This is a genomic window from Leptolyngbya sp. ST-U4, from assembly GCF_039962215.1.
In the GTDB taxonomy this organism is placed as follows: domain Bacteria; phylum Cyanobacteriota; class Cyanobacteriia; order Elainellales; family Elainellaceae; genus Leptolyngbya_A.
In genome coordinates, this window is sequence record NZ_JAMPKZ010000013.1 from 1 (window position 1) to 57,671 (window position 57,671).

Annotated in this window: 46 protein-coding genes and 1 tRNA gene (1 of these 47 running past the window's edge); 27 read left to right on the forward strand and 20 right to left on the reverse strand. The window is 49.4% G+C overall.

What is annotated here, in order from left to right:
- Positions 1 to 220 precede the first annotated feature (220 nt).
- The 4 genes from dxs to NDA02_RS17905 form a co-directional block, all read right to left on the reverse strand.
- Entirely contained in the window at positions 221 to 2,131 is a 1,911-nt protein-coding gene (dxs, locus tag NDA02_RS17890) for a 1-deoxy-D-xylulose-5-phosphate synthase (RefSeq protein WP_190794651.1), read from the reverse strand.
- 105 nt (positions 2,132 to 2,236) lie between these two features.
- Positions 2,237 to 4,003 carry an RluA family pseudouridine synthase gene (locus NDA02_RS17895; RefSeq protein WP_190794652.1) on the reverse strand — a complete coding sequence of 589 codons (1,767 nt, stop codon included), beginning with the start codon at positions 4,001 to 4,003 and terminating at the stop codon, positions 2,237 to 2,239.
- 117 nt (positions 4,004 to 4,120) lie between these two features.
- A complete protein-coding gene (locus NDA02_RS17900; protein ID WP_190793908.1) occupies positions 4,121 to 4,915 on the reverse strand; it encodes a DUF362 domain-containing protein in 795 nt (264 codons plus the stop codon).
- Positions 4,916 to 5,026: 111 nt separating this feature from the next.
- Complete coding sequence (locus tag NDA02_RS17905) at positions 5,027 to 5,875, reverse strand: cyanophycinase (RefSeq protein WP_190793909.1); 849 nt, start codon at positions 5,873 to 5,875, stop codon at positions 5,027 to 5,029.
- A gap of 837 nt (positions 5,876 to 6,712) precedes the next feature.
- Between NDA02_RS17905 and NDA02_RS17910 the strand changes: the two genes are divergently transcribed.
- Positions 6,713 to 10,414 carry an FG-GAP-like repeat-containing protein gene (locus tag NDA02_RS17910; RefSeq protein ID WP_348255585.1) on the forward strand — a complete coding sequence of 1,234 codons (3,702 nt, stop codon included), beginning with the start codon at positions 6,713 to 6,715 and terminating at the stop codon, positions 10,412 to 10,414.
- Positions 10,415 to 10,588: 174 nt separating this feature from the next.
- Here the strand turns inward: NDA02_RS17910 and NDA02_RS17915 are convergent, their stop codons facing one another.
- Together NDA02_RS17915 and NDA02_RS17920 are read right to left on the reverse strand one after the other, a co-directional pair.
- Positions 10,589 to 12,082: a GTP-binding protein gene (locus NDA02_RS17915; protein WP_348255587.1), complete on the reverse strand. Its 1,494-nt coding sequence runs from the start codon at positions 12,080 to 12,082 to the stop codon at positions 10,589 to 10,591.
- A 183-nt stretch (positions 12,083 to 12,265) separates the two neighbouring features.
- Entirely contained in the window at positions 12,266 to 12,565 is a 300-nt protein-coding gene (locus NDA02_RS17920) for a hypothetical protein (RefSeq protein ID WP_190793912.1), read from the reverse strand.
- 493 nt (positions 12,566 to 13,058) lie between these two features.
- Here NDA02_RS17920 and NDA02_RS17925 point away from each other — a divergent pair, with 493 nt between their 5' ends.
- Positions 13,059 to 14,402, forward strand: a complete 1,344-nt coding sequence (locus NDA02_RS17925) for an AAA family ATPase (protein WP_348248299.1) — start codon at positions 13,059 to 13,061, stop codon at positions 14,400 to 14,402.
- Positions 14,399 to 15,091, forward strand: a complete 693-nt coding sequence (locus NDA02_RS17930) for a Rho termination factor N-terminal domain-containing protein (protein ID WP_348248300.1) — start codon at positions 14,399 to 14,401, stop codon at positions 15,089 to 15,091. The genes NDA02_RS17925 and NDA02_RS17930 overlap by 4 nt, the downstream gene beginning before the upstream one ends.
- 296 nt (positions 15,092 to 15,387) lie before the next feature.
- Here NDA02_RS17930 and NDA02_RS17935 read toward each other — a convergent pair whose 3' ends face one another.
- Positions 15,388 to 15,630 (reverse strand): DUF4926 domain-containing protein, encoded by a 243-nt coding sequence (locus NDA02_RS17935; protein WP_348255589.1) that lies wholly within the window; start codon positions 15,628 to 15,630, stop codon positions 15,388 to 15,390.
- Positions 15,631 to 15,888: 258 nt separating this feature from the next.
- Here NDA02_RS17935 and uvrC point away from each other — a divergent pair, with 258 nt between their 5' ends.
- Both uvrC and NDA02_RS17945 read left to right on the forward strand, forming a co-directional pair.
- Entirely contained in the window at positions 15,889 to 17,814 is a 1,926-nt protein-coding gene (gene uvrC, locus NDA02_RS17940) for an excinuclease ABC subunit UvrC (RefSeq protein ID WP_190793917.1), read from the forward strand.
- Positions 17,815 to 17,822: 8 nt separating this feature from the next.
- The gene (locus NDA02_RS17945; protein ID WP_348255591.1) at positions 17,823 to 19,151 is read left to right on the forward strand and encodes a HAMP domain-containing sensor histidine kinase; all 1,329 of its coding nucleotides are present in this window, start codon (positions 17,823 to 17,825) and stop codon (positions 19,149 to 19,151) included.
- 240 nt (positions 19,152 to 19,391) lie between these two features.
- On the opposite strand, the gene NDA02_RS17950 is transcribed toward NDA02_RS17945, so the two are convergent.
- A complete protein-coding gene (locus NDA02_RS17950) occupies positions 19,392 to 19,910 on the reverse strand; it encodes a DUF1993 domain-containing protein (protein ID WP_190793915.1) in 519 nt (172 codons plus the stop codon).
- Between the two features lie 703 nt (positions 19,911 to 20,613).
- Here NDA02_RS17950 and NDA02_RS17955 point away from each other — a divergent pair.
- From NDA02_RS17955 to NDA02_RS17965, 3 genes are all read left to right on the forward strand, one after another.
- Complete coding sequence (locus NDA02_RS17955; protein ID WP_242067529.1) at positions 20,614 to 20,997, forward strand: hypothetical protein; 384 nt, start codon at positions 20,614 to 20,616, stop codon at positions 20,995 to 20,997.
- A gap of 109 nt (positions 20,998 to 21,106) precedes the next feature.
- A complete protein-coding gene (locus NDA02_RS17960; RefSeq protein WP_190793913.1) occupies positions 21,107 to 21,562 on the forward strand; it encodes a small multi-drug export protein in 456 nt (151 codons plus the stop codon).
- A gap of 112 nt (positions 21,563 to 21,674) precedes the next feature.
- The gene (locus NDA02_RS17965; protein WP_199296776.1) at positions 21,675 to 22,814 is read left to right on the forward strand and encodes a cytochrome P450; all 1,140 of its coding nucleotides are present in this window, start codon (positions 21,675 to 21,677) and stop codon (positions 22,812 to 22,814) included.
- Between the two features lie 336 nt (positions 22,815 to 23,150).
- Here the strand turns inward: NDA02_RS17965 and NDA02_RS17970 are convergent, their stop codons facing one another.
- Complete coding sequence (locus NDA02_RS17970) at positions 23,151 to 24,308, reverse strand: hypothetical protein (protein WP_199296775.1); 1,158 nt, start codon at positions 24,306 to 24,308, stop codon at positions 23,151 to 23,153.
- A gap of 704 nt (positions 24,309 to 25,012) precedes the next feature.
- Between NDA02_RS17970 and NDA02_RS17975 the strand changes: the two genes are divergently transcribed.
- Entirely contained in the window at positions 25,013 to 25,312 is a 300-nt protein-coding gene (locus NDA02_RS17975; protein ID WP_190793709.1) for a hypothetical protein, read from the forward strand.
- Between the two features lie 146 nt (positions 25,313 to 25,458).
- Here NDA02_RS17975 and NDA02_RS17980 read toward each other — a convergent pair whose 3' ends face one another.
- Positions 25,459 to 26,679 (reverse strand): Coenzyme F420 hydrogenase/dehydrogenase, beta subunit C-terminal domain, encoded by a 1,221-nt coding sequence (locus NDA02_RS17980; RefSeq protein ID WP_190793708.1) that lies wholly within the window; start codon positions 26,677 to 26,679, stop codon positions 25,459 to 25,461.
- 213 nt (positions 26,680 to 26,892) lie between these two features.
- On the opposite strand from NDA02_RS17980, the gene NDA02_RS17985 reads away from it, so the two are divergent.
- The 3 genes from NDA02_RS17985 to NDA02_RS17995 all read left to right on the forward strand — a co-directional run bounded on the left by NDA02_RS17985 (position 26,893) and on the right by NDA02_RS17995 (position 29,261).
- Entirely contained in the window at positions 26,893 to 27,408 is a 516-nt protein-coding gene (locus tag NDA02_RS17985) for a hypothetical protein (RefSeq protein WP_190793707.1), read from the forward strand.
- A gap of 105 nt (positions 27,409 to 27,513) precedes the next feature.
- Entirely contained in the window at positions 27,514 to 28,257 is a 744-nt protein-coding gene (locus NDA02_RS17990) for a DUF1995 family protein (protein ID WP_190793706.1), read from the forward strand.
- A 242-nt stretch (positions 28,258 to 28,499) separates the two neighbouring features.
- On the forward strand, positions 28,500 to 29,261 hold the full coding sequence (locus tag NDA02_RS17995; RefSeq protein ID WP_190793705.1) for a metallophosphoesterase family protein: 762 nt from the start codon (positions 28,500 to 28,502) through the stop codon (positions 29,259 to 29,261).
- A gap of 295 nt (positions 29,262 to 29,556) precedes the next feature.
- Here the strand turns inward: NDA02_RS17995 and NDA02_RS18000 are convergent, their stop codons facing one another.
- Positions 29,557 to 31,119: an SGNH/GDSL hydrolase family protein gene (locus NDA02_RS18000; protein ID WP_348255594.1), complete on the reverse strand. Its 1,563-nt coding sequence runs from the start codon at positions 31,117 to 31,119 to the stop codon at positions 29,557 to 29,559.
- A 303-nt stretch (positions 31,120 to 31,422) separates the two neighbouring features.
- Here NDA02_RS18000 and ubiG point away from each other — a divergent pair, with 303 nt between their 5' ends.
- Complete coding sequence (gene ubiG, locus NDA02_RS18005; protein WP_190794015.1) at positions 31,423 to 32,169, forward strand: bifunctional 2-polyprenyl-6-hydroxyphenol methylase/3-demethylubiquinol 3-O-methyltransferase UbiG; 747 nt, start codon at positions 31,423 to 31,425, stop codon at positions 32,167 to 32,169.
- Positions 32,170 to 32,282: 113 nt separating this feature from the next.
- Here ubiG and ftsH2 read toward each other — a convergent pair whose 3' ends face one another.
- Positions 32,283 to 34,169: an ATP-dependent zinc metalloprotease FtsH2 gene (gene ftsH2, locus NDA02_RS18010; protein ID WP_190794014.1), complete on the reverse strand. Its 1,887-nt coding sequence runs from the start codon at positions 34,167 to 34,169 to the stop codon at positions 32,283 to 32,285.
- A 517-nt stretch (positions 34,170 to 34,686) separates the two neighbouring features.
- Between ftsH2 and NDA02_RS18015 the strand changes: the two genes are divergently transcribed.
- Both NDA02_RS18015 and NDA02_RS18020 read left to right on the forward strand, forming a co-directional pair.
- Complete coding sequence (locus NDA02_RS18015; protein ID WP_199296793.1) at positions 34,687 to 35,760, forward strand: ParM/StbA family protein; 1,074 nt, start codon at positions 34,687 to 34,689, stop codon at positions 35,758 to 35,760.
- A 98-nt stretch (positions 35,761 to 35,858) separates the two neighbouring features.
- The gene (locus NDA02_RS18020) at positions 35,859 to 36,365 is read left to right on the forward strand and encodes a ribbon-helix-helix domain-containing protein (RefSeq protein ID WP_190794012.1); all 507 of its coding nucleotides are present in this window, start codon (positions 35,859 to 35,861) and stop codon (positions 36,363 to 36,365) included.
- A gap of 23 nt (positions 36,366 to 36,388) precedes the next feature.
- On the opposite strand, the gene NDA02_RS18025 is transcribed toward NDA02_RS18020, so the two are convergent.
- Both NDA02_RS18025 and gltX read right to left on the reverse strand, forming a co-directional pair.
- Positions 36,389 to 36,835, reverse strand: a complete 447-nt coding sequence (locus NDA02_RS18025) for a hypothetical protein (protein WP_199296794.1) — start codon at positions 36,833 to 36,835, stop codon at positions 36,389 to 36,391.
- Between the two features lie 235 nt (positions 36,836 to 37,070).
- A complete protein-coding gene (gene gltX / locus NDA02_RS18030; RefSeq protein WP_190794011.1) occupies positions 37,071 to 38,528 on the reverse strand; it encodes a glutamate--tRNA ligase in 1,458 nt (485 codons plus the stop codon).
- 237 nt (positions 38,529 to 38,765) lie between these two features.
- On the opposite strand from gltX, the gene NDA02_RS18035 reads away from it, so the two are divergent.
- Positions 38,766 to 38,839, forward strand: a tRNA-Asp gene (locus tag NDA02_RS18035).
- Between the two features lie 182 nt (positions 38,840 to 39,021).
- On the opposite strand, the gene NDA02_RS18040 is transcribed toward NDA02_RS18035, so the two are convergent.
- From NDA02_RS18040 to NDA02_RS18050, 3 genes are all read right to left on the reverse strand, one after another.
- Complete coding sequence (locus NDA02_RS18040; RefSeq protein WP_199296792.1) at positions 39,022 to 39,159, reverse strand: hypothetical protein; 138 nt, start codon at positions 39,157 to 39,159, stop codon at positions 39,022 to 39,024.
- A gap of 2 nt (positions 39,160 to 39,161) precedes the next feature.
- Entirely contained in the window at positions 39,162 to 39,380 is a 219-nt protein-coding gene (locus NDA02_RS18045; protein WP_190794010.1) for a hypothetical protein, read from the reverse strand.
- A gap of 541 nt (positions 39,381 to 39,921) precedes the next feature.
- Positions 39,922 to 41,025: an SLBB domain-containing protein gene (locus NDA02_RS18050; protein ID WP_348255596.1), complete on the reverse strand. Its 1,104-nt coding sequence runs from the start codon at positions 41,023 to 41,025 to the stop codon at positions 39,922 to 39,924.
- Between the two features lie 956 nt (positions 41,026 to 41,981).
- Here NDA02_RS18050 and NDA02_RS18055 point away from each other — a divergent pair.
- From NDA02_RS18055 to NDA02_RS18105, 11 genes are all read left to right on the forward strand, one after another.
- Complete coding sequence (locus tag NDA02_RS18055) at positions 41,982 to 42,194, forward strand: hypothetical protein (RefSeq protein ID WP_190794008.1); 213 nt, start codon at positions 41,982 to 41,984, stop codon at positions 42,192 to 42,194.
- Between the two features lie 221 nt (positions 42,195 to 42,415).
- Positions 42,416 to 42,865 (forward strand): PssD/Cps14F family polysaccharide biosynthesis glycosyltransferase, encoded by a 450-nt coding sequence (gene pssD, locus NDA02_RS18060; protein WP_190794007.1) that lies wholly within the window; start codon positions 42,416 to 42,418, stop codon positions 42,863 to 42,865.
- Positions 42,862 to 43,350 carry a glycosyltransferase gene (locus tag NDA02_RS18065; RefSeq protein WP_190794006.1) on the forward strand — a complete coding sequence of 163 codons (489 nt, stop codon included), beginning with the start codon at positions 42,862 to 42,864 and terminating at the stop codon, positions 43,348 to 43,350. Before pssD ends, NDA02_RS18065 begins: the two co-directional genes overlap by 4 nt.
- A 113-nt stretch (positions 43,351 to 43,463) precedes the next feature.
- Positions 43,464 to 45,509, forward strand: coding sequence for a tyrosine-protein kinase domain-containing protein (locus NDA02_RS18070; protein ID WP_190794005.1), 2,046 nt, complete (start codon positions 43,464 to 43,466; stop codon positions 45,507 to 45,509).
- Complete coding sequence (locus NDA02_RS18075; protein ID WP_190794004.1) at positions 45,506 to 46,918, forward strand: O-antigen ligase family protein; 1,413 nt, start codon at positions 45,506 to 45,508, stop codon at positions 46,916 to 46,918. Before NDA02_RS18070 ends, NDA02_RS18075 begins: the two co-directional genes overlap by 4 nt.
- Positions 46,911 to 48,050: a glycosyltransferase family 4 protein gene (locus NDA02_RS18080; RefSeq protein ID WP_348247501.1), complete on the forward strand. Its 1,140-nt coding sequence runs from the start codon at positions 46,911 to 46,913 to the stop codon at positions 48,048 to 48,050. Before NDA02_RS18075 ends, NDA02_RS18080 begins: the two co-directional genes overlap by 8 nt.
- A gap of 171 nt (positions 48,051 to 48,221) precedes the next feature.
- Positions 48,222 to 49,346, forward strand: coding sequence for a glycosyltransferase (locus NDA02_RS18085; RefSeq protein WP_190792797.1), 1,125 nt, complete (start codon positions 48,222 to 48,224; stop codon positions 49,344 to 49,346).
- Positions 49,343 to 50,800 (forward strand): oligosaccharide flippase family protein, encoded by a 1,458-nt coding sequence (locus NDA02_RS18090; protein WP_348255598.1) that lies wholly within the window; start codon positions 49,343 to 49,345, stop codon positions 50,798 to 50,800. The genes NDA02_RS18085 and NDA02_RS18090 overlap by 4 nt, the downstream gene beginning before the upstream one ends.
- Positions 50,801 to 50,871: 71 nt before the next feature.
- The gene (locus NDA02_RS18095; RefSeq protein ID WP_348255600.1) at positions 50,872 to 51,939 is read left to right on the forward strand and encodes a glycosyltransferase family 4 protein; all 1,068 of its coding nucleotides are present in this window, start codon (positions 50,872 to 50,874) and stop codon (positions 51,937 to 51,939) included.
- Between the two features lie 7 nt (positions 51,940 to 51,946).
- Positions 51,947 to 53,065, forward strand: a complete 1,119-nt coding sequence (locus tag NDA02_RS18100; protein WP_348255602.1) for an acyltransferase — start codon at positions 51,947 to 51,949, stop codon at positions 53,063 to 53,065.
- A 175-nt stretch (positions 53,066 to 53,240) separates the two neighbouring features.
- The gene (locus tag NDA02_RS18105) at positions 53,241 to 54,092 is read left to right on the forward strand and encodes a glycosyltransferase (protein ID WP_348255604.1); all 852 of its coding nucleotides are present in this window, start codon (positions 53,241 to 53,243) and stop codon (positions 54,090 to 54,092) included.
- A gap of 15 nt (positions 54,093 to 54,107) precedes the next feature.
- On the opposite strand, the gene NDA02_RS18110 is transcribed toward NDA02_RS18105, so the two are convergent.
- The 3 genes from NDA02_RS18110 to NDA02_RS18120 form a co-directional block, all read right to left on the reverse strand.
- Complete coding sequence (locus NDA02_RS18110) at positions 54,108 to 54,557, reverse strand: response regulator (protein WP_348255605.1); 450 nt, start codon at positions 54,555 to 54,557, stop codon at positions 54,108 to 54,110.
- Between the two features lie 290 nt (positions 54,558 to 54,847).
- The gene (locus NDA02_RS18115) at positions 54,848 to 55,567 is read right to left on the reverse strand and encodes a response regulator (protein WP_348247507.1); all 720 of its coding nucleotides are present in this window, start codon (positions 55,565 to 55,567) and stop codon (positions 54,848 to 54,850) included.
- A protein-coding gene (locus NDA02_RS18120; RefSeq protein WP_348255606.1) for a CHASE3 domain-containing protein crosses the window boundary here: on the reverse strand, positions 55,536 to 57,671 show its 3' portion. Its footprint extends 648 nt past the window's final position; only the last 2,136 of its 2,784 coding nucleotides appear in the window; its start codon lies beyond the right edge, outside the window; its stop codon occupies positions 55,536 to 55,538. The genes NDA02_RS18115 and NDA02_RS18120 overlap by 32 nt, the downstream gene beginning before the upstream one ends.

The following is a 57,671-nucleotide window of genomic DNA, read 5'->3' on the forward strand; positions in this document are numbered from 1 at the left end:
ACGGCATTAATTGCTTTGCGACGCAGGTCGTCACCATAAGGGGAAGGCATAGGCACTTCTAGACGCTGGTTTTCCCCTAGCCTAGCGTTCTAACCTAATCGCGTAAAGCTATACAACCCAGCTTCAGAGCGTTAAAGCAAAGACGCAAAATTAAGGAAACGCTGAATTACTTCAGACAACCACCCCAACTCTGCGTCTCTGATTTTTGTGAATCGTACTTTTAGCTTGCAGTCTCACTCAGTACTGCTGAGGGAGCCATCAGCTTGAGAATGCGATCGGCAATCTGGGGTGAAGTCAGACCTAGATCGGTGAGGGATTCATCCGGTGTAGCATGGTCTACCAGCATATCGGGAACACCCAGGCGCGTCACGGGAACCATGACCTCGTGGTCGAGCAGCGATTCAGCAACCGCAGAGCCAAAGCCGCCCATAATGCAGCCTTCTTCCAGGGTTACGACGTGCTTCATTTGACGGGCGATCGGCACAATCAGTTCGGTATCGAGCGGTTTAGCAAATCGGGCGTTGATGACCGTGGCTTCGATGCCGTGTTCACCCAAAATTTCCGCCGCCTGCATTGCCGGGTAGACCATCGAGCCGTAGCCCAGCAGCAGCACATCGTCCCCGGTTCGCAGAATTTCTGCTTTACCAATCGGCAGCGATTCCCAGCCTTCCTCCATTAGAGGCACGCCAAAGCCATTGCCGCGTGGATAGCGCATTGCGATCGGACCGTCAGTGTACTCCACGCCCGTCACAATCATCCGCTGAAGCTCGGCTTCGTCTTTGGGAGCCATCAGCACCATGTTGGGGATGCAGCGCAGGTAGGCAATGTCATACATTCCCTGGTGGGTGGGACCATCTGCCCCGACCACGCCCGATCGATCCAGGCAGAAAAAGACGGGCAGATTTTGGATGCAGACATCGTGGATGATCTGATCGTAGGCGCGTTGCAGGAACGTGGAGTAGATTGCCACGACCGGACGCATTCCTTCACAAGCCATCCCCGCTGCCAGAGTAACGGCGTGCTGCTCGGCAATGCCCACATCAACGTATTGCTTCGGCAATTTTTGCTGGAGTTTGTCCAGCCCGGTTCCGGTTGCCATCGCTGCGGTAATGCCAACAATGCGCGGGTTGTTCTGCGCCAGCGTAGTGAGCGTATGGGCAAACACCTTCGAGTAGCTAGGCGGTTTTGGTTTGCTGGCGGGGTGGGGTTTTCCGGTTGCCAGGTTAAAGGGCGTTTGGGCATGGTAGCCGACCTGATCTTGCTCGGCGATCGCATAACCCTTCCCTTTCGTCGTTGCGACATGAACCAGAACGGGACCGCCGTGCTGATGCGCCAGCTCAAACGTGGTAATTAGCTCTTCCAGGTTATGACCGTCGATCGGTCCCATGTAGGTAAAGCCCAGTTCCTCGAACACTGCGCCCACTTTGGAAACCGCCAGCCGCTTCATACCTTCCTTCAGGCGAGACAGTTCCGGTTTGAAGGAACCGCTAAACGGCAGATGCTTGAACTGCTCCTCCAGGTTGTCCGTAAGGAACTGCATCGGCGGGCTGAGCCGCATTTTGTTGAGATAGCGCGAAATCGCTCCCACGTTGGGCGAGATCGACATCTCGTTGTCGTTTAAGACCACCAGCAGATTCGTCTTCGGCAGATGTCCGGCATGGTTGATTGCCTCCAGAGCCATACCGCCCGTCAGCGCACCGTCGCCAATCACCGCTGCCACTTTGTAGTTGTCGCCCTGCATATCCCGCGCCAAAGCCATTCCCAATGCTGCCGAAATGCTGGTCGAAGCGTGACCTGCGCCAAAGTGGTCGAACTGATTTTCGCTGCGCTTCAGATAGCCCGCCACGCCGTTTTTTTGCCGCAGCGTATGAAACTCGTTGTAGCGACCTGTGATCAGCTTGTGAGGATACGCTTGATGCCCCACATCCCAGAGCACCTTGTCGCGATCGAGATCCAGTGTTTGATATAGTCCGATTGTCAGCTCGACGACTCCCAGCCCCGGCCCCAAGTGTCCCCCACTGGTTGCCACGGTTTCCAGGTGCTTTTCGCGAATCTGTCGAGCGATTTGCTTAAGCTGATGAATCGATAAACCATGCAACTGGTTGGGGTGGGTAAGTTCGCTCAGATGCATATCAAGTGAATACCTTCCAGGCTATAAAATGGGCTATTGAATATTGTCACTCTAATCCGAATCGGGACCCGGTTTCGCAATTCTCATCCTGCCAAGTAGGAATTCTTAAAATGGCAAAGCTGCCATGACTTGCAGCCAGCGTCCTGATCGCGGATGCTGAATTTGCAATGTCCTGGCGTGGAGGAGAAGCCGTTCGTCCCCATCATTCCTACCATAGAGCCTATCGCCCATAATTGGCAGATCTAGCCCAATCGCCAGGTGTACCCTTAACTGATGAGTTCGCCCGGTCAGGGGAAGCAGTTCGACCCGCGTTTGATCATTGGATCGCTCCATAACGCGAAACTGAGTCAAACTCGGCTTGCCCCGCTCCCAGTTCACTTTTTGGTAGGGTCGATCGTCGGGGTCGCTCCATAGCGGTAAATCGATCGTCCCTTCCGTCTGAGTCAGCACCCCGTCCAGAATCGCTTCGTATGTCTTCTGCACCCGTCGCTGCTCGAACTGCAAACTCAACGCCCGATAACTCTCCCGATCCTTCGCCAGGAGCAAGACCCCGGATGTATCCTGGTCTAGCCGATGCACTGCCCACAGTTTCCCCCCATCCCCCCCTCTCGCGATCAATTGGGTTAGTACACTATCTTGTCGATCGCCATACCGTCCGGGAACGGAGAGTAGCCCCGCGGGTTTGTCGATCGCAATGAGATACTCGTCTTCGTAGAGGATGGTTAGAGGGTGTTGGAGGAGTGGGAGAGATCCTGCATTGCCCCCTAAATTCCCCAGAATTGGGGGACTTTGAGCTGTGAGAACAGTCTTTTGCAAAAGGAATGCCTGCGGCTCGGTTTCTCCCAAGGTTGAGGAACTAGGGGGGCGAATCCCTGGTTGAACTGACTGTGACAACCCTGACAGCAAAAATCCCATGATCGGCTGACATCGCTCTGCACAGGCTCCGTAGAACTGTCCCTGCACTTTGTCGCCATCGGCAGAGGGTTCGCCCCACCAGAATTCGGCTAGGGCGATCGGCTTTAGGTCATGGGTCGCGGCATAATGCAGCAGTTTGGGAGCGCAGCAGTCTCCGGTTCCGGTGGGAAGATAGCCCTGGGACATCAGGGAGTTGAGTGAAACGGTTTTCCCGGCGAAGTTGGTCAAATAATATGCGGTGTAGAGCTGGGCTTGCAGGTTGCGCGATCGATCTTTGCGCTGTCGTTTGAGTTCTGCAATTCGGGCATCGGCGCGGTCGATGATTTGCTTCAACGGCTGAAGCTCTGCGTCGCGCTGCTGTTTTAGATAGTGGCGATCGCTTTTGTCGCGGCGGCTTTCGTTATCCAGCGTTTCAAGTGCCTGGGCTAATTCGTTATCTGCAAGAGTCGCTTGCAAAATTTCACGCTTTGATTGTCTTGCCTGCTTGCGCTGCTGCTGTTCTGTGGTGAGGTTTGCGAATCGCTGCTGCCAGATTTGCGATCGATCCTGGTACTCCTGCCGCTCCGGGATTTCTTGCAGGGCGATTAACGCTTGCTTGATTGCCTGAAGCTGTGACAGCGTTTCTGCTTCACGAAATGCCACTGAATCGCGTCCCGGAATTGGGGGAACCCAACCTGCGATCGTGCTTTTGCCATTGAGCAATCCTGAGAAAGCTTTCAGAACTGCCCTTTCTCCAGTTGGCGTTTCCACCAGCAGCACGCCGTACATTTTGCCTGCTTGATGTTCGGACTGGCTCAACTGCTGCATTAGTCCTTGGGCGATCGACTCTACCCATTCCGTTCGCGGAAGCTGCAATAACTTTCCCGTACGGGGACAGTGCCCCCTGTACCAATAGGACGGCGAGCGATCGTCTGATAAATCGGTGAAGTGGGTCAATGAGCCGATCGGATGAAGCATTGTGGAGAGGAAATTTGAGAAGTGGTTAGTCAGTGCTGGAGCTTTTGGAGATCCCCCCTACTACTTTTGTTTAAAGAATTTATTTAAGTTTTTTATTTAAGAAGGGGAACTTCAAGGCTAGCTTCTAATCTCATCCCTCATTCTCTCGATCGCCTCTACATAGTCTGGCGTTAACTCATCTGCAATCCGGCAGGCTTCCCGATCGACCGCTAATAAATCATTACCCCAAATTACCTTGCCGATTGGAACGGCACTGCCACGATCGGGCTGCCAATCAACGCTGATAAATTTCTCGTTTGCATCGACCACTGCTCCGTCGAACAAGTGACCGATTGTGAAATAAACGTCCTGCAACACAAGGGGCACGGAGGGGCGATGCAACTGTCCGCGTGAATGGGGACTTCGGGCTTTGTAGCGATCGCGGGGAAATAGCCCGTACAGATTTTTGAGCGACGCAGAGATGAGCGGCTCTTCTTTCAGAACTGTTCGCTTCAGCGCACCCACACTAATCCGACAGTTTACTTCTTGCAGCAGGGTGGGAGCCAGCATTGAGGGAAATCGGGCAGGGTGAGGAGATTGATTGGGGTATTCCTGCATCGGCAGCGTATCGGCATCAATGAGCTGCATTCCCTGATCCATCACGTCATACAGTCCATTGCGACTGGCAATCTCACCAAGGGAAACGGGGGAACAAACGCCTTCCACAATCAAAATTTCTGCATTGGGGCTTGCCTGCCGCAATCCGCGCAGCACTGTACTCAGTACCCCCATACTTACTGTGACTGGCGGCTTTTTGGGATATCCCAGGTTTGGCTTCACGAGGATTCGGCAAGCGTTCTGCGCCGTAGCAGGCGGTTGGTAAACAAAATGGGTTATCTCTGCAACCTGGACAGACCCTTCAGAAGCGATCATGCTGAACTCAAGAAATTGCACTCAAAAACGCATAAAAAAACAAGCTGCGGCGATCGCAGCCCGTCCTAGAATAGCGCAAACAGAATTACAGCTAGCAGCAGAACTCGCTTTCTAACAAACGCAAGAGCGCGTTCTCAGATCAAATCGGAAGCCTGCGGGCAGGATGTGCAACTTAATCCCACCCAGAGCGAGCGGCTCATCCTTCAGCAGTTCGTTAACGTTGTTGAGGGTTGCTTCGGACTCATCAACGATCGTGACCGAGCTTTCGCCAACCACTTCAACGATATGACCATCTACAATAATGGCAGTATTTTCATCGATGCCAAAGCCGATCGTTGCAGGCTCCAGAGCCAAAGCAGTTAACAGGCGGCCTAGGCGACCTCGCTGAGCAAAGTGCTGATCGATTACCACATTGGGCAAAAAGCCCATGCCGCGATCGATTTCAACCGTATCGGGACGAGGATTGGTTTCAGATTCGCCCACCACAATCATCTTGTCGGGCATCATGGCAGCACCCGCACTGGTTCCGGCAACCACCGCTCCCCCAGCCAGCCGTTTGTGCAGCAGATCATCGAGTTCGGTGTCTTTGATAATTTCTAGAATGCGAGCCTGGTCGCCGCCTGTGAAAAAGATTCCGGTGGCATTTTCAACCGCCGACAGCACATCGCGATCGCTGGAATCTTCGCGCCGACTCGTATCGACTGCCCGCACATCTTCCACGCCGAGCCGTCTGAAGACTTCTGTATAGCGATCGCCCACTTCTCTAGGAGAACCCGTTGCAACCGTCATAATCGCAATGCGAGCCTGCAATCCCCCAGCACGACGGACAAATTCTCGGAGAATCTTGCAGTCACCGTCCTTATCTTCTGCACCACCAATAATAATCAGAGCCCCATGCGTTTCCGGCAGTTCTACACTGTCCGCCCCGGACGTAAACGGCTTTTCTGTGCTCTCTACCATACTGCCATCCAAAAGGAATTTTTCTAATTTGATTGTTGTTATCGTCGCACGACGAGAAAATAAGCCAGAACCTCCTTTTGGTAGACCTTGATACAGAACCGTTCTGTACTAAGGCGGATCGTCAACGATCGGCTTTTACTTATTTTTGTCCGTAAAAATACTATTTTTCCTGTCAGTGAAATTTTCAGTTCCAGTAATTTCTACATTTCTAATCCATAGAATTACTCTGTACTACTTACGTATGTTTCTAATTTATGAAAAAGGGTTCATCTCAATTTCAGGATCTTGTAAAGCCCGTCAACGGTTGTCAAGAAATCTCTAAATCAAGGGAATAATCCAAAGAGTTCGACTTGTTGATTGAACCATTTGTACAAGTCTCTTTTCTTTGTATCAAATCTAGTTAGCTGCGATTGCTGGAGGTGGCTGGCGTCAAATTGCTGTGAGATCAAGTACGGACTTGGAGCTTTCCTGAAAGGTGGGTAAAGTTCTCTCCATTCCCCCAATTCATCCGCTATTTAATTGCACTAACTACTAACAATTCAAGGTTTTATTTGTGAGGTGCTGATGCCATTATATTCTCTTTTAAAAGTAGTCCACCCGCTTTATTTCAGGTAGAGCCACGGTTGATTAATTTGTTGTTGAATCTCAAAAGAAGCGGATTGCTCTGATTTTTTGTTTTCCTTCGTTTTGCTCAAAGTGCAGATGCTTCTCTTGCTCTGCTTAATACCCTGTCTAACCATCCAAGGCAGGATAGCTTTGCAGACAAACCTGTAGCTTTCTGACAACTGATTTGATCAAGTTCTCCAACCTTTCTTGCCTTTACGCTCAGGAATTACAATGACTTCTCCTAACGGACAAACTGGTACCGAAAATCCTGTTGATAGTCTCAGTATGAACAGCTTCAGTACGCCTGCCTTAGGTAACAAAGCCCCCGTTCTCAGCTTTGGTAGCCAGTACACCCAGCAAATAGGCAGCCAAAATCCCGTGAGCGGCATTAACGTCGGCAGCTTCAGTAGTCCAACCTTTGCTGACCTCAGTGGCGATGGCAAGCTGGATGCGATCGTGGGAGAAGTCAGCGGCACACTCAGGTACTACCTCAATACGGGCACGGCAACTGAACCCGCTTTTACAGAGCAAACAGGCAGCAGTAATCCTTTTAATGGCATTGATCTAAACTTCTACAGTAGACCAACCCTTGCCGACCTCAGTGGCGATGGCAAGCTGGATGCGATCGTGGGAGAAGTCAGCGGCACACTCAGGTATTACCTCAATACGGGCACGGCAACTGAACCCGCTTTTACAGAGCAAACAGGCAGCAGTAATCCTTTTAATGGTATCAATGTAGGCAGTTTCAGCAGCCCCAGCTTCGCCGACCTCGATGGTGATGGCAAGCTAGATGCAGTCGTGGGAGAAATCAACGGCACACTCAGGTACTACAAGAATACAAGCACCGACATTGCCCTGACCTTTGCAGAGCAAACAGGCAGCAGTAATCCTTTTAATGGCATCAATGTAGGCGGCTTCAGTAGTCCAACCTTTGCTGACCTTGATGGCGATGGCAGGCTGGACGCGATCGTGGGGGGAGAAGACGGCACGCTCAAGTACTACAAGAATACAAGCACCGACATTGCCCTGACCTTTGCGGAGCAAACAGGCAGCAAAAATCCTATCAGCAGTATTGATGTGGGCGGCTACAGCAGTCCCAGCCTTGTTGATCTGAACCAGGATGGCAAACTTGACGCGATCGTCGGAGAAGCGAACGGCACACTCAAGTACTACGAGTTCATTACCACGACCACGGCTCCCGCCCTCGCCTATCAAGAACAGTCTGCCGCCGCGCTCATTGATCCTAATCTCACCGTTACTGATGTTGACTCAGCAGACTTTAACGGCGGTAGCCTCACCATTGGCATTAACAGCATCACCAGCAGCGATCGATTGTTGATTAGTGCCGATGCCGACTTTACCCTAGACGGATTTAACCTGTCTTACCAGGGAAGTCTGCTTGGCTCTATCAGCGGTGGCGATGGCAGCAATTTAGTGATTAACTTCAGCAGCAGCGCTACCCCAGAAGTCGTCACTGCCCTGCTACGTCGCGTTAGCTATACCAGCACTGCGAATGATCCGCCTGCTTCACGCACGGTCAGCTTTGTTCTCACCGAAGCTGATGGCACTGCCAGTGAGCCCCTGATCAAGACGATCAATATTACTGGGGTGAATGATGCCCCCATCTTCACAAAAGGTCAGGATATTGTCATTAATGCAGATGCGCCTGCTCAATCGATCGACTGGGCAACCAACATCAGCGCGATTGAGGCAGGACAAACGCTCACCTTTGTGGTGACAACTGATAACGATGCACTGTTTGCGACAAAACCTGCGATCGATCCTGCAACGGGCAAGCTCACCTATACGCTGGCAGGTGCGGTCGTTGGCGTTGCCAATATCACCGTCACTTTGAAAGATAACGGGGGGACAGCGAACGGAGGCGTAGACGCAACACAAGAAACCTTCACGCTCACGGTCAATCCAGGCAACCAGGCTCCCTCTGCCGTGACGCTGACCAATACCACCACCTCGATCGCCGAGAACGCCAGCACCAGCACCCGCATTAAAGTCGCGGATATTGGCATCACCGATGACGGTTTGGGAACCAACACTTTGAGCTTGAGCGGTGCGGATGCCAGTTTGTTTGAGATTGAGAGCAATGTTCTCTACCTGAAGGCAAACACCGTTCTCGATTACGAAGCCAGGAACAGCTACAGCGTTACGGTGAATGCGGATGACTCTGCGCTGGGCGCGACCCCCGATGCCAGTCAGACTTTCACGCTGAACGTCACCAATGTGAACGAAGCTCCCACTGCCGTCACGTTCACCGATACCACGACCTCGATCGCAGACAGCACGGATACCACCACTCGCACCAAGGTTGCAGAGATTAATGCCAGCGATGACGGCTTGGGAACCAACACTTTAAGCCTGAGCGGAACCGACGCGAGTTCGTTTGAGATTGACGGCAGCACCCTGTATCTCAAAGCCAACACGGTTCTGAATCAGGAAACCAAGGGCAACTACAGTGTAACGGTCAATGTCGATGACCCTGCCCTCGGCGCTACGCCTGACGCATCTCAGGTTTTCACGCTCACCGTTACGAGTGCTAACAAAGCTCCTGGCTTAAAGCTAACGAATATTGCAACCACGATCGCCGAGAATACAGACACCAGTACCCGCGTCAAAGTCGCCGATATTAGCATCATTGATGATGGAAAAGGCACCAATACCCTGTTCCTCACTGAGGAAGATGCCGACTTATTTGAGATTGACAACAACGCCCTTTATCTAAAGGCAGGAACAGTAGTTAATTACGAGCAGGAAGATCTGTATGACGTAGTCGTCAATGTGAAAGATGAAGCGATCGGCTCTGCCCCGTCTGCCAGCTACGCTCTGACGCTTACGATCACTGATGTCAACGAAGCTCCCACTGCCCTTAACTTCTTCAACCCCGTTTCTACGATCGCCGAGAATGCCAACACCACCACTCGTCTCAAAATGGCTAACATCACGGTCACGGACGATGGGTTGGGCGGGGAAACTTTTTCTCTTGCTGGGGCAGATGCAAACCTGTTTGAAATCGAAAACAGTGTTCTCTACTTGAAAGCGGGAACAGCCATTGATTACGAAACCAAATCCAGCTACAGCGTCACAGTGGAAGTCGATGACCCGACGGTGGGAGGCAAACCCGATGTGAGTCAGACGTTTAACTTGCGCGTCAGTGATGTCAAAGAAGCATCCGATCCGGTACAGCAGCCCTCGGTGTCCCCATCTTCGCCGGGTTCGCCAGGTTCGCCTACTTCCCAATCGCCTACTCCCCAATCGCCTACTTCCCAGCCGCCTCAGCCTTTCACTTTTATTGCCTCTTTGCCGTTCAACCTCAAGCGCAATAATCCGATCGCCGGAGTGGTATATCGCATTACCAAAGAGGGCACTCCTGATCGCGACAGCTATGAAGGCGACAGTGAGAATGATGCCCTATGGGGACTCGACAACGCCGATCGATTGTTGGGTAAAGATGGACATGACTTTCTATCGGGTGGCAACGACAAAGATTACATTGAGGGCGGCGCAGGCAATGACCTGATCTTCGGTGGATTGGGTAATGATTTCCTGGTCGGCGGAGATGGTGACGACATCATGCTGGGCAGGATGGGCAAAGACAGGATTACAGGCGGCAGCGGTAAGGATATGTTTGTTTTTGCGAAGCCAGCAGAGCGACCCGATCGAATTACAGACTTTGAAAAAGGCGATCAAATTGTTGTGCTCGGTCGCAGCTTTAAGGGTGGCCTAAAGGCAGGAACGTTGAATGCAAAGCACTTCCACATGGGGCCAAAAGCATTTGGCGCAGACGATCGCTTTATTTATAACCGGAGGACAGGCGTTCTCGCGTTTGATGCAGACGGCACGGGTAGCCGTAAAGCAATCGTGTTTGCCCAGCTTGAAGGAAGCCCTAACCTGACAAGCCAGAGTATTTTAATCGTCTAATTGCAAGACTCGCGATCGGCTAAAAACGGAGTGCAGAGGTAAAAATCCCAATCTGGGGATGAAGCCCTGCACTCGCTTTGTATATCTCTTGTATCTCTCTGTGTATCGCCTTTCTGCGTATATCGCCTTATTGATACATTGCCTTGGCTATTGCGTTGGCTATTGCGCTCCCGATCAAGCCGATCGATCGAGTTTGGCTTGGAGTTCTGCTTTAATGCGGCTCAAGATTGAGGCTTCATCCAGGGAAGACAAGATTTCAGTAACCACGGCTTTTGGACTTTCTGATCCCCAGGTTGCGCCATTTGCTAGATAAGTTTTTGCCACCTGACCGATCGCATAGGACGATACGCCTGCTACGCCTGCCTGCGTGATTGCTACAGACACATAGGGCGCAAGCGAAAGCCCCCCGGTTGCCGGAGCCGCCGCGCCCAGCAAGCTCTTTAAAGAACCTAGCCCCAGGGTTAGCAACAGCTCACTTGCTGTAATACCGCCCATACTCAGCGCAATTTTTTGCAGTAGCCCGATCGCCGCCTGCTGAGTCATGGGAATGCCGTAAAGCTGCGATAGGATTACGATTAAGGTCACGTCGATCGCTGCCCCGCCGACCAGATCCAGCATCGTCACCGGATTTAGTGCAACTGCCATTGCTTTTGCCATGACACAATTCCAGATCGCTTCGTTTGCACTCCGATCGCGGATTTCGAGCTTGCGCTGCACGATTTGCTCGTTCACGTTGTCAGTAAACAGCATCGTGTTGAGTGCGACCAGCGATTTGCCTTCCCGATTCAGAATTTCGAGAATCTTTAGCTTGACCTGATCCACCTGCGGCAACCCACGGCTAAGGTGAGGAACCAGCTTTCCGTCCGATCGCTTCACGGCTCTGGCAACGAGGGGGGCAGCCGATGCCATCACAATCTCGTCCGGCGACAGCAGTTCTTTCACCCGCTCATCGCGAATCTTTTCGTAGATAGCAAGGCGATCGGCTTGGGGATACTGATCCATTTTGTTCAGCACTAGTAAAATTGGCTTACTCGCCTGCCGCAGTGCCGACAACGCCTCAAATTCTACCCGTGTCATATCGCCTGCGACGACAAACAAAATCAAATCTGCCTGCTCTGCTAGCTGCCGCGCCAATTGTTCGCGGGTTTCGCCGTTAACCTCATCAATTCCCGGTGTGTCGATCAGCTCGACCTGCACCTGACCCGTCCCCCGCAGCGACACTTTCCACAATTCCTGATCACTGCCCGGAAGTGCCTGCCGTTCGGCTTGCCAGGGTGTAGTTTGCCATTCTGCCGATTGAACCGTTTGCGTTACGCCATGAATCGCCCCCGTCTCAAAAATTTCCTGCCCCAGCAAAGCATTCAGCAGCGAAGACTTGCCCCGCCCCACCATGCCAAACACCGCAATCTGCACGACCTGGCGATCGAGCTTATCTCGCAAAGTCTCCAAGCTGTTCAGCTCCCCTTCTAATTCCGATCGCTCTCTCGCAGTCAGCTTCATCCGCTGCACCAGATCGCGCAACACGTCCTGCGCCTGTCGATAGTGCAAATCGGCTTGCAGGTTGCTAAAACTGGCGATCGTTTCTTCGAGCTGGCGCTGCAAAGCTGTTCCCTCCTGGAGGGAATTGAGGTCGGGAAAATTGGGGTTGGGGGTGGTGTCGTCGGTCATAAGCTCCTCTCTTTCGCATTATGACACCTGAAAATTGATCGGAGTTTGGTGAGTTGAGATCCCCTACCATCTCCCTTTAAAAGCGATGGTGTATCTGCCAGTGGTCTGTTTGAAGTTGCGCTTGGGTAGCCCCCTAAATCCCCCAAGATTGGGGGACTTTGAGCTTGATTTCTGACAGGGATGCTAGAGGAAAATGCGTTGAGCGGTGGGTAGATACCAGCGTTTGTAGAGCCGGATCACTTCGCCCGATCGAACCTGAACGATCGCGCCTAAGGAGGCACTGTTTGGCATTGACGCATTCTCGGGCACAGGAATCGGCGGACTCCAGGCGTAGCTGTCACAAAAGCCTCTGCGCTCTAGCTCAATCACGCACTGATCCACGCCCGCAGGCTTGCCAATCAGCGCAATTTTGACTGCTTCTCGATCGCATCGGTCACGCAAGGTTTGACCGATCGCAGATTGCGGTTCGGTAGGATAAGTCATATTCAAGATCTCCGAGGGTATAAGAACCCTAGAGATAAGAGCTGAATACTGTTAAACAAGACTGACAAACCAGAACTTATAATCGTTCTAGCCTTTCAGACTGCTGGCTCAGTCCGGGAGGTTAGCTGGCTTTGAGTGGTGCAAACACTCTTAGTCAGCGATCGATCTCTTTGTGAGTGTGAGTCGATCGGACTCCCTCAGTCCATCTCTAGGTAAGTACTGGCTAGCCTGTTGCAATGAAGGTAGCCACTTTTCAACGTATCAGAGTCTTTCGCTGGAAGCAATACTGATGTTTAGCGAAGCTCCTCGTAGATTTCAACGATGAGGTTGTCGATAAGCTCACGTTTGAGTATCTGTACGGATGTTGTACTGTCAGTCTTTACAAGCAGTACATAAAGCTTGTGTGATTTTCCTGATAAATCATCAATAACCGAATGAATTATCCCATTGGGCTAGGCACACTGGAAGCAGGCATGATGGCAACCCCCACATTATGAGCATGACAACCACCAGTCTTCAATCCGCCCTACAAAGCCTTCCTGATAATTCTATAGAAGCGATTGTTGATCAACATTTTTCAAGCCAGTTGCTTGAGGCATTAGGATTTCAATCCCAGGAAATTTATCCCCAGTATCCTGATGGCAATGGAAACAAGGTTGATAAAGCAGCACGAAAAACTATTGGAGACGATATTTTTTTATCCACCAAATCTAATCCTTATCTTCTTTTAGAGTTAAAGGGAAGGGATGTAAATCTGTCTAGTGATTCCGCACAATATCGAAGCACTGTTAAGCAACTGAAGCAGTATCTCCTTGCTCCCAACTGCCACCAGACCGCACAGTGGGGAATTATTACTAACTCTTGTCATATTCAGCTATTTCGCAAGCATGGAAAGGTGATTTATCCTGCAACTCAATGTCTCTCCCTAAATAGGGAAAATATTGACGAAATTGTTGCTACGATGCGGGCAAGAATTGAAAGCCCAGCAAAGGCTTTGACGATCGCGGTCTATAATAACAAGGGAGGAGTAGGAAAAACAACAACAACAGTTAACCTAGCAGCCATCTTAGCTTTTCTAGGAAAGAAGGTTCTCACAATTGACTTTGACCCAAATCAGCAGGATTTAACAAGTTCGTTGGGACTTCCTTTAAGCAATGGTGCTGTTTTCGAGGCTCTTACGGAGCGAGGCGTAGAAATTCAAAGTACTCTACATCCTTACAAGTTTCCTTTAAAGAAGGTTAAGTCAGAACTTAGATTTGATGTAATTCCAGCCGATTCAACAATGGTGGATGTATCTGAAGAGGAACTTCGGAGACGGCTAAAACACAACGCGTTACATCGAAAGCTAGAACTTGCAAGGCAGGAATATGATTATATCTTGATAGATTCACCACCTAACTGGCGAATATACAGCCAACTTGCTGTTTATGCGGCTGATGTAATTCTCATTCCTACAAAGCACAATAATCTTTTTTCCTTGGAAAACGCAGCAATTGCAATTAAGCAATTCTTTCCCGAGGTGCAGAATAAGAAAGGTGATGGTACTCCTATTCCATTACCAATCTTCTTTAACGGTGAAAAGATTACGCCTCCGCAATTGGCAGTTGCTCAACAGGAAATTACCAATATTCTCAGGGCTGCTAAGAGGGATGGATTTGATTTATTACCTTACTTTTATCCAAGATACACCAACGCTAAGAAAGACCTCCACATTCCACAGGTGCCGAGCTATGCAAACATTGCAAGTGCTGCGTTCTCTCGCACGCCTGCGGTTTATCGCGATCGATCCGCTCATGAATATTACAAGAATCTAGCCAAGGAGTACTTCTTACAATGAGCAATCTCAATGATGTTGGAAATTTAATGCACTTGTACGTAGATGAAATTGAGATTGGTGAGGGAACTAATGCTCCAGAGTTTTTAATCAAAGCTTCTGCTCATCTGCTTAATCAAAAAGGCGGTAAAAACTGGGTTCCAGTCATTGTCAAGGAAACTGGTGAAGATAAGTATCAGGTAATCGGTAACTCATTCATTTATGCAGTTGCAGAAGAGGCTGGTTTAGAGCGTGTCTGGTGCATCATTGCCGATGATAGTAGTGAAACGGCTGAAGTCGTCAAAGTTCTTGCGGGTGAAGACATACCAAAGATTAACCTCTCGAAGGCATCTAGAGATGATATCAAGTCAGGGTTGGAATACCTGATTGAACAACCGGGAAGCGTTCTTAAAACCGTTAAACTTGCAGTAGCTACAAATCGCATTGATGAGGCTCCTCGCCAGTATTGGAAAACGTTAGACCCGATTATTAACTTAAAGTGTGGCATCACGAAGGGCAAAAAGCTCGACGCTCTAAAGGAGATATTCTATCTAACCCCTCAGCCGATGCCCGATACAATTGCCGATGCTGGCATTCTCAAAACAATGTCAACGGCAGACTTAAAGGCAATGGCGAAGAAACGAGGAATTGCTGGTATCAGCAAAATGAAAAAGGATGATCTTGTTGAGGCGTTGAGTACTCCCTTGAAATAGCCAGATATAAATACTGGAGTTTAGATTGCTTGCCCGATCGCCCCTGCAATCTCCTGAGCAGTTGCGCCTGTTACCAGAATTGCCCGATCGAGTTGAATCGATACTGAGGGAGTTCTCATAGAAATCCTGGAAATTACGCTGCGATCGCTCCAAATCCAAATAGGGCAAGTGAGCTCGGGCAAGAACTGATGCGACGCTCGGAGCCTTGAATCCTACAACAGCGATCGACGGCGAAGCGTTCATCAACAAACTTTTAGAGCAGTTCCAGTAAGCGAAGCAGGAATAGGAATAACGTACTAAACCTTAGCTACTTCCGGCTCAGGCGATGCAGGCTCAAACCTTAGCACCATAAGCTGCTCTGGACGTAAACCTAAGGACTCATAGGTTCTGCCGTCTCGATCGCTAAATTCCACTTCAAACGCTGCACCGTCGGCTAATGTCTCAACTACGGTTCCAACTTGCCCTCGCCACAAATTGTAATGAGGCAAATCGACGGTCAGGGCAACAACGTCAAGTAATTTCACTGTATTGTTTCCCACGCTGATTCCCTCCAATACCTACAAAGGATAGCAGGTTGTTAATTTTGGAACCTCTGAATCATGCTCAACGATCCAGCCACTCCGCAGAGTTGCACTTCTATTTTGCGGTCGAACTCCCCACCCATTCCTAATCGGACATTCCCCCTCGGCACAGGGTATTCGATCGCAGTATCCTAAAAGTACGGATGCTCTAGGTTTTTGGACAAACCTGAGCAGACCTAAGCGGATATTTGCCCCTATCCTCACCCCCGATCGCCTGTGACGACTACCAAACCCATCCCCCTCGTTAAAGATCCCGATCGTTTGGAAGCCCGCCTTAAAGAAATTCCCCCTGAGCCGGGGGTGTATTTTATGCGCGATGCGGACGATCGCATTATTTACATCGGCAAATCCAAGAAACTGCGGGCGCGGGTGCGTTCTTATTTCCGGGAGCATAGCGGCCACAACGAGCGGATTGCGCTGATGGTGCGGCAGGTGATGGATATTGAGTTTATCGTCACCGACACCGAAGCCGAAGCACTTGCGCTGGAAGCGAATCTAATCAAGCAGCACCAGCCTCACTTCAATGTGCTGCTGAAGGACGACAAGAAGTATCCCTATCTCTGCATTACCTGGTCAGAGGAATATCCCCGGATTTTTATTACGCGCAATCGGCGATCGGGCAAGGCGCAGGATCGCTACTACGGTCCTTATGTAGATGTTTATGCGCTCAGAAGTACCCTGCGATTGGTGAAGCGGATCTTTCCGCTGCGTCAGCGTCCTCAGCCGTTACACAAAGATCGAACCTGTCTCAACTTCGATATTGGTCGCTGTCTGGGCGTTTGTCAGAAGATGGTGGACACGGAAAACTATCGCAAGATGATGCAGCGGGTCGCAATGATCTTCCAGGGACGGACGACTGAACTCGAGGAAATTCTGACGCAGCATATGGAGAAGGCTGCCGAGGCGTTGAACTTCGAGCATGCCGCGCGGCTCCGGGACCAGATTCGCGGACTTGAGGCATTGACTGCTGATCAAAAGGTGGCACTGCCAGACGATACGGTCTCCAGAGATGCGATCGCGTTGATGGCAGACGACCACCATGCCTGCGTGCAGTTGTTCCAAATTCGGGCGGGTCGTTTGGTCGGTCGATTGGGATTTGTGGCAGATGCTCAGTCGGGGACACCGGGCGCGATTTTGCAGCGCGTTTTGGAAGAGCATTTCTCGACGGTTGATCCAGTGGAAATTCCTGCCGAGATTTTGACGCAGCATGAGCTACCGGAACAGGAGATGCTGTCTGAGTTTCTGTCCGATCGCCGGGGTCGCAAAGTCAATATCTATGTGCCGCAGCGACAGACCAAGGCAGACCTGATTGAGATGGTTGAGCGCAATGCTGGCTATGAGCTTGCCCGGACCCAGCGATTTGCCGATCGCAACAATCAGGCGATGCTTGATCTAGCGACGATTCTGGATTTGCCCGATCTGCCCCACCGCATCGAAGGCTACGATATTTCCCACATTCAGGGGTCGGATGCGGTCGCCTCCCAAGTGGTCTTTATCGATGGACTTCCCGGCAAGCAGCACTATCGTCACTACAAAATCAAGAATCCGACGGTGCGATCGGGTCACTCGGATGACTTTGCGAGCATGGCAGAAGTGATTCGGCGACGGTTCCGCAAGTATGCTCAAGACCCGAATATTAAGCGCGTCGGCAACCCCGATTTTCCCGATCTGGTGATGATCGATGGCGGGAAGGGTCAGCTCTCAGCCGTGGTAGAAGTGCTGCGGGACTTGAATTTGCTGGAAGATGTCAAGGTCGTCAGTTTGGCAAAGCAGCGGGAAGAGATTTTCCTGCCCGGTGAGTCGTTGCCACTGCAAACCGAAGCCGAACAGCCCGGAGTCCAGCTCCTTCGTCGTCTGCGAGATGAGGCACACCGATTTGCTGTCAGCTTCCATCGACAGCAGCGCAGCGATCGAATGCGGCGTTCCCGCTTAGATGAGATTCCTGGACTGGGACACCATCGCCAGAAAGAGCTGCTGGCACATTTTCGATCGATTGATTATTTGCGAGAAGCAAGCCCGAAGCAAATTTCAGAAGTACCGGGGATTGGTCCTAAGCTGGCGCAGCAAATCTACGACTACTTCCATCCTGAACTTCAGTCCGAGGAGGATCTGGAAGACGTGGTGGCATCACCAGGGAGCTGAGAAATCCCATGTTTCAGGCAACTCGGCGGCGGCTGGCACTCTGGTACACGGCGGTAACGGCGGTGCTGCTGCTGCTGTTTGCGATCGGTGTTTATGGGTATGTGCGAAATACCCTGGTTGAGCGGATCGATGACACCCTCAGTCATGTGGTCGAGGTCGTGCAGCGATCGCTCGTGATCGAACCTGTGAATCCTGACGATCTGCTGGCAAATCCGCGCCTCAAAATTAATCTAGAGGCCAGTTTTCGCAGCAATGCAGAGGCGATCGATGATGACCATATCGATCTGGAGTGGTTCAGCCCAACTGGGGAAGTGTTGTGGTCTACGTTTTCTGTGCCGCTCAACGTGCCTGTGCATCCTAGCAGCGGTGAAACGGTGCGCGTCCAGGACGATCAGCTTCTCCGGCAGGTAACGCAGCGCGTCCAGGTGGGGCGACAGGTGTTGGGCTATTTGCGGGTGAGCCATCCCTGGTTTGAGGTGACAAAGCCAACGCGACAGCTCATGGTGGATTTGAGCCTGTGGATGGTCGCAGGACTGATAGCAGTTGCGGGAATTGGCTGGCTGCTTTCAGGGTTGGCAATGGCTCCGGTGAAAGACTCTTATCAGCGACTGCGTCAATTTACGGCGGATGCGTCCCACGAGCTGCGAAACCCGATCGCCGTGATTCAAACGAATGTACAGGTTGCCCTGGCAGACCCCGATCCATCGCTTCAGCAAGATCAGCTTCAGGTGATCGAACGCCTGACGCGCCGCCTGGGACGACTGGTAGACGATCTTCTATTTTTGGCACGGCAGGATAGCAGCCTTGCTCCCCTGAAGTCCGACCCGATCGACCTGGACTACCTGCTGAAAGAAGTGATCGAAGAACAGCAGGCGATCGCCACTGACAAAAACCTTGCCCTCAGCTTTAATCCCCCAACTCACAAAGAAGGCTACCGAATGCAGGGCGATCGAGACCAAATCTCTCGTCTGTTCACCAATTTGATCGGCAATGCGCTTCAATACACTCCTGCGGACGGCAAAGTCGAAGTGACGCTGCAACGACTGAAACCAAACGGCATTCTCCAGGTGCAGGTCAAAGACACGGGCATTGGCATTCCGGCAGAGTCGCTGCCCCACTTATTCGATCGCTTTTATCGCGTTGATCCGGCTCGGAGTTCCAATAGCAGTAAACCTCCTGGAAAGACCACCGGATCAGGACTGGGATTGGCGATCGCCAAAGTTATTGTCGAAAATCATCATGGTCAAATCCAGGTCGAAAGCACGTTACATCAAGGCACGACTTTTACAGTGACGCTGCCGATGCGAACAGAAACACGAATTACGATTCCGGTATAACCCTGCGTTGAAGCGGACATTCGAGAGCTATTGGTAATGATGCAAGGGTTATTGACTTTGGATTGAACAGAAATTGCCATAAGTGCAAGACCTGTATTTCAAGTTGATGCTTAATGCTAACCGACTGTCTCCAAGGAATAACCCAACCGATCGCCTGGCGGTATAACAACTCAAATCGGCGGCGGCAATAATTCCAAATTTAGCGCGAGTAACTCTTGACCGTCCGCTGCATTTGAATAGTTAGGCTTCATTCTTTCTGATTAATGGCACCAAGTGCAGCATGTAATCTCGTTTTCCAATTGGCACACCGGCCATGCGAAGAATATCGTAAGCCGTGACCATATGGAAGTAAAAGTTTGGAATTAGAAATTCATTTATGTAGGCATTACCAGGCAACTCGATGTAAAGGCTCTGGCCCAAGTCAATGCGCGTCACCTCAGCTAGCTTTGCATCTTCAGCGTTAACACCCAAAAGAAGTTCCTTAGTGTTTGCTATATGCTCGTATGCCTGCGTGAGAGATATGACGTCTGGATCTAGATTATTTGCAGGTTTGCCATCACACCAAAGAGCAAAGTTACGTGGTTGATTACAGGTGAAAGCAATCTGTGTACCGAAGGGAAGCATATCAACCGCAATGCGTTTTTGAAGGAACGACTCGTCATCACAAAAGTGAGTCTGAGCTGACTTCAAGAGATGCTCAAGAGTTGCTAAGCGGCTTTGAAAGAGGTTTCGGATTAAATCTATATTCTGACTTTGCATTTTGTGCTTCCTTAATATTTATTCTATGAATTCTAGCTGTACTTAGAATAGACTGCAGCCTAACGGCAAATGCAGCGGTTGATAGGAACTTGGTAATACCGCCAGCTTGAACCAGCAGTCCGCTGCCATGACATGCTAGCTGGCTGCCACCACCCAAGTTCAAAAACAAGCCTCTACCGTACTACCATGACTAATCGCCCTCTTACATTAGCCTTCACCCATTACTTTCATGAATGTGCCTCAGTCTAAATTTTCTGAGAATCGACCGATAACAATTGATGAGCTATACCAATTTGAGACTTTAAATCTACGATTCTGGATTGCGGATGTCTTTCCAGATGGTTGCAGCATCAGAATTTGTAGCCAGCAAAAATTGAAATGCTATGAATGGTTGACATAAAAACCGTCCAGACGGTACAGTTAACTTATAGGCACTTCCACGCTTTTGGCAATCTAGCTCTTGATTGTTCAAGAGTGTAATGCATCTACGTTTCCTGCTACTTTCTTGGTCATTTCTATGGCTACTACCAAAAAGTCAAAATCTCGATCAGCTACTCGTGAAATACTTCTGCGAGCTGCCAGTCAAGTTGTAATTGACAAGGGTGTTGAGGCGTTAACGCTAGATGCTGTTGCACAACAAGCTGGAGTCAGTAAGGGAGGGCTACTCTATCATTTCCCTAACAAAGATGCGTTGATGGGAGGTATGGTTGAGCAACTGATTCAGGATTTTGAAACGGTGCTGCAAACTGAGTTTGACCAGGATGATGCACCAGGAACACCAGGACAGTGGGTGCGGGCATACATTCGAGCAACGCTACGCTTTAGCAAACAATCGCTAGCATTAATTGCCCGTCTTACTTCGATCGCGGCTGACTCGCCTAATCTATTTGAAGCTGCCAAAGCCTACGAACAGCAGTCGCGACAGCGGATTGAAACTAGTGGGATTGATCCCACAAAAGCAACGATTATTCTGTTGGCGACCGATGGTTTGTGGCTCTCAGAAGTGTTTCAGGTTGGCACTCTAGACGAACCTCGTCTCACTCAGGTTGTGGAAACGTTGCTTGCGATGACACGAATCGACCAATGAGTTAGCTAATTTTTTCAATCTGTTGATTCAACGCTGATGATTCCAGTTCATTCAGTCAATTTGTCCTGCAAATGTTTTGTGATTTACCACCTTAAATTGCATACTCATCATGCCGATTATTCAGTACATGACCAAAGCACTCACAACCTGGTCAGTTGGATTTTTTCCCTATTTTGAGGTTTACGCTGCAGTCGCAGCGGGGATGGCAATGAAACTGGATCCGGTTTCATCGGTGGTTTGGGGAGTATTGGGCAACTTTACGCCCATCCCTCTGCTGTTGTGGGGCTATAGCCGCCTGATGCGTGTTCCTCAATTACGCGCTTGGTTATTGCGGATGGAAAGACGGGGTGGACAAAGAGTAAAACACGCTTTCGATCGCTATGGAGCCTGGTTTCTGATTCTTATGACCCCAATTCTTGGCAGTTGGACGATCGCCGTTGTTAGCCCCATCATCGGTATCCATCCCAGGCGAATACTCCTATTTTCATTCATTGGCATCACTCTCTATGGCGTGGTTACGGCTGTGGCGATCGCTTCTGGTATGAGCTGGTTCATGCACCATTAAGCTCCAACTCCAACATTCAGTTTCTAACTTGTTTGTCACCTATCCGTCAGATCGCGAGAATCTGGCTCGGTTCAATCTGCAAATTGTTTGTTCATGTACAGGAAAATTGATCATGCAAGCCAATCAACCATCGATTACAACACCAATGACTGAACTGTTTGGCAATCCCTTTCCCTGGTATGCCAAAATGCGTCGTGAAGCGCCCGTGTTCTATGACGCAGAGCAGCAAAGCTGGATGGTATTTCGCTACGAAGATGTGAAACGAATATTTGCAGATTGGCAAACGTTTTCATCAAAAATCCCCCATCCACCAGAGCAAACCGATTTAACCCAAAGCCTGAACTACACCGACCCGCCCAAACATCAGTCGCTGCGATCGCTTGTTGGCAAAGTATTTACGGCTCGTCGGGTAGAAGAACTAGCACCGCGTATTACTCAAATTACCCATGAATTGATCGATAAAGTTCAGGGTCAAGAGCGGATAGACTTCATGCATGACTTGGCAATTCCACTGCCAATCATTGCGATCGCTGAAATCTTGGGTATTCCGATTGAAGATCGCGATGACTTTAAACAATGGTCAGATGGCATTGTCGTGTATGATACGAGCGCACTGAAAGCAATGGCTGACTACTTCCGGCATTTGCTAGATCAACGGCGACAGCATCCTGGCAAAGACTTAATCAGTGATTTAATTGCCGCTCACGAAACTGGTGAAGCGCTGACGGCTCAAGAACTGGTGGATTTCTGCATGGTGCTGCTAATAGCTGGCAATGAAACCACAACCAACTTGCTGGGGAATGCCATTCTTTGCTTTTACGAATATCCAGAAGCCTATGAGCGGTTGAAGCAGGAGCCTCAATTGCTGCCATTAGCGATCGAGGAAGTATTGCGCTATCGATCATCAATCCAGGGGATAGAACGGTTTACTAAAGTCGAAACCCAACTGGGAGGACAGACGATTCCGGCAGGACAAATGGTAATCGTTTGGATGGGGTCAGCCAATCGGGATGAGTCTCAGTTTGATCGCCCTGATGAATTTGTCGTCGATCGTGATCCTAATCCACATTTGGCTTTTGGTAATGGCATTCACTTTTGTTTGGGTGCGCCCCTAGCTCGTCTAGAAGGCAAAATCGTGCTGAGTACAATGCTAGAACGCCTGCCCAATCTACGCATGGATCCAAACGCCACGCTGGAATTTATTCCCTCAACGGGGGTGCATGGCGTTAAGTCCTTGCCTGTCCTGCTTTAACCATCAGAGGCTGAGCTATCTGATATATCGTTATCCTTGGTACAGATAGATGCGATCGCTCGGCAACCAATAAATGGGAGCGAGAACTTCTAAATGCTGCAAACGTTGTTAAGCCAGTAATCTGACAAAACACTCTGAGCGATTGTCAAAGAGTTACCAAGGCGATCGCTCATTGGATTACGAGTGCAAAGTTTTTGAACGAAGCCAGCTAACGGTTCTGGTCAGCGGTTGCTGGCACCTTGGCATCCAACTCAAGCGGCTTCGGTTAGTCCGCTGCCCCCGAATTGTTATACTGCGGTAATTTCTAAGTAATGACACGAAGATAATTGAATTAGATCAACGATTTCCCAAGAAAAAGTAGATGTTATCAAGCGTTAGAATCAGCTTTAGAGCAAACTCCTGAGTATATACATCGTCCTGCGCTACCCCGTGTGCAACAGAGTGCCTGCTCTCAGGTGCATAACCTGCCTGAACATCAAAATCTCTAAATACATAATCATTCAGGTAATCTAGAAACTTATCTGGAAAACACAAAGAACCTAGACTACTAAACTTATTTTTTCCTTGATTTGATATGTATTCTTTTAATTCTCTAAAATTTGGTTTTTTGCCGAAGTCTTGATGATAAGCAACTCTAATAATACCTTCCAATTCAGTCGCCAAAGTTTTAACAGCACTAATATAACCATCTTCTGTGTTGGTCAAATAACTGTTAATCCCAGCCTGAATAATTTTTCTATTTCTAGCGAAAAGAGAATTCTGCCACCAGTTTGATATGAGAGTTGATATTCTTTGCTCATTAAATGAATCTATCAACTCTTGTAATATGGAGGGATATTTTCCGCCTTCCTGATAGTAAAGTTGTACTTTTTCCATGCCGTTATTAATGATAGCTACGAAGGGAAACCAGCCATCCTCTACCATTTGCTTAAAATTACTGCTGTTCTCTAGAAACAAATATTCGCTAAGGTAAGCAAGCCTCCTATAACACGCCCCCATTTCATTTAAGGTTGAACGACCATTGAGATTTCCACTCAAATCAAAAAACAGACCAAAATGCCAGTTTTCGCGGAACAGCCAGACAATCCTGTCTCCGTCTTCTGGATTCAAATCAATTACAATATCTTGAAAGAAAACCGCAATTATATCCGCCAAATTGTTCTTAAAAACGGCTCGATATGGCTCAATAGGAGTCTTAGAAATTGCTGTCACACCAAAAGGAAATTTTTGGTAGACATAAGCTTTGTTATTAGGTTTAATAAGTACCAAAAGTGAGTTAAGAAATGAACCAGGATCTGTCCCAAGAATTGGAGACAGAAGTTGCGTTGCAAAGAGAGGAAAGTGTTCATCTAAAGAAGAAGTGAACATTTTCTGAATTACTTTTCCTTCTTTTCCTGGCAAGATTGTTTCAGCAGCAAGTCCAGCTAACTGAAAATCATCGATAATCTTAGGCTCATAAACTTCTTGCACCTGCACAACTTTATCTTCTGCCATAGTGACCTTCGTTTGCTGTATCCCTAAATAAATTCTTGGGAAACTAGAGTCTAACAGATCACCTTCAGGTAACTGCTCACACCAAGAACTCAGCAGTATAACTATTATTTAGGCTGAACTCGTTCGGGCTATCTACCCTGTAGAGGCAATTAGGCTGAGTGAATTCTGTCTAATCGCTCCAATTGGACATTAGCTCGACATAGTTTCCGCATAATCCCCCTGATTTCAGCCATTAGCCCGAATCCTGAGAGCGTTTCTTCGGTCTGTTTTGCCTTTTATTCTGCCTAAGATTCTAAAAACGCAATTAGCCTGAATCAAGGGTATTTCGATCGAATTACAGCCTAGACCAAAGCTATTTCTGATCAATCACGATTACCCCGAAGGGGAACTGCTTCGCATCGCCCCAAACATTAGTATTGCGATCGAAGAAAAACTCTGATAGCTTGAACGAGTGGCTCCTTCCATTGCAACAAGTGAGTCACTAACCCTTCCTAGAGATGGACTGAGGGAGTCGATCGACTCACACTCACAAAGAGTATCGATCGCTGACTAAGAGTGTTTGCACCACTCAAAGCCAGCTAACCTCCCGGACTGGTACGAGCAGTCTGAAAGGCTAGAACGATTATAAGTTCTGGCTTGTCAGTCTTGTTTAACAGTATTCAGCTCTTATCTCTAGGGTTCTTATACCCTCGGAGATCTTGAATATGACTTACCCTACCGAACCGCAATCTGCGATCGGTCAAACCTTGCGCGACCGATGCGATCGAGAAGCGGTCAAACTTGCGCTGATCGGCAAGCCTGCGGGCGTGGATCAGTGTGTGATTGAGCTAGAGCGCAGAGGCTTTTGTGACAGCTACGCCTGGAGTCCACCGATTCCTGTACCTGAGAATGCCGTGATCCAAAGCAGTTCTCCTCAGGGAGGAATTATTCAGTTCCACAAAGGTGAAGTGATCCGGCTCTACAAGCGCTGGTATCCCATCACCATCCAGACTATTCCCCTGTAGGAGCGATCGCTGCCGAATTACGGGATAACTACATCCCTGCCAAGAAACCTCCTCAACCCTCAAAGTCCCCCAGAATTGGGGGATTTAGGGGGCTGTCCAGCGTTGTCACGCGCAACCCTTCGTCCTCCAATTTTGCTTCGATCGCCCTATTCCTTCGGTAGCTCATACTGCCCAACAATGCGCTTTGCATATTCCGGCACATGAGCCTCTAACTTTTCGGGATGGTTGCGCTTGGTGTACAGATAGTTGCGCGTGAAATGAGAATCGATCGAAAAACGCGCATATTCCAGCCCTTTGGGACCAATTTTTTCGATCACCACGCCCATCAGTTTTGCTGCCCACATTGGCAGGGTTACGCCTTTGTCATAAGCCGGAATGCTTTGCTGCACGGCATTTTTTCGATCGCCCTGCGACATTACAGGCTGCGTGTCAAGCTGATCCATCACCAGATCCAGCATTTCCTGACCGCAATCGTTTCGCACCACAATCCACTGCCAGCCAAACGGCGCGCCCATATAGCCCACCACCAGATCCGCCAGCGAATTCACATAGTCAAAGCAGCTCATGCAGGACGGCGCGAACACATCCTTCAGCTGGTTGGTTTTGAGTCCAAAGAACGGTACTTTCTCGATCGACCCGTCCTCGTGCTTAAAATGCACCCGAAAATCCTGCATGAATTCGTAATGCACCACCGTTTCGGGCGATCGGCTGGTGGTATCGAGAAATTTTTGCAGTCCGGCGCGGGTCACATTGTCCACACAGGGCGTTCCCAGCACATAGAGCTTTTCTAAACCAAGCTCCTTTTCTACAGCGCGAAGTGCCTGAATCTGACAGCCCACGCCAATGACTAACAGCCGCTTCATGCCCGACTGCTGCACCTGCTCCAGCACCGACAGGTTGGGCGACAGGGTTGGCTTATTTACTCTCGCTGCCAAGATCTCTTCTGGCGTGCGGGCAATCACAGGCTGCGGCTGAAACCGATCGTCCTTCGTATTCTGGACGCACACCACGCCTTCCACCATGCCCCGATTCAGCATCTCAATCGCGATCGAACTCACGATGCCCGTCCACTGCGCTCCGTCGATCGGCTGCTGTTTGCGGGCTGCCATCATGTCCTGCCGCACGCCAAAATACCAGTCGTCCTGATCGTCCAGATTGCGCGATCGCCCGTGGGTTTGCGCTTCTAACTCTGGAATCTGCTGATTAATAAAGGCGCAGGCTTCTTTAACGTAGTGAATATAGTAGGTATCACACAACCCGCATTCGCTGCACAGTTCTTTTGCCGGACGGCGGCTACCGGGCTTCAGTGCCTTCGCTTTTTGATGCTTGTTTTGATGCTGGGGGGAATCAGGAGTAATAGCAGTCATTGAAAGAAATTTATTAACATGAGCGTCTCTCAATCACAATACCGTAGAGACTGTTCACCGTGGCGCACCTGAGACAAAATTAAGCGTTTGAGACTGCTCCGGCAGGCTTTCCTCCTTCCTGGTATCTTGGAATTAAAAGCAAATTTAAGCAGATAGTCTTTATTCTTTTGCCGATCGTTCAATCAATAAAGAGAAACACTGATATCCATCGATATGAACTACGTTATTGCTGTTCTTGCCGATCGCATTCAAGCCGAAGCCGCCTACTCTCAGCTTGAGAAAGAAGGCATTCCGCAAAACCAGATGAGCATCTTAGGTCGAGGCTATAAAACTGCTGATGAGTTTGGCTTTATCGATCCCAAACAGCCTGCCCGCAAACAGGCTCGCTTGATGTCCTTTTGGCTGGTTCCCTTTGGTTTTATTGGCGGAATCGCCTTTAACCTGGCAACAAACTATGAAGTCATCCCCGAAATTGGACTTTTCGGAAACCGCATTCTCGGTGGCATTCTGGGGGCGATCGGCGGCGCAATGGGCAGCTTTTTTGTGGGCGGGCTCACAGGCGCATCTATTGGCAGTGGAGATGCCCTTCCCTACCGCAATCGTCTTAAAGAAGGCAAATACATTGTTGCAGTCAACGGCGCGCCCAACATCACCAACAAAGCCTCCAGCATCCTGAAACAATTCGAGCCCGAAAGCCTCCAGGGCTACGTTGACCCCAATATCAATTAATCCCTTGATCCATCAAGCTCTGAGGTTAATGCGTTCGCTGCGCTAACCTAGTCCTACGAACGAACCACCCCTCATTTCCCCATCCACCCATCCACTCCCTTTCCCATGACTCTTCCCAAAACGCTCGAAGAAGCGATCGAACAGGCAAAAGTCTCGACCCAGGCAGCGATCAATGATAGCTACAAGCGGCTTCAGGTCGAAATCGTCTTTCCCGAACTCAAAACGATGCCGGTCGCCGCTCAGTTTCTAGAACCATTTGAGCCTCTGGGAAGCAAGCTGCGGGTGTATTTCACCGATGCAGGGGCTGCGGCTCTTGCCCGACGCGACTGGGGCGAAAAACCGTTTGCCATTCGCGGCTTGAGCGATCTTAAAGCAGAAATTCAGCCGGACGAAGAACTGCTGCTGTTTGTCGAGCCGTCTTCGGTGGAAGTCAACGAGGTGGAGCAGATTTGTCAGCAGGCAGGCGATCGGGCAGTGATCTTGCTCAATCCCAAAATGGAGGACATTGTGACGATCGGGATTGGCTACGCCGGAAGGCAGCTTCGAGAGCGATTCTTGAAGCAGTTTGATACCGCTTACTACCTTCAGCCGATTCCAGGAGCAGCAATTCTGCGAGCATATCCCTCCTCCTGGCAGGTCTGGGTGGAAAAAGGCGAGGATGACTATGAGCTAGCCGGAGAATTTTCTCAAAAGCCAAATAGCGAAATGCTGGAAGGGCTTTTGATGGGTTCTTCTGCGCCTGATTCACAGGAAAATGTCTCTGAGCAAACAGCTACCTCATCTCGATCGCCCCAGCGGAAAGGCATTTTGTCCTCGCTTCAGCAATTTCTGCGGGCATTAAGCCAGTAGGAGGACGCTGTGTCAGAAGCAAAATTTGTAATTTATTTAACATAGCTTTAAAGGACAAGCGATCAAAAGCGCAGGTTGTTGGGCACAATTAGAATAAGGACTTAATGTTGAGAAGTGTAAAGGCTGAAATGTAAAGGCAGGCTTTTTGCTGACCGATGTTGTTATGCTGCTTTAGTCAGGTTGTCTGTCTTTATAAATGTGATTTGCCTGAATGTGATTTGTTGAGCGTCTTAAGAGGATAAATGCCCGTGTCTAGCAGTCGTCGAATTTTCGTGGGCGATGTTCATGGTCACTACGATGCCCTGATGCGACTTCTAGAAACGATTGCGCCTAATTCTGATGATCAAATTTACTTTGTAGGAGATTTGATCGATCGCGGACCTAAAAGTGCTCAGGTTATTGAGTTTGTGCGATCGCAGGGCTATGGCTGCGTGATGGGAAACCATGAACAAATGCTGCTGGAGGCGTTTCCCGATAGCAAAGTGTCTCAGCACCTCCTGCAAGCGTGGCTCCACAGCGGCGGCTATACAACCGTTGCCAGCTATGCGACTCCTGAATCCCTGCTGGAAAATCTTGTCTGGTTGCGAAGCCTGCCGCCCTATCTAGACCTGGGCGATCTCTGGCTCGTTCATGCGGGTGTACATCCCCATTTGCCGATTCAAGCGCAGACTTCCCACGAGTTTTGCTGGATTCGTGAAGAGTTTCACAGCACACCAAAACCCTATTTTGACGACAAGCTGATTATTACTGGACATACCATCACCTTCACGCTGCCTGGTGTGCCCGCGGGGGCAGTTGCCAGAGGAAAGGGATGGCTCAACATTGATACCGGCGCATATCACCCCAAAAGTGGCTGGCTGACTGCTGTAGATATGACCCATCAGCAGGTTTATCAGGTCAACGTGTTCCAGCAAGCTAGCCGATCGCTCCCGCTGGCAGAAGCTGTGGTTGAGATTGAACCTAGCCAGATGCATCTGCGTCGCCAGCTTATTCAAACGCTTTAATTTAGAAATGGGGCGATCGGCAACCGGTCTATATCGAAGCCCTCGTCCTAAATGCCTCTTATACGACGGACTACTGTGTATCGTTCAGTCGATGGAGTCACTGTTCTAGGCTTTGCAGCCCCCTAAATGCCCCAATGTTGGGAGACTCCGCAACAAAGAGAAGTCTTAGTTCCCCCCAAGTTAGGGGGGTGGGGCAGAATAGGGCAGTTTCTACATCATCTACATCACATCATCTAGATCAATATCTAGAGCAATGGATGGATCGGTGTACACAGTAGCCGAAGAGAGATTCGGTTTAGGCTAATGCAAAGCTAAAGTCAGATTCAGACAGCGTTGTTACGTTAACCCGATTGAGTTGCAGAGTATTGCCGTTCCCAAAGTTGATGGTAGAAGCGCTCAAGGTTGCTTTTGACGTGAAGTCAGAAAAGCCCTGGAAGCGGAAACTGCTGAGGTCAATTTTGTCTGATCCTTTTTCAAAGTCGGTAATCACGTCCTTTCCGCCACCTGGACGATAGACAAATTGATCATTTCCCTCATCCCCGGTGAGCCGATCGTTCTGCGTGCCACCATCTAGGCGATCGTTGCCTGCACCACCCCTCAGGATGTCTAAACCCGATCCACCATTCAGAATGTCCTGTCCTGCATCTCCCTGAAGGTCATCTTGTCCGTTTCCACCTAGCAGGTAGTCATCGCCCGAACCGCCGACAAGAAAATCCTTGCTGTCATCCCCTACCAAAATATCATTGCCTGCTTGCCCAGAAAGGCGATCGACTCCGGCTCCACCAAAAGCAATATCGCCGCCCTGACCGCCTGTGAGAGCATCAAAACCTTCGCCACCGCTGAGAACATCGTCTCCCTGATTGCCGAACAGAATGTCGTTGCCCTGCTCGCCTTCAATGCGATCATTCCCCTGCCGACTGCTTAAAAGGTCATTTCCCCTAAAACCGTCTATATCATCATTGGCTCGAGTACCTACCAGAATGTTATTTCTATTGTTGCCTGCAACGCGGTTGAAGGAGGGTTGGGGAATTGTGCCTGTGATGGTTTGATTGATGGTATCTGCAAAAATCCCGTGAGTTTTAGTCGTGGGATGGAACTGATCCCAGAAGAAAAATTCGTTTGGATTCGACTGAGGCGAGAATAGCAGCGGAGTTGTAATGTTGGTATAGCCAAACTTAGCAGGATCCGAGGCAATGGATTCTCCAAGGCTGAATAGATCGACCCGCGTGGTCTTAAACGTCAAATTGCCTAACTCCAGGTCAACAGCCGCATTGAAGGCTTTGCTGATCGCAGTGAGTTCTGCTGAAGCTCCCCCGGCAGCGGGTAACCGTCCCAGATTTCCCACGTTCGGAACAACAAAGTTCTTCGCGCCCGCACTTTCTAAAGTTGAAACAGCATTTTTGATATTGAGACTTCCCTCCCGCAGCAGCGCCGCTGGATCTGCAAAGGTTGTACCTGCGCCCGACGGGTCTGGTAGGGGTGATCCTCTGAGGGTATCGATGAAGTCGTTAGAACCTGCCCAAACAATATAAAGCCCATCTGGGTCTGCACTACCCGTGCCAACCCTACTTCTGAAAGCATCAATTTGATCCAGTAAGCCGGGAAGGTCCCGCCTGACATCGTCTTCAAGAACATTGCTCCGTCCGGTGGTTGCCCCGCCAAATGCAAGGTTATTAGGCTGCTGCAAGCTGTAGCCAGTGCCCAGAAGGGTTGCCAACTGCTCAACCGCGACGGGTCCGTTGGAGAATCGCCCATTAAAGTAAGGGGGGCTTGGAGGAATCAGTCTTCCGCTGGCAGCAAAGGCATTGCCTGTATCAGAGATGCTGTCGCCGAACACATAAATATTTTTTGTAGCCATCTTTTCCTTTTGATTCTGTAACTGTTGATAGGTCAGAAGGCGAAGCTGCGAGGTGAGGACGATGTGAAGCAGTTCCCCTCTGGGGCGATCGGTTCCCTATCTTTTGATCGCTCTTGTCCAGCTCCTCCAGTGCTATTGCTTGGCATAGTACCATTATTGGCTTACCCAGTTCTTCAGTTGACAAACCTGCTGTATCGCTCACCCATCCATCGAAGTCCGATGCCCGATCGAATGCTGGATTGTGATTTATGCTGAAAACTGGATCTCACCCAATCTGTTCAAAACAATCAATCAAAGCAGCGAATGCCCCAGCGAAATGATCTAGATTTTTATAATCGTGTTGCCGACGAATGGTGGTGCGAAACGGCGAAAATCTACGCGCTTTATCACCTGAACCCAGCCCGCTTCCAGTATTTTGATCACCATATTTCTAGTTGGGCAGGCTTAAAGGTTTTAGATGTTGGCTGTGGCGGCGGCTTCTCCTGTGAATATTTAGCAAGGCGGGGCGCGATCGTGCATGGTATTGACCAGTCACCAAGCTGCATTGCTGCGGCTCAAAAACACGCCTCAGTGAGTCAACTGGCAATCGATTACTGTCACGCATACGCCGAATCTTTGCCCTATCCAGATCAAAGTTTTGATGTCGTCGTCTGCGTGGATGTTTTGGAGCATGTGGCAGATTTGCAGCAGACGATCGCTGAGATTCATCGCGTCTTGAAACCAGGGGGAATGTTTTGCTTTGACACAATTAACCGCACCTTTAAGTCAAAGCTAATTATGGTCTGGCTGCTGGAAGATTGGCTGCGTCAGATTCCGCGTGGGATTCACGACTGGCAAAAGTTTATCAAGCCAAAAGAACTTCAGAATTTAATGGTGAAAAAGGGTTTTGAGGCGATCGAAATTCAAGGGTTTAATGTGTTAGGTGAAACGGTGCGAGAAAATATTGAAGCTTATTTGCACTATCGTAAAACAGGCGCATTTAAGATTCGCTTCAGTGACAACACATCGGTCATGTATATCGGCAAAGCAAAACGCCTATCAACTTCCTGAATGGCAGTTTAAGGCCCAATTTAGCTCAGTAAAAATCTAGCTCAATAAAAAAGACTGGGACATTGCCCAGCCTAACTCAAAACAACTAAGATATTCCGCTTGGGAGGACTGACTTAGAGCTTCGGAACGTACTGCTCTTTCTCAGGAACCACGGTGTATTCTGCCACAATCTGACGGAACTCTTCGCCGTCGATCGTCTCTTTTTCAATCAGCAAATCAACCAATCGATCGATGACTTCGCGGTTATCGCGAACGATTTTGCAGGACTGCTCGTAGCAGTGTTCGACAATCGATCGCACCTGAGCATCAATCCGGGCAGCAATCTCTTCTGAGTATTCCGAGCGAGACATCCAATCCCGTCCCAGGAACACTTCACCCTGCTGGCTTTCCAGCGAGAGCGGTCCCAAGTCAGACATACCGAAGCGAGTGACCATCTGCCGCGCCATGCCAGACACTTGCTGAAGGTCGCCGCCTGCGCCTGTCGTGACTTCTGCATCGCCAAAGATGACCACCTCGGCAGCGCGTCCGCCCAGTGCGCCTGTGATTCTTGCCATAAGCTGCGATCGAGAAATGAGACCCTGCTCCTCGTTGGGCGTAAACCAGGTAAGACCCTGCGCTTGTCCGCGTGGAATCAGCGTGACTTTTTGAACCGGATCGTGGTCTTTCATCAGCGTCCCGACGATCGCGTGTCCAATTTCGTGGTAGGCGATGAGTCGCTTGCTCTTGCTGTCTACGAGGGGCGTACCTTCCATTCCCGCCACAACCCGATCGACTGCGTCATCAATTTCGAGCATCGTAATGGCTTCTTTACGACGACGCGCTGTGAGAATTGCCGCTTCGTTCAGCAGGTTTGCCAGATCCGCTCCAGTAAATCCGGGCGTCCGGCGGGCGATCGCTTCCAGGGAAACGGCTTGGTCAATCTTTTTATTGCGGGCATGGACTTGCAGCACTTCCAGACGACCTTTGATGTCCGGTGCATCTACTGTCACCTGACGATCGAAGCGACCGGGGCGCAGAAGCGCGGAGTCCAGGACATCGGGACGGTTCGTTGCCGCAATGATGATAATGCCCGTGTTGCCCTCGAAGCCGTCCATTTCGGTCAGCAACTGGTTCAGGGTTTGCTCGCGCTCGTCGTTGCCGCCGCCAATTCCAGCCCCCCGCTGCCGTCCGACTGCGTCAATTTCATCAATGAAGATAATGCACGGCGCGTTCTCTTTCGCCTTCTTGAACAGGTCGCGCACTCGGGACGCACCGACTCCCACAAACATCTCTACGAACTCCGAGCCAGAGATGCTGAAGAAGGGCACCCCTGCTTCTCCGGCGATCGCCTTTGCCAGCAGCGTTTTTCCGGTTCCAGGAGGACCGACGAGCAGCACCCCTTTCGGAATTTTTGCGCCGACGGCGGTGAAGCGTTCGGGTTTTTTGAGGAAGGTCACGACTTCCTGGAGTTCTTCTTTGGCTTCTTCGATGCCTGCTACGTCGTCAAACATAACGCCCGTTTTGGCTTCCATCATGAAGCGGGCTTTGGATTTGCCAAAGTTCATTGCCTGACCCGGACCACCAGGAACGTTGCTGGAGCGACGGAACAAAAAGAATAGTCCACCAATCAACAGCAGCGGGAAGATCAGGTTGCCCAGTAAACCCCAAACTGCACCATCGTTGCGGGGCGGATGGAAGTCAAAGCTGATGTCTTCTTGCCGCAGGCGGGTGATTAGCTCAGGCGTGTTGCCCGGTAGATCAACCCGGAGCCGCTGCATTCGACCGTCTAGATCGGGATCGAGCGCTTCAACGATCGCCGTTCTACCGCCCTCGTACAGGTCAACGCTGGTGACGCGCCCCTGATTCAGATAATCGAGGAAGCGTCCGTAGGTCATGCGAGTGCTTGCTGTGTTAGTCGCCGCACTCATGGGAGCGGTCGAAAATGCGCCCTGCCACAGAAAGAAGCCAATAATCAGGGCTGGCATTGTCCAGAGAAGGATGGCTCTCCAGGAAAGTTTCATAGTGGTGTGTTGCCTCTTATGGATGCAGCAGGTTCAGCAGCGACTGAATCAAAAGGATTTGCTATAGGAGTATGCGAATTCCACTTGTGGAGCGGATTCATCAGTTGGATTTAGTCGCTTGTAATTTCAGTGTAATTCTCCTCTGCTGTTCCGCGAAGGACAGGCGAAGCAGAGACGCTGCCGAAATTGCTGAGAACGAATCTTAACTAAATTTAACGTAATTACGAGATTTCGGGCAACTTCTCCTCTGGTCTTCTGCCCTGTCTTCCTGCTTCAGCTCTGCCGTTGATGCTTTGATGCCTGCGATCGATGAGCAGTCGCGAAACGGGTAGGATTCGTCAGAGTGAGGAAAAAATGAAAATACCTGGAACGGGTGTACTAATTTAAGGAATCGTGATAGAACAAACGTATCAAATTCGGTTGGAGCTGGTCTGTGGCAGATCTGGCAAATCTCCCATTAAATCTCCTATTGATAGCCCCCTTTATCAACAATTATGCAATGAGGCGATCGAACCCTATGGCAGGTAAATCTTCTCCCGCAAGTTCCCAATTGGTGTCCCCGTCTATTCTGAGCGTCGATTTAGGGCGCACCTCAACGAAAGCAAGTGTTGGACGGCATCCCGATCAGGTGATTTTAATTCCCGCGAATGTTGCCCATCTCACAGTTGAGCAGGTGCGGCGCGGTGGCTTTGAATCTCAGCCCAGCGATCCTTTGCTGGATGTTTGGCTAGAGTTTCAGGGACGGGGCTATGCGGTCGGCCAACTGGGCGCAGACTTTGGAGCGGATTTGGGCGTAGGGCGATCGAAGGTTGAGGATGCGCTGATTAAGGTGCTGGCTTGCGTCGGCTATTTTGGGCTGCGCGATCGAATCTCGGTGGTGCTAGGGCTACCTTACTACTCACAAGAGCAGTTCGATCGAGAAAAAGAGCATTTGACTAGCCTGCTGCGCGGTCCCCATGTGATGAGCTATCGCGGGGAACTGGTCGCGATCGACGTTGAGCAGGTCTGGGTGATGCCGGAAGGCTACGGCAGTCTGATTTGGTGCGAGGCAGACAAAAAGGCATCCGGTGCAGATTTTCCGAACCTTTCCGTTGCCGTGGTCGATATCGGGCATCAAACCACTGACTTCCTGACGATCGATCGCTTCCGGTTTGCCCGAGGCGCGTCTAAAAGCGAACCGTTTGCAATGAGCCAGTTTTATGAGCAGGTGGCGGCTCAGATTCAGGGCGCAGATAGCCAGTCGCTCTCGTTGATCGAGGCAGTGAACCGATCGGAAGGCGAACGCTTCTTCCGTCCGCGTGGCGCAACGACTCCCACGAATTTAGATGACATTCTGCCCAGTCTGCGGCGTAGCTTCGCCCGCGAGTTATCTGTTCGCTTTGTGGAATGGTTACCGGAGCGAGTAACAGATGTCATTGTGAGTGGCGGCGGCGGCGAATTTTTCTGGAACGAGCTGCGTCCCCTGTTAAAGGAAGCTCGACTGAAAGGACATCTGGCAAAGCCTTCCCGCAAAGCGAATGCGCTGGGTCAATTTCTTTATGGCGAGGCACAAGCCTTAATTTTGCTGAGCCAGGCAGCCGCGAAAGCCTGAACAAGCAGCCTGAACTGGTTCGCCTTTGCTGAATGTCCCTTCATGTACTGACAGCACGCCTCCTGCCTTGCCCAATATCCTTCACCGGAGATTGACCTATGCTCGATCGCCAGCAACTTTCAACAGGAACTCATTTCATCGGCAATCAAACTTCCTACTGCAATCGATCGGTATGGTTTGCTGTGACCGATGCCGACCAGCTTTTGCTGCAAACGATCGACCACCTTCTGGAGGCAGGAGACTACAGCAGTTTTAGCGAGCTGTGTAAACAGGCACTCCGGGCTTGGCTGCTGCCCGATGATCCGCAGGCAGATTCAACGCTGATTGTGCTTCAGCAGCAGATAGTAGCTTTGCAGCTTCAGGTGAATCAGCTTTCGCAGCAATTGTCTCAGGCTCCTGCCCCTGCCCCGGCTGAACCGATCGCTGTCCTCGAAGCGCAAGTTACCGCACTGATGGAGAGAGTGGCTCACCTGGAGCAGTGCGCTGCCGAGGGCGACCCGCTGGAACTGCCACAGGACTGTACAAAAATTGCGGTTCCCGGGATGCCAGTTCGTGAAGCCGATCCTTTGCTCAATCGCCTGGTTGCCCTGCTAGAGGATTTTTAAGCAGGATGAGAAGAACTTTACTTTTAGGGGTTGATTTCACTGATGCGAATGACGTAAGGCGAGTAGGTATTTTGAGCAAAGGAGCCAACCCAAACCTGATACGTGCCGGAGAGCCACTGTCCTGCAATCCCAGGATTTTTGCCGGAAGTGTCATCGTTGCACCAGGTTCCGCCCGGTCCACGAACCACGATCGTGGTGTCTTCGGTGCTTTGCACTTGCAGGCTGAGACGGCTAAAAAACTGAGTCAGGACGATCGTGTGATCCGGTTGGGCATCAACAAAGCCATTGCAGGGGCCCGTCGCCGTATTGGGTCGCCCAGTAATTTGATTGGCAGCCCGATCGCCACCGCTAATGCCGCGAAGGGTTGTGGGATCAGGCGTGAAATTGGGGCTGAGCGTGACGTTCTCAAAAATCGTCAAGGGTTGAGCGGGTGAAGTTTGGGCACTGGCAGCCGCAATGTCAAAAGTCATGTTAAAGACTCCGGGCAGCAGCCCAGCTAAAACAAATGCAAATCCTGTCGATCGACGAGTGATTTTCAACCCTGGCTGATTCATAGTGTGATTTAAAGAACTTCGTTCATGGAAAGTCTGGTGATGCAGGGAAAAACGTGCAAATTTTATTTCCCTAAGCTCAAGTGAACCAGGGAACATGACCAGAGGCAATCCTAAACTGTTCCTTAACCTGTGCTTTTCTTAACCTGTGCTTTTATTGACCAGACTCAGCGATCGCCACTGCCTGCTTAAGCCGGGGCAACGCCATTTGGTGCTGATGCAGCAGCAGCCAGGACTCGACCAGATCCGGTCCCTGAAGGTCACAGGTGAGAGCCGCCCGCAGAGATTTCATCAACAGTCCTTTTTTGATGTTCTGCGCTTTCACCACCGTTTGCACGATCGCCTGTGCCCCTTCTGCGGTTAAATCAGTGACGCTTTCCAATTCCGTGATTACGCCTTTGAGCACGTCTCCCACGCCTGCCGAAACGAGTTGCGTTCGGGCGGCTTCGCTGTACTCTAGTTCAGGGTCAAACAGATAACGCGTCATGGGAACTGCGTCTTCGAGCCGTTCTAGACTGGCGGCGATCAGTGCGGTGAGCTGTTCTAGCCAGGGACGATTGCCTTCTGCATTCACTGGGTAGCCTGCCTGCTGCCAATGGGGAATCAGCAAATCCGTCAGCCGATCGATCGGCATGGCGTGGATATACTGGCTGTTGATCCAGTTGAGCTTGTCCCAGTCAAACTTTGCGCCTGCTTTGTTGACGCGATCGAAGCTGAACTGCTGTGCCGCTTCCTGCAGAGAAAACAGCTCAGACATTCCTTCTGGCGGCGACCAACCCAGCAGAGTCATGTAGTTGACGATCGCTTCTGCGGTGTAGCCCATGCGCTGAAAGTCAGAAATCGAAGTCACCCCGTCTCGTTTCGAGAGTTTTGCGCCTGCCTGATTCAGGATCAGCGGGCTGTGTCCAAACTGGGGCACGGTGGCTCCTAACGCTTCATACAGCAGGATTTGCTTAGGCGTGTTGCCAATGTGGTCTTCGCCGCGAATGACGTGGCTAATCTGCATATCAATATCGTCTACGACCACCACGAAGTTATAGAGCGGTTGTCCGACATCCTCTGCTGCTGCTGCCCGCGCAATCACCATATCGCCGCCCAGATCGCGCCCTTTCCAGGTGACGGTTCCGCGCACAAGGTCATTCCAGGTGATTTCACGATCGTCCTCGATCTTGAAGCGAATTACGGGCTTGCGTCCTTCTGCCACAAAAGCGGCTTCTTGTTCGGGGGTGAGGTTGCGGTGGCGATTGTCGTAGCGGGGGGCTTCGTTTCGCGCTTTTTGTGCCTCGCGCATCGCGTCCAGCTCTTCGGGGGTGTCGTAGGCGCGATAGGCTAAGCCTTTGTCGAGCAGTTCCTTCACTTTGGCGCGGTACAGATCGAGCCGCTTCGTCTGGTAAAACGGTCCTTCGTCCCAGGTCAGCCCCAGCCAGGTCAAGCCATCGAGAATATTTTGGGTATATTCGGGGCGCGATCGTTCCAGATCGGTATCTTCCACCCGCAGAATGAACTGTCCCCCCTGATGGCGGGCAAACAGCCAGTTAAAGACCGCAGTACGGGCAGTACCAATGTGCAGATTTCCGGTGGGACTGGGAGCAATACGAACGCGAACAGACATAAAAATCCAACAGTGAAAGAACAGCGGTAATTTTTCCCGCGCTTGGACATTCTTAGAATTCTAGCGAGTCTCGATCGCCTTCGATGCTGCAGATTCTAAATTTCCTTTGGGCTGAAGCAGTTAGGAGCTAGATAAAATCTCATTTTTGTAGGACTCGTAGGAATCTGGCAGAAATTGTTTGACAAACCTCCAGAGAGTCTGCATAATAGAAATCGCGCCAAATAAAGGCGAAATTAAGGGACTGTAGTTCAATTGGTTAGAGCACCGCCCTGTCACGGCGGAAGTTGCGGGTTCGAGCCCCGTCAGTCCCGTAAAAGCTAAGCAAAAAAGCTAGGTAAATAGAGAGAGCTAAGCAAGCTCTTCTCGAATAGAAATTCTACTCATTGATAGCCCCCAGCGCTTTGAGCGTTGTTTTTTGTGACTGCTAAGCAAACCGATTCAATGCGATCGTTTCTGGCATTGCCGTTTATGGTATCGTCACCCAAGCCGTCAATTAGTCGATCGTTTTTGGTTCTTCCAGTAATATCGCCACCGCCCTCACCATCATCAACAAGATCGTTCCCGGCTCCGCCACTGCAAATATCATCTCCACCCTATCCGTGCAGTCGATCGGTTTCTCCCCGTCCATCATATTTACAATTCAATTGAATTCAATTGATCTCCTTCAAATTTATCTTTTCCTTTTGAACCACGTTTAATAATTCTTTCGTTAGCCATTGTTCCATCTCCGCGCTTGTTTTTGTAAAGTGCGATCGCTGAAATGAGGGCAGCAGCCTGCAACCCGTAAGGCTCATAAGATGCTGAAAGTAAAATTCCGAGGGAAGGATGCGAGAAAATGTTTTGTCTCTGCATTCAAGACCCAGATTAAGCAATCGGTTCGGTTTTGCCAGTCCGAAAAAGCCAGAAAAAGCTAGAAAAAATTAGATGTTGAGGTTTGATCGATATCTAATTGATGAAAATGGTGCACAGCAGGAATTTCAGCAGCGTCGGCTCGATCGCTACACCACTGGGTGGAACGTTTGAATCAAAAGGTGAATCAGAGAGCGAATTAGAAAGTGAATTGAATAGTGAATTCAGACAGTAAACCTCCTGCATAAATGCTCGCCCTCTCCCTAAAATTCCTCGTCCAAAATTAAAAGAGGAACTTTGAGATTGCTTTCCGATCTAGGTAGGAGGTTTATTAAATCAGCCAGTGAATCAGCCAGTGAATTTGAGGGGGAATCAGACAAAAGTACGGCTTTCGACCCTGAACCGGATGGCGATCGGCTTGGTACACGGTTGCAAAATGCCTTTTGCCCAATGGCGAACCGATGTTAGATCTAGGGTGATTGAAAGACCTGCTTGCAGGAAGGTTCTGGATTTCCTGCATGCTTTAGCAGAAGTTGAGTGCGTCCTACCTGAACAACGGAAATAGTCCTAAGATGCCAGATACAATTCGTCCCAGCGGTCCCAGCGTGTCTTCGGTGGCATCGGAGAAGCTAGCAAGCCCCGATCGCCCGACGACGATTACATCTCCTCTTTGTAAAGGCGGATTACTGGCAGACTCGGCTCCCTGACTCAAGTCGATCTCCACTTCGCTTTGGCTGACCGTGCCATCCGGGTTTAAGCGAACAAGCTTGACCTCACCGGTTCTGGCACGCCTGAGATTAAAGCCACCTGCTGCCATCAGTGCCTGATTCATGGGCGTATTGGGCGGCACTTCTACCATACCCGGTGTCATTACTTCACCCACCACGTAGACTGGAATCGACTCTGGCGAAAAACTTGCTGCCCCAAGCTGAACTGCCTCTGATGGATTCACCGCTGTTGCGGTGGGAATAAAAATTGAATCTCCAGCATGGAGTATGACATCTTTGCCCAGATCACCTGTCATTAACAAATCCCACAGGTTCACATTAATTGTTTGCCGGGAGCCATCTCGCTGAACCCGCTGCACTTGTACCTGACGTAAATCTGCTTTAGGGGTGATGCCACCTGCAATTTGAAGTGCTTCAGTCACGGTTGGGAATTGAGCAGCTTCTTCCCCGCTCGAAAGGTTATAGGTTCCGGGACGGTTGACCTGGCCTGCGATGCCCACACGCATCGGGCGCATTTCAATCAGACTGACGGTAACGACTGGACGCTTAATATAAGTGCTGTACTGAGTCGCGATCGCATCTGCTGCCTGCCTCAGTGTCATTCCCCCCACCATCACGGTTCCTGCCACGGGTAGGCTCAGCGATCCGTCAGGCAATACGAGTGTTTCGCTGCTATATTCCTCTGCGCCAAACGTGATGATACTAATTTGATCGCCTGCCCCTAACATGTAAGCATCCAGGGAAGGAGTTTCAGTTCCCGTCTGGTTTGCCGAGCCCTGAACCGTTAAATTTGGTGCGGCTTGTGGTGCTTGCGGTGCTTGTTCCGCCTGTGTTTGCGCCTGTGCAACAGTCCCATTCCCCCAGAGGGCTGCAAGCGTTAATACGGTCATACTCATGATCCGACTTACAGGTTTCTTCATACTTGCTTCCTGTTGAGTTGAGGATGTGTCAAGGATTATTGTATTAAGGATTACTTAGGTCAGTCTCTTGTGCGATCGATTTTACAAACGCGAATAGTCTAACCTGCAATTAGGATCGATCGTCAATCTTTTCATCAGCGTGTTGTCAGTTCCTTGTTTGACTCGTTCTATACCGTCTACACCGAATCCCCCGCTGCTCATACTGAAGTGCATATTCAAGCAACCTCCAGGGAATTAGAGCGTTATTAAGATACAGTATTCGTAGATTTATTAGGTTGGGGAGTGACGTAGCTCACTGCTGGTTCCCTCGAAAATACCGCAGTATAAATGGAACTTCTGGTCTAGAGACTACCTAACTCCATTCCCAGGGTAACTCTCTAATTTGATCGAACTTGCAATACTTGGGGTTCCCTGCTCCGTCATCCTGGAGTTTTATCAAAATGACCCAGTACAAGTCGCTTTTCTCTCTTGCTGTGATTAAGCGTTGAACGCTGTTGCTGCTTTCCTCCGTATTGTTCAGGTATTTTCTAGGATTGCCTGCCCTATCCTTCAGGGATTCAAGTTTCTTGTCTAGTTCATGAGCGTACGAAACACCGAAAACCATCAGTAGGGGCTTATCGTTACCATGAATTTGCTAATTTTCAGATTTTTTGCAAAATGTATCAAGCTTGACTATTATATTGGGAAGAGTAAGCTACTCTTCGGTGGATTACGCAAGCCAGTCCGAGTAATGCTACTTAAAAGCTTGAGGTTAGGTTGTATCAATTCCTAACCTTTGACGCTCTGAATCCTCTAAATTGATTGTTCTCTGAATTCGGAGAAGTTCTTTAGAGGATCTGAGTCGTTAGTTCAAGCGATCGATTCTTTCAGGTTTATCTTCAGTTGTTCCCTATTGTGAGTTCGCCATTTAAGCAGTATAGTTTCCTTTCGCTAATGCAGTGAGGGCATATTGCGCGATGACGAAACAAATTCTGATGGGAAATGCTCAGCGGAAAGTGAATGAATTTAGTGAGCTTCACTCCGTTCATCCAGATGCTTCCCTTCAGATGGGTTGTAGCGAAGCTGAGGATTTTGGGATGAAAAGCTGTGTGATGGGAAAGCAAATGCTTTTAGATAACCGCTCTAATTGGGCGGCAACCCCGGAAGCTGCTCTGCTCAAAATCATTTAGTTCCAAAAAGGCGCAGAACAGGTTTTCAAAAGGTTTTGTGTATCACTGCCTTACGCCAATGTCGTACACTCAATCCACAATCCTGTCTGCCACATGAGTGAGACTGTCTGCTGCGTGAGATAGTCATCGGGTTGACTCAACCTGATGGGCATATCCCGGCTATCTACAGCAAACTTTTCACTTTCCGTTAAAAATGGGTTGTCTATCTATTCGGTAGGGAAATGAAGGTACTTCTTGCATGTTCATCGGGTGGTCATTTTGCAACAATGCGTAGGCTAAAGCCTTTCTGGTCGCAGCACGATCGCGTTTGGGCAACGGATTTCAAAAAAGATACGCAGATTCTAGAACAATCTGAAGCGGTTCACTGGCTTCCTTATCAGCCGCCACGAGATGTCATTCGCATGATTGCCAATCTGCCTGCCACCTTCAGAATTTTATGGATCGAAAAGCCCGATGTAGTAATCTCGACTGGCGCAAGTGTTGCGGTTAATTTTGCTTTTGCTGCGTGGCTTTTAGGCATTCGTATCGTTTATGTCGAGAGCATTTCGAGATCACAAGAACTCAGTATCTCTGGAAGATTGGTGTATCCGATCGCAGACGAATTCTACGTTCAGTGGCCCGATCTGTGTCAGAAATATCCTAAAGCCGTGTTTAAAGGGTATGCTGCATGATTGTCGTGTCGTTTGGAACTATTCCATACCCATTCAACCGAGCATTGACCTGGGTAAAAACTTTGATTGAGAAAGGAACGATCGCAGAACCTGTCTTTATTCAATACGGGGTGAGTGACATTTCAACTCTGCTTGAATGTCCTCTGGTCACTGCTGATGCCATTCTTGATTCAAAAGAACTCATTCGTTTAATTGACAGAGCGCGGCTGGTGATCTCCCATGCAGGACAGGGTTCGACTCAGATGCTTGCATCGAGGGGTTGCTCTTTTATTTTGCTGCCTCGCTTAAAGAGCTACGGTGAGCACGTAGACGATCATCAGCTCAGTTTTGCTCAGGCAGTTGAGGCGTTTGGTGTGCGGCACTGTCTCTCGTTAGAGCAGCTAGAACAGGCAGTGCTGAATCCACCCTCGCGCTTTCGGCAGACCCTATTTACCGAACCCAGCCTGTCGCAACATTTGCTAGAAACCTATGGAGGTCAATCTTGATTTAAGAATGATTACTCGATCGTTTAAGGATTAGTCTATCTGGGGCGTACCTGCAAAGCCAGGCAGGCGGAACGCATTCAGTACTGTTAAGCACGAAGTTGGGAAGGTTAATTATGAACAATGCAATTGCAGTCGTGCGTCGATACTGGAAGCATCTACTGTTGTTAAATGGGCTTCTGATCGGTGCGACCGCTTTTAATGTAATGTACGCTTCTCGCACTTGGCAGGCGAATGCCCAGCTTATTCTCCCCGATACATCGACTAACTTGAATGCTAGTCTGGGCACGCTTGGGGAGTTACGAGAGCAAGGAGTTGCGTTTACCAATGAACTGAGTCCGCTGAAAGTGCAAGCTTCAATTATCACCAGCAATGATGTGATCAGTTCAGTTTGGGAATCTGACCCGGAACGGGAAGAATTCAGTAATCTGGAGAGCTACAGAAAGCTTTTTAAGGCGAAACCGATCGATCAAGCCACATCGATTCAGGTCGAAGTCACGGCATCGAAGCCTGAGCTCGCGCAAGAGCGAGTTGAGAAATTAATCAGCAGTTACCAAAAACGCTTAAATGAACTGCGCCAGGGGACTTCTGCTTCCCGTCAGCGGTTTAGTCAGGATCAGCTCACCCAGGCTGAACGGGAATTGGCAAAAGCCAGAAACGAATTAGCTGCCTTTCGGCAAGCGACTGGGCTGGTAGATAGCGAAGAGCAAGCTAAGAATCTGGATGCTAGCATCAATACGCTGGTGGCAATTCAGGCGCAAATTGCAGCTCAGGGCAAAGCAGCCCAAACTCGCACGAGCGCGCTTGCAAGCCGGCTTAATCTCTCCCCTGCTAAAGCGATCGATTCAATGCGCCTCGGGCAGGATAAGGAATATCAGAACCTGCGGACGGCGCTAACGGAGGTTGAAGCTGAGCTGGCAACTCGTCGGGGTGCCTTTACCGATAATGATCCCCAAGTTGTAGCGCTTCTGGGACAGCGGGATGAACTGAGGACAGCGATTAATCAGCGCGTTGCTGCCATTGTCCCCAATACAGTAGGCGTCGATGTGAGTTTGGGCGGAGACGCGTCTGGTGACGGGACGGTTGAACTCATCACTCAGCTGATTCAGGCAGAAAGCGAGGGTCAATCCTATCAGCAGCAGGCAAACCAGATTCAACAGCGAATTAACCAGCTCAAGGGCAATCTCAGTAGAATCGCAGGCCAACAGTCAAAGCTATCGGATCTTGAGCGTCGCTATGAAATTGCAGAGGGATTGTACAAGGGGCTTGTGGCACAGCTAGGGCAGACTCGTCTGACTGCGTTTGATTCCTATCCCAATGTGCAGGTGCTGGATAAGCCTGCGGTCAATCCAAAGCCCATCAGCCCCAAACTGTCGTTTATCCTTCTCGGCGGGTTGCTCAGCTCACTGTTGGGAAGTGCCGCCCTCGTGTCCTTTATGGAGTCACGGAATCCCTTCCTCAAGCCGAAGGATATTGAAAATAGCGAGCTTCCCGTTTTAGTTCGCATCCCGCAGATGAAGCAAACCGCCAAAGCCCTTGCTGAAACTGGGCTAACGGAGGTTGAAGTTCAGCGGCTTGCCTCAAAAATTAGCCTGATGCAGCTATCAAATCGGCGATTGATGGTCGGTAGTTCCATTAACGGAGAAGGAAAAACAACGGTTGCCCTAGTGCTGGCGATGGCACTGGTGGAATTGGGCTTTCGCGTTTTGGTGGTAGACGCCGATTTTCACAAAGCCGACTTGAGCGAACGTCTGGGCTATACCCTGTCTTCCGAAATGGGATGTCTTTCCAGCCCGGTTCCGGTTCGTTCTCGGTTAGACTTGCTGCCTGCCGCTAGGGGAACCCAGCAAAAAGCACTGGAGTTTGTGGCGCGGGGTCAGTTTGAACAGCACCTCAATGCAGTTCAGGCAAATGGAAACTACGACTATGTGATTGTGGACAGTGCGCCGATCGGTTTAACCAGCGAAACGACTTTGGTTGCAAAAGCGATTCAAAATGTGTTGATGATTGTGCGGCTGGAAGTGAGCGATCGTCAGATGGTTCAAGAGGCTTTAGAGCAACTGATTCGCCAAGAGTCACACGTCATTGGTTTGGCGGTGAATGGCGTTGAGCCGCGCGAAGCCTATCGTTACGAACTTAGCCGTTCTAGTACTTCCTCATGAATCGACATCCCAAAATTTCTGCGTCCCAATCCTTCTGGCAAAAGCCCGCTCAGGATCAGCAGAACGATTGCTTCGCAGTTCCCCAAGGGGGAAATCAGCTCTTTCACAATGGTTTGATTCGCTGGCAGGCTTTGACTGGAGCGGAGCGATTTGTGGGTCTTGCAATTGTTCTGGCTCCGGTCTGGTGGTTCATTAGCTGGAGCTACATGCCACTCTTCATGACGCTCGGGCTTTTTGCATACCACCTTGTTCGTCATAAGCAGTTGGGGTTAACTCGTCCCAGCCTTCCTGTGGTAGCCCTTCTGTTATTTACTGGCTATCTCATTGTTCTATACCGCTTGAGAGTGCCGGATGCAGGACCGACAGGAATCATCGGACTGCTGCAAATGTGGGGAACGGCGACAGCATTGCTCTGGTATGTCCAGAGCCAGAAAATTCGGATTCGGCTCACCGTTGTGGCATGGGCATTTTCGGTCGTCGTCCTTGAGGCGGTTCTTTACTGGTTGTTTGCTCGCTTTGTGCTTGGAGAACCCTTTTTTATTCCATCCCCAAACCTGATCGCAACATTTCTGGGGAATACAACGTTTCGATCGACACAGCTGGGTGCGGTTGGCAATTTTCTGAACCCCTATAATCCTTCGGTGAGGGGACCCGGCGGTTTAGTCCGCTACACCTTCTTCTTTCAGCATCCAACTATCTCCTCCCAGGTGTTTGCATTTGCGGTGCTGATTGCACTCGATCTCAAAAATCGGCTGTGGTCGAGTACGGTAATCGGGGCATCTGCTTTTTTGATTCTGGTTTGTCAGTCGCGCAATGTCTGGTTGGTGCTGCCGATCGTAGTTCTGGTTCACTGGCTGATCACAACCGGAAAAACGAGAGGACTTTCGGCTCTCATGGCAGCTCTGGCAGTCGTTAGTTTTGTGACGCTTTCGATTCCGCAGGTGACAGAAAAGCTTGCCGATCGAGTCACAACAACCGCAGAGGCAACGGGCAATCTCCGTAAGGATTCCACAGATGTTCGGAGAGATATCTATATCAAAACCTGGGCAAGCATTCTGACTGAGCCTCCCGTGATTGGTCATGCCGTCCCCGGTGAAGAGGTTGTTCCCGGCTACGAATTTGGTCGAGTTGGCACAGAGAGCTTCATCTTGGGGACGGTTTATCGGGCAGGCTTTCTTGGAACAGGGATGTTTCTAGTGTTTCTAATCTCTTTCCTGGCTTGGCTTTGGCGAACCCGTGACGATCGCCCGCTGTGCTGTTTTCTAATGCTGCTGCTGCTGGCTCTTTCTTCTGCCGTTACAGAGTTTTCGCCGCTAGAAGCGATCATCTTGATTCTGTGCGCCATTACTTACGTTCCGAAGCTGGCTCAGCCGAAACCGAAGTATCGCCCGAAGTATCGATATGTCTAAGCTTTTGATCCTGCCAGGATCCTGTGATGCGTTGAGCGGCACTTTAATCACGCTTTCAATGCTGCTTAAGGGAATTGAGCAATCGAGCCTGAATCCGGTAACAGTTCTAGTCCGGAAGGATTCTGTGATGCACCGCTATTTACAGGAAGCCGGACAGTCTAATTATCTCCATTTGATTTCTGCATCTAGTCAACAGCAATTTCTGCGTCGGGCACTCGATTGGGTCAATCATCAACCCCAGTCTTATCCTTTACTGCTGGATAACTGCGTTGAACGATCGCTTCTCCCAACCTTACTTCTATCTATCCCGTCACTCCGGTTGAGCCGTCGTCCGATCTATCACTTCTGTCATGATCTGGCACTTTCTAATAATTTGCTTGGAAATGTGCTGCGAAAAATGACTTTTGCTTGGCTTGCCCCTCAGGCAATTTGTAACTCAGGTTTTACAGCAAAGCATATTTCCAGAATCATGCCCAATATTCAGGGCATTTTGTATCAGCCTGTTGATTTCGATCGATTTAATTCTGCTCCGGTTTTGCCTCCTGCTTCGCTTAAGCCCATTCTAGAGTCGGGCGCAAAAATTATGCTCACGCCTTCTCGAATTAGTCAGGCAGGCATCATGAATGATAAAAATTTGCGAACTCTGATTCCTGTACTTGCCGAGCTAAAGACTAGAGGATTTCATTATCACAGCGTCATTATTGGAGAAGATCGATCGCCTGGGAAAATCAATACCCAATCCCTGTTCAATCGTGCTACTGATGCGGGAGTTGCTGATCGTCTGACGATTCTGCCTGCGGCGATCGAGATTGAAAATTACTATCGCCACGCCGATGTGGTCGTGACCCTTGCCCCCAGAGAGCCGTTTGGTCGGGTGATTGTCGAAGCGATTAGCTGCGGTGTGCCTGTCGTTGGAAGTTGTACAGGCGGAATTGGCGAAATTCTTCAGCAGTGCGCTGCTCTGTGGGCGGTTGATCCGGGAGATATTGGGGCGATCGTAGACCAAATTTTAGAAGTGACCTCCGGTTCTCAAGATGCCGTAAAAGTGCAAGCGCAAGCCTGGGTGCAAAAACGTTGTAGTATTTCGGAATATCAAAATCAATTATTGGAAATTGTCGGAATCAGGACTTAGAAATGTTTGCAAGAGCCTGCAACGAGATTGAAGATTGAATTCTAAAAAACTGGCTCTTCTCCAAGCTTCAAAGTTTCCCTGTTAGGAGGTTTAGAGGGTAATGTAGAACCTTTAATATCCCTCAAATAATCTCTAAGTTCTTATTCTTTTCCTATTCCTGCAATGAATTCAATGAAAGACGTTGGAATCTATAGAAAAGCATTTCCAAGAGTTTCTGAAACTTTTATTCAGGAGCAGTCGCTCAGCCTCACTCGCTATCACCCTACTTTTATTACCTGCCAGTTAGTCAAACCCATTCCTCAACCCTGCGTTGCTCTGAGCGAAATTGATTTTTGGAAGGTCAAGCAAGCGTTTCATATCCTCACGACTTCAGCCCGTTCCTTTAAAGCGATCGAACATCTGCGAAAGCTGGCTCTGATTCATGCTCATTTCGGACCTGATGGAATCTATGCAATGCGGATCGCAGAGCAGTTTAAGATCCCGCTGATTGTGACATTCCACGGTCATGACATTACTGTTTCTCGAAAAGCAATGCTCCGCTCTGGAAAAATTGCGTATTATCAGTTTCTTCGGCATGAAAATGAACTGAAGCAAAAAGCATCACTCTTCATTGCGGTTTCAGACTACATCCGCAAGAAACTGATCGAGTTTGGCTATCCCCCCGACAAGGTGATATTGCATTACATTGGCATCGATACCCAAAAGTTTTCTCCCTCTACAAACATAGGTGAAGAACGCTATATTTTGTGCGTGGGTAGACATACGCCAAAGAAAGGAATTGATACACTTTTACGGGCTTTTGCTCGCATTGCCCATCATCATCCTGATGTGTCTCTTGTCCAGGTTGGGACAGGAGAAATGAGCCATGATTTGCACACTCTGGCACAGCAGCTCGGCATCGAGCATCGAGTTCGGTTTTTGGGAGCACAGTCCTATGATGTTGTGCAAAATTTAATGCGAAATGCCACAATTTTTGCCCTACCCAGCCAAATGGCAGAAGACGGAAACAGCGAAGGATTACCCTTTGTGATTTTGGAGGCTTCTGCGTCAGGAATTCCGGTGGTTTCTACCTGGCATAGCGGCATTCCAGAAGCGGTTTTGAACGAACAAACAGGTTTTTTAGTTCCTGAGAAGAACGATGAGCTATTTGCCGAGAAGCTCAATGCATTGCTAGAACAGCCAGGGCAAGCTCTTGATTTAGGACGGCAGGGACGCAGCTTCGTTTGTGAACACTTTGACATTCGCAAGCAGTCGATAAAGCTGGAAGCCCTTTATGATAAAGCGATCGCCCGATGAATATGTCAAAAGTAAGTGCGGCTAAAGTCGTTGGTGGAAGTTTCTGGGTCACGGGTGGTTTTGTATTCATTCGTGCCTCCCAGCTTTTAACCCAAATCGTGCTTGCCCGCTTGCTATCCCCAGCAGAATTCGGTATTTGGGCGATGGTGTTGCTGGTAACCACCCTCTCGAATTTATTCAAAGATTGGGCGATCGCAGGCGTTTTGGTTTATAAGGGGCTGGACGATCGCAAGCTAGTGAATGCCGTGTATAGTCTGGGGGTAAACGTTTCGATCGGCATGGGCATTTTGCAGGCGGTTAGCGGGATTGCGCTAGCGCGTTTTTTTAATGTGCCTGTTCTTTTACCGCTGACGGTGTGTGTGTCGCTGGTCTTTCTGATCGGTGCAGGAGCAGGCTCTCACGCTGCCGTGATGCAGAGACAGATGCGATTCAAGGATTTAGCCCTGTGTGATGCAGCGGCTGCGTTTGCCCGATGTGCCGGCGCGTTAGCTTGTGCAGGATTAGGAGGCGGAGTCTGGGCGTTTGCGATCGGTGAACTGTCGATGGCAACGGTTGATTCTGTGATGAAACGTTGGTCAAGCCGTTATACATTTCAGTACCATCTTTTCCCTGATACAGCCGCGCTTTCAGAGGTCAAAAATTACATCAGCGGCATTATTGGATCTAACCTGGCGGTTTATACCAATACCAACAGCGATAATTTAGTGATCGGCAGATTGCTAGGAGCGGAAAAACTGGGCTATTACAACCTGGCTTATCAGCTCGCGATGCTGCCTGTCTTTGCGCTGACCCAAATTAATCGCGTTAATTTCTCCGTTTTAACCCAGAAAAATCATGCTGAGAAAAAGATATATGCGGGTCATGCGCTGCGGTTTTACGGCGTAATTTCTGCTCCGATTTATGGGGTTGCTTTTCTAGTTGCTCCTTGGCTACTGCCCATAACTTTTGGTGCCCAGTGGACAGAAGCAGCGAAGATTTTTCAGCTCATTTTGATCTTTGCTTATGCGCGCGGATTTATGTCAATTTTGGGAGCCGTTTTAGATTCCTTAAACAAGACAAGAACCAATGCCATGATTAACTGGGCACTGGTTTTAGTTTCTGTTCCTTCTTATCTTGCAGGTGCTTTGGTCGGCGGAATTGCGGGAGTTGCGATTGCCGTTGCCCTAGTCATGGGAATTTTGGCAACCCTCTGGTTTCTGCTAGTAATTTGCAGGTCGGCAAAGTATGAAATTCGCTTTTTGGCAAAGCCTATCCTGTTGCCAACCTTTATGATTTTGATCGCGATGGCGATTGTTCTCTCTATACCCATCATCAATCCCTGGCAAATCTATCTACAGCCCTTTGCTCTGATTGTTCTATATGCAGGTGGCTCTGTTGTCCTTTTTCCTAAAGAGATTGCTCAGATTATTTCACCTATTAAGGAGCTGTTGAAAACGAGAGGTGGCGAGAGCTAAAAACGCATGAGACTTTCAGAATTACTCAATTGTTGAGGCACTTTTTGAGGCAGTTTTTTCAGGCACCGCAGATGAAAATATTACACATCGTTGGTCATATTCGAGAAGCGGGCAATGGCTTTGTCAATGCAGCAGTTGATTTGGCTTGTCTTCAGGCTAAATATGGGCATGAGGTGAGTGTTATCTCTAGCGGAGGCGAATATGAAGAACTGCTGGAAACTTATGGTGTTAAGCATTTTCTCCGCAAAGAAAAAGGCGGCAAATTGCTTCGTCATTTCAACGCGCTCAAGCTTTACTGGCACATTTTTAATCAATTTCAGCCAGATATTGTTCACGCCCACATTCCAAGGGAAGTCATACTCTCCCGTATCCTTCAGTTCAAGTTTCAATATGCGATCGTTTCTACAGTCCACAACGAGTTTCAGTGGAGAGCAATTTTTACGGGTTTAGCCGATCGCGTTATCGCGGTTAGCCAAGCAGTAGGTCAATCAATGATTCGTCGTGGAATTCCTGCGGAGAAAGTCAGAATCATTTTGAATGGAACGTTAGACAGCCCTCGTAAGCGATCGATTGAGGATTATCCCCCGAAGAAGCTACATCAACCTGCAATTTTAACAGTGGCAGGAATGCAGCAGCGCAAAGGAATTGCGGATTTGATTGATGCCTTTAAAATCATTGCTCCTAAGTTTCCTCAAGCTCACCTCTATTTGGTTGGAGATGGTCCCGATCGCCTTCAATTTGAACACCAAGCTCAGCAAACAGCAGTGAGCGATCGGATTCACTTTGAGGGATTTCAGCCCCAGCCTGAGCAATACTACGCCTCCGCAGATATTTTTGTGCTGGCATCCCACCAAGAACCTTTTGGGCTGGTGTTAACAGAAGCGCGTAAGGCAGGCTGTGCAATTGTGGCAACTGATGTTGATGGAATTCCTGAAGCACTCGATCGTGGACAAGCCGGAGTTTTAGTGCCTCCCAAAAATAGCGGTGCGCTGGCAGAAGCATTAAAGCAGTTGCTTCAGGATCCTGAGCGATTGAACCTGTACAAACAGCGATCGAAAAAAAATCTTGAATGGTTCAAGGTCGATCGCGTTGTGGAGGAGACGCTGAAGGTTTATCACGAGCTTTATCCCAGTTCTTAAAGTGAATATGAATCAGAAATCTTTGAGCCAGGGCGTACTACCTAAAAAAGCCATTTCTTACTCTGTTGATCGGCTTTTTTGCCTCGATTTATTAAAAGCAGCAAGTATTCTATCGGTTGTCTCGTTTCACGCGATTTTTGTTCCTCGCTCAGCCTATCAAGACAGCCTATTTTTTCTCGATATTGCATCTGCTCCACTACGATTCTGCGTTCCTGTTTTATTTACAATTTCATTTCTATTGTTTGAAAGAGGAATTGAGCACTCTGCTGGTCAGCCCGACTGGCAAATCTTGAAGAAGAGAATTTCTCGTCTCGCCATTCCTACTCTATTTTGGTTTAGTCTGGCTGTCATTCTTAAACTCAGCACAGGTCGCAATTCATTTCCTGATCTTTTGCTGGCTGTTGCAAATGGAACGATTTTTCAGGGAGCTTACTATTTCCTTGTTCTGTTTCAGATGATGCCGCTGTTAATCCTGTGCAGACGCCGGTTTAAATATCGGAAAGCAGTCGGATTCATCATAGCTCTCCAAACTATTATTTTTTTGTTAATCTATTTCATCCTCGCTAGGGCAAATCAATTCTCAGCCCTTTTATCATCTCTAGAAGGGGTCGGTCGTCCTTTTTTGATTTACTGGCTTGTTTATGGCGTATTGGGGATTTATCTCTGGCAGCACTGGTCAAAATTAGTAGAGCGATCGCGCCGCATCCCGATTTCTGTAAAGCTTGCATTTCTAGGAGTTGGAGTTTTGCTGGTGCTCGTTGAGCGATCGATATTCTTTACGATATCAAACGGTGATATTCCGCCTTTTGACTACAATTTGCTAATTTGTATTCTGATGACTCCCATTATCTTTTTGTGTGCTGCATCGATTAAGCAGGAGCAGCTGCCTGAACCTGTGAGCAACTGCATTATGCTGGTGTCTCGCTATAGTTTGGGGATCTTTTGTATTAATGGAATTGCAAGTGAGATTTTTCTGTCTGTGGGTAGCCGTGTGGCAAGCGGCTTTACTTTTAGCCTGGCAGAAATTCTGCTGATTAAACTTATCGGATGGACTGTTTTATTTTTGCTTTCTTTGAGGCTGTCGATTTTACTCGATCGCATTGGTTTAGGCGCGATCGTCCGTTGAAAGTTTTCTGCGGTTCACGCTCTAAAAAGATGTTTGAAGGTTTTGCGATGACTCACGAGAATTTCAAGGTTTTCCGTTCAGGGCAAATCCAGGGAGCAATGTAGTACCCCTGCGATTTTTCTAACAATCTCTAAAACGTTCAGTTCATCTTCTTTTAATCGATTGACTTCTAACCATGAAAAAGTTTCAGCACTTTCTTATTACCCGATTCAATGTAAAGGTCAATTTCAGTTCTTCTGCCGGGCTTGATCCAGAATGGCTGGCGCATCGGTTCGATTTATTCGATCGCTTTTGTTATCCCTCAGTTCAAGCCCAGTCTAATCAAAACTTTCAGTGGTTGGTGTACTTTGATGCGGATACCCCTGATTGTTTCAAAGCAAAGATTTCTGAATATTCAAAATGGCAAAATTTTATCCCTATTTTTCTGAGCGAACCGTTTACTGATGAAGTGAATCGATCGGTAATTCTCAGCTATCTTGATGGGCAAACTGATTTTTTAATCACAACTCGTTTGGATAATGACGATGCAATCTGCGACAAATTTATTGCAATTGTTCAGAGTCATTTTGCCCAACAGGAGATGCAGTTTATTAACTTGCCTAATGGCTATGTGTGGCAGGATGGAAAACTGTACTCTTTTGAATACTTGAGCAATCCTTTTATGAGCTTAATTGAGTGCATTCGCGATCGAACCGTGAGTGGATTTAAAACCGTTTTGTGTGGAAGTCATACTCAGGTTGCAAAAATCGGAACCCTAAAGCAAATCAAGACCGAGCCGAGCTGGCTTCAAGTGATTCACGACAAAAATGTTTCTAATCGCGTTCGGGGAATTCGACAGCCGTTAACGAAACTGAAAGGAAGATTTTCGATCGCAGAAAACATCGAATTCTACAGAGATGGCAGTATTTCCTACTCTGTAGACAAAGCGATGAGCCTGCTCAAATATCCTTTTAACGCGATCGCCACCCGCTTGCCGGACAATGTGAAAAGCGGCATCAGAAATTTGATCTTGCCTCGCGCTTTCTGAGCAGAAGTTCTGGCCTTAATTTGTGCCGAGCTGGGGTTTTTCGTTGTACTTAAGCCAGTGCAAATCGAGCGTTTTTAGCATTGTGACCAGATCATCGAACGTGGGCGGTTTGACCATATAAGCGTTTGCTCCTAAATCGTAGACGTGGTTGACATCAGTAAACTCCCGGGAAGACGTGAGAATTACAACGGGAATACGCTTAATCGTGGGCTGTTGGCGAAGCCACATGAGCACTTCTGCGCCCGATCGACGTGGCAGTTTTAGATCGAGCAAAATCAGTGCGGGAAACGGGTGAAGACTACGATCGGTATAGGGAGCGTGTCCTGACAGATACATCACTGCGCTATCGCCATCATTGACCACCTGAATAGACACTGTAATCTCGGCTTTGCGAAATGCGCGCTGAACGAGAAATACATCTTTGGGATTGTCTTCAACTAACAAGATTGTTTGATCTGCACTCACTCTTGTTTCTCCACGATACGATTTCTCTACGATATGATTTCTCCACCATTGCCTCGGTAGAACTTTCGGTTCGGTGTGTATTCGCTGCGTATTTGATGTGTATTCGCTGCATGGTAGATGTGTATCCGATATTTTTCAAATGATCATTCAATTTAAAACTTTCGGTACTTCTCAAATATCCCTTTAGCATTTGCTAAACCAATGATGGCTTACTTTATCGAAATGACTTCACTCAAATTTTAGTTAATTAGTGCATCCTGTTTAACGCATCCTGTATTGATTTGGAAAGATTATACTGATTCTTCAAGTATCCCATCAATGACGGTTGTGTTTCCAGCCCGAGTTACGATCATGGTGAGTAGCACTTTAATGTGCTGTCCATCCCCCCGTTGCAGGTCAAGCTCCTGCTTTTCGATCTCCGCGGTTGACGCTGACTGAATCAAGCTGGAGAAAAAGCTGAATCTCAGCAGCGATCGTGCCTGCTCGATCGACTCAACGCCCAGCAGCGTCAGAAAAGCCGGATTACACTCTAGCAATTCATGGGCTTCGCTCACCCGAAACACGCCAATTTTCAGCTTCTCTAGCAAGGCACGAAAGCGAATTTCAAGCAGTGCAGCCTGTTTTTTAGCAATCGCCCGTTCGATCCCAGCCCGCACCGATGACGGAACTCGCACATATCGATTTGGCTCTTTGAGAATGTAGTCATCGAGTCCCAGCTTCATCGCTTCGACAGCGATTTCTTCGGTTCCCGTATTAGTAAACATAATCACCGGACAATCGGGATATCGTTCCTTAATGGCTTCAAGAATTTCTAAACCCGTTGTCCATCGAAGCTGAAAATCAGTAACCACGGCATCGAAACCGCCCTGTCTGATGGCACGATTGAACTCACCAGAGCTAATAATTTCCTGTACATTTAACTGCTCGAATTCGCGCTGGAGTTCGCGCAGAACCAGGAGTCGATCGCTGCGGTTGTCATCAATGAGTAGCAGTTGAATGGGTTGGGTCATGAGTTCCTCGATCCGGGAGAACAGCTTTTGGCAGTGCAATCCAAAATCGGCTTCCTTGTCCAAGCGCAGACTCTACGCCCACTTTACCGTCCATGCGCTCCAGCCCTTTCCGCACAATGGCAAGTCCAATGCCCGTGCCGGGATAGCTTTCTGCGCCGTGCAGCCGCTCAAATACGTGGAAGATCCTTTCTTGATGCTCAGGAGCAATACCAATACCGTTGTCTTCAATGAACAATTTAACCCAGCGTTGATGCTCGTGCTGCTCCTCGCGAAAATAGGTGTGAATTTGCGGCACTGTTCCCGGTTCGACAAACTTCATCGCATTACTAAACAGATTTGCCATAACTTGAACCAGCGTCGATCGATGTGCTGCTACCGAGGGCAGTTCCTCCGGCAGGATGATTTCTGCTTGTTTTTCCTGGATTTCAACCGCCAACTGCTTTATCGCATCGTTGATCGCTTCTTTTAAGTTCACTTCCTGAAGGTTAATTTGACTTCGGCTAAGACGGCTGTAGGCAAGCAGGTCTGCGATTAAGCCGCTCATTTGCACCGCATCTTCGACGATCGATTCGATATAGCTTTTGGCAGTGTCGTCGAGCAGGTCGCCATAGTCTTCGATGAGGGCCTGAGCAAAGCCCTGCATGGTGCGGAGCGGTGCCCGCAGATCGTGTGATACCGAGTAAGTAAAGGCTTCGAGTTCTTGATTGGTGGCTTTAAGCTTAGCGGTGCGTTCTGCAACCCGCTGTTCGAGGTCGGCGGCGTAGTGTTGGAGCTGGTCGCGGAGTTGAGATTGCTGAATCGCGATCGCTAATTGGTTTGCGACTTCGCCCACAATTTCTAAATCTCCTGCTGAAAACGCGTCTACTTCACGGTGAATCAACACTACATCTCCCAAAAAGTGTCCATCTGCACGCAGGGCGACAGCAAGAAAGCTGTGATAGCCCTTTATTAGCAATCGCTGAAGCAGCGGGGATTGTTGCGTTTGAATCAGGGTGGCTAAATTTTTGATGTAGCCGATCGCTTCTCGATTGACCAGAACCTCTGGCGTGGTGAAATCGAGGATGGGGCGAACGGTTCCGGCAGGGTTAGTATCAATCTCTCCGGCTAACACTTGAAGCTGACTTTGCGCCAAGTCAAACACTAGCACCGCCGCCTGATCTGCCGGGACAACTTGCACGAGCCGCGACAGCGCTGCTTCAGCAATCCTTGCGGGAGCATCAAGGCGCAAAATTGCCCGATCGATCGCTTGCAGGGCGGCGAGTCGCTGAGCTGATTTTTGCTGCTGCGCTTCGGCAAGTTTGCGATCGGTAATGTCACGCGAGATGCCAATAATCCCTGTAATATTTCCCTGAGCATCGATGTAGGGATCTTTGGTGCTGAGATAGGTGCGTATCTCGCCATTCTCTGGAATTTGTTCTTCAAAAATTTGCGATCGTCCTGTGGTCATCACCGTGCGATCGATGGCTTGGATCTGACTGAGTAAATCAGGCGGTAAAAATTCAGCATCATCTTTGCCCAGCATCCCTTCAACCGATTGACCCATAATTTGAGCCACTCTTTGATTCACAAGCTGGTATCGCCCCTGGCAATCTTTCATGAAAATCGCGTCAGTGGTTCCGTTAATCACAGATTGTAACAGGATGTAATTTTCCTGAACTTGCCGTTCAATACGTTTGCGCTCTGTGACATCGATCGCGGTGCTAATCACTAATCGCCGTCCGTCTGCCAACCTCCCGACTGGAGAAGAGAAAAATTCCCAGATGCGCTCTTCTCCGGCGCGAGTCATCACCACAAATTCTCCTTCGGCAAGGCTTTTCTGGAAGTCATACAGTCGATCGATCTCAGCCTGAACCGTTTGGCGACGATCGCCGTAGGCGCGTTCTGTCCAGTCGGCGATCGTGGGAATGTCCGAAAGCTGATAGCCTGTGATCTGTTCCCACTGGTGATTGATCTGAAGCACTTCTCCGGTTTCGGAATGCAGCATAATCGGCAGCGGAGCTTCTAAAATGGCGCGGCGAAATCGTTCTTCGCTGTCCCGCAGTGCCTCTTCCGCCAGATCGCGATCGTCCAGACTTTGCTGAAGCGAATTCACAAGCTGAGTATA

What these genes read in the sequence shown, in the direction of transcription:
- NDA02_RS17985 (WP_190793707.1), top strand. Translation starts at nt 26,893, where the DNA reads ATGAACTACGTTATTGCTGTTCTTGCCGATCGCATTCAAGCCGAAGCC.
- NDA02_RS17910 (WP_348255585.1), top strand. Translation starts at nt 6,713, where the DNA reads ATGACTTCTCCTAACGGACAAACTGGTACCGAAAATCCTGTTGATAGT.
- NDA02_RS17950 (WP_190793915.1), bottom strand. Translation starts at nt 19,910, where the DNA reads ATGCAAAGTCAGAATATAGATTTAATCCGAAACCTCTTTCAAAGCCGC.
- NDA02_RS18020 (WP_190794012.1), top strand. Translation starts at nt 35,859, where the DNA reads ATGCTCGATCGCCAGCAACTTTCAACAGGAACTCATTTCATCGGCAAT.
- NDA02_RS17920 (WP_190793912.1), bottom strand. Translation starts at nt 12,565, where the DNA reads ATGACTTATCCTACCGAACCGCAATCTGCGATCGGTCAAACCTTGCGT.
- NDA02_RS17970 (WP_199296775.1), bottom strand. Translation starts at nt 24,308, where the DNA reads ATGGCAGAAGATAAAGTTGTGCAGGTGCAAGAAGTTTATGAGCCTAAG.
- NDA02_RS18100 (WP_348255602.1), top strand. Translation starts at nt 51,947, where the DNA reads ATGAATCAGAAATCTTTGAGCCAGGGCGTACTACCTAAAAAAGCCATT.
- ftsH2 (WP_190794014.1), bottom strand. Translation starts at nt 34,169, where the DNA reads ATGAAACTTTCCTGGAGAGCCATCCTTCTCTGGACAATGCCAGCCCTG.
- NDA02_RS18075 (WP_190794004.1), top strand. Translation starts at nt 45,506, where the DNA reads ATGAATCGACATCCCAAAATTTCTGCGTCCCAATCCTTCTGGCAAAAG.
- NDA02_RS17990 (WP_190793706.1), top strand. Translation starts at nt 27,514, where the DNA reads ATGACTCTTCCCAAAACGCTCGAAGAAGCGATCGAACAGGCAAAAGTC.
- NDA02_RS17900 (WP_190793908.1), bottom strand. Translation starts at nt 4,915, where the DNA reads ATGATCGCTTCTGAAGGGTCTGTCCAGGTTGCAGAGATAACCCATTTT.
- NDA02_RS18040 (WP_199296792.1), bottom strand. Translation starts at nt 39,159, where the DNA reads ATGATGGACGGGGAGAAACCGATCGACTGCACGGATAGGGTGGAGATG.
- gltX (WP_190794011.1), bottom strand. Translation starts at nt 38,528, where the DNA reads ATGTCTGTTCGCGTTCGTATTGCTCCCAGTCCCACCGGAAATCTGCAC.
- NDA02_RS18000 (WP_348255594.1), bottom strand. Translation starts at nt 31,119, where the DNA reads ATGGCTACAAAAAATATTTATGTGTTCGGCGACAGCATCTCTGATACA.
- NDA02_RS17945 (WP_348255591.1), top strand. Translation starts at nt 17,823, where the DNA reads ATGTTTCAGGCAACTCGGCGGCGGCTGGCACTCTGGTACACGGCGGTA.
- NDA02_RS18080 (WP_348247501.1), top strand. Translation starts at nt 46,911, where the DNA reads ATGTCTAAGCTTTTGATCCTGCCAGGATCCTGTGATGCGTTGAGCGGC.
- NDA02_RS18015 (WP_199296793.1), top strand. Translation starts at nt 34,687, where the DNA reads ATGGCAGGTAAATCTTCTCCCGCAAGTTCCCAATTGGTGTCCCCGTCT.
- NDA02_RS17955 (WP_242067529.1), top strand. Translation starts at nt 20,614, where the DNA reads ATGGTTGAGCAACTGATTCAGGATTTTGAAACGGTGCTGCAAACTGAG.
- NDA02_RS17905 (WP_190793909.1), bottom strand. Translation starts at nt 5,875, where the DNA reads ATGGTAGAGAGCACAGAAAAGCCGTTTACGTCCGGGGCGGACAGTGTA.
- NDA02_RS18065 (WP_190794006.1), top strand. Translation starts at nt 42,862, where the DNA reads ATGATTGTCGTGTCGTTTGGAACTATTCCATACCCATTCAACCGAGCA.
- NDA02_RS17960 (WP_190793913.1), top strand. Translation starts at nt 21,107, where the DNA reads ATGCCGATTATTCAGTACATGACCAAAGCACTCACAACCTGGTCAGTT.
- dxs (WP_190794651.1), bottom strand. Translation starts at nt 2,131, where the DNA reads ATGCATCTGAGCGAACTTACCCACCCCAACCAGTTGCATGGTTTATCG.
- ubiG (WP_190794015.1), top strand. Translation starts at nt 31,423, where the DNA reads ATGCCCCAGCGAAATGATCTAGATTTTTATAATCGTGTTGCCGACGAA.
- NDA02_RS18095 (WP_348255600.1), top strand. Translation starts at nt 50,872, where the DNA reads ATGAAAATATTACACATCGTTGGTCATATTCGAGAAGCGGGCAATGGC.
- pssD (WP_190794007.1), top strand. Translation starts at nt 42,416, where the DNA reads ATGAAGGTACTTCTTGCATGTTCATCGGGTGGTCATTTTGCAACAATG.
- NDA02_RS18045 (WP_190794010.1), bottom strand. Translation starts at nt 39,380, where the DNA reads ATGCAGAGACAAAACATTTTCTCGCATCCTTCCCTCGGAATTTTACTT.
- NDA02_RS18050 (WP_348255596.1), bottom strand. Translation starts at nt 41,025, where the DNA reads ATGAAGAAACCTGTAAGTCGGATCATGAGTATGACCGTATTAACGCTT.
- NDA02_RS18115 (WP_348247507.1), bottom strand. Translation starts at nt 55,567, where the DNA reads ATGACCCAACCCATTCAACTGCTACTCATTGATGACAACCGCAGCGAT.
- NDA02_RS17930 (WP_348248300.1), top strand. Translation starts at nt 14,399, where the DNA reads ATGAGCAATCTCAATGATGTTGGAAATTTAATGCACTTGTACGTAGAT.
- NDA02_RS17925 (WP_348248299.1), top strand. Translation starts at nt 13,059, where the DNA reads ATGAGCATGACAACCACCAGTCTTCAATCCGCCCTACAAAGCCTTCCT.
- NDA02_RS18090 (WP_348255598.1), top strand. Translation starts at nt 49,343, where the DNA reads ATGAATATGTCAAAAGTAAGTGCGGCTAAAGTCGTTGGTGGAAGTTTC.
- NDA02_RS17995 (WP_190793705.1), top strand. Translation starts at nt 28,500, where the DNA reads ATGCCCGTGTCTAGCAGTCGTCGAATTTTCGTGGGCGATGTTCATGGT.
- NDA02_RS17980 (WP_190793708.1), bottom strand. Translation starts at nt 26,679, where the DNA reads ATGACTGCTATTACTCCTGATTCCCCCCAGCATCAAAACAAGCATCAA.
- NDA02_RS18025 (WP_199296794.1), bottom strand. Translation starts at nt 36,835, where the DNA reads ATGACTTTTGACATTGCGGCTGCCAGTGCCCAAACTTCACCCGCTCAA.
- NDA02_RS17915 (WP_348255587.1), bottom strand. Translation starts at nt 12,082, where the DNA reads ATGACCGACGACACCACCCCCAACCCCAATTTTCCCGACCTCAATTCC.
- NDA02_RS18070 (WP_190794005.1), top strand. Translation starts at nt 43,464, where the DNA reads ATGAACAATGCAATTGCAGTCGTGCGTCGATACTGGAAGCATCTACTG.
- NDA02_RS18055 (WP_190794008.1), top strand. Translation starts at nt 41,982, where the DNA reads ATGACGAAACAAATTCTGATGGGAAATGCTCAGCGGAAAGTGAATGAA.
- NDA02_RS17895 (WP_190794652.1), bottom strand. Translation starts at nt 4,003, where the DNA reads ATGCTTCATCCGATCGGCTCATTGACCCACTTCACCGATTTATCAGAC.
- NDA02_RS18085 (WP_190792797.1), top strand. Translation starts at nt 48,222, where the DNA reads ATGAAAGACGTTGGAATCTATAGAAAAGCATTTCCAAGAGTTTCTGAA.
- NDA02_RS17965 (WP_199296776.1), top strand. Translation starts at nt 21,675, where the DNA reads ATGCAAGCCAATCAACCATCGATTACAACACCAATGACTGAACTGTTT.
- NDA02_RS17975 (WP_190793709.1), top strand. Translation starts at nt 25,013, where the DNA reads ATGACTTACCCTACCGAACCGCAATCTGCGATCGGTCAAACCTTGCGC.
- NDA02_RS18105 (WP_348255604.1), top strand. Translation starts at nt 53,241, where the DNA reads ATGAAAAAGTTTCAGCACTTTCTTATTACCCGATTCAATGTAAAGGTC.